The sequence below is a fragment of the Sphingomonas sp. DC5200-1 genome (assembly GCF_049897245.1).
GTDB classification, from domain to species: domain Bacteria; phylum Pseudomonadota; class Alphaproteobacteria; order Sphingomonadales; family Sphingomonadaceae; genus Sphingomonas; species Sphingomonas aquatilis.
On the sequence record NZ_JAFCVW010000002.1, the window covers coordinates 106,814 to 162,421 of the forward strand.

General features: G+C 68.8%; 54 protein-coding genes and 1 pseudogene (2 of these 55 only partly in view). 12 read left to right on the forward strand and 43 right to left on the reverse strand.

Features of this window, described 5'->3' with window-relative positions; all coding sequences use genetic code 11:
* The 23 genes from ACP7A3_RS03845 to ACP7A3_RS03955 all read right to left on the reverse strand — a co-directional run.
* A protein-coding gene (locus ACP7A3_RS03845) for a DUF1501 domain-containing protein (RefSeq protein ID WP_426255272.1) crosses the window boundary here: on the reverse strand, window positions 1–1,015 show its 5' portion. 134 nt of this gene lie to the left of the window's left edge; only the first 1,015 of its 1,149 coding nucleotides appear in the window; the start codon lies at window positions 1,013–1,015; its stop codon lies off the left edge, out of view.
* A gap of 4 nt (window positions 1,016–1,019) precedes the next feature.
* Window positions 1,020–2,534, reverse strand: a complete 1,515-nt coding sequence (locus ACP7A3_RS03850) for a DUF1800 domain-containing protein (protein ID WP_426255348.1) — start codon at window positions 2,532–2,534, stop codon at window positions 1,020–1,022.
* Between the two features lie 202 nt (window positions 2,535–2,736).
* Window positions 2,737–3,903, reverse strand: a complete 1,167-nt coding sequence (locus ACP7A3_RS03855; protein ID WP_426255271.1) for a deoxyguanosinetriphosphate triphosphohydrolase — start codon at window positions 3,901–3,903, stop codon at window positions 2,737–2,739.
* A gap of 10 nt (window positions 3,904–3,913) precedes the next feature.
* Window positions 3,914–5,962 (reverse strand): SPOR domain-containing protein, encoded by a 2,049-nt coding sequence (locus ACP7A3_RS03860; protein WP_426255270.1) that lies wholly within the window; start codon window positions 5,960–5,962, stop codon window positions 3,914–3,916.
* Window positions 5,963–6,511: 549 nt separating this feature from the next.
* Entirely contained in the window at window positions 6,512–8,038 is a 1,527-nt protein-coding gene (ftsZ, locus tag ACP7A3_RS03865; RefSeq protein ID WP_426255269.1) for a cell division protein FtsZ, read from the reverse strand.
* Between the two features lie 113 nt (window positions 8,039–8,151).
* On the reverse strand, window positions 8,152–9,414 hold the full coding sequence (gene ftsA / locus ACP7A3_RS03870) for a cell division protein FtsA (protein WP_426255268.1): 1,263 nt from the start codon (window positions 9,412–9,414) through the stop codon (window positions 8,152–8,154).
* Window positions 9,414–10,382, reverse strand: coding sequence for a cell division protein FtsQ/DivIB (locus ACP7A3_RS03875; RefSeq protein WP_017979578.1), 969 nt, complete (start codon window positions 10,380–10,382; stop codon window positions 9,414–9,416). Before ACP7A3_RS03875 ends, ftsA begins: the two co-directional genes overlap by 1 nt.
* The gene (locus tag ACP7A3_RS03880) at window positions 10,379–11,311 is read right to left on the reverse strand and encodes a D-alanine--D-alanine ligase (protein WP_426255267.1); all 933 of its coding nucleotides are present in this window, start codon (window positions 11,309–11,311) and stop codon (window positions 10,379–10,381) included. The genes ACP7A3_RS03875 and ACP7A3_RS03880 overlap by 4 nt, the downstream gene beginning before the upstream one ends.
* Window positions 11,312–11,468: 157 nt before the next feature.
* A complete protein-coding gene (gene murB, locus ACP7A3_RS03885) occupies window positions 11,469–12,359 on the reverse strand; it encodes a UDP-N-acetylmuramate dehydrogenase (RefSeq protein ID WP_426255266.1) in 891 nt (296 codons plus the stop codon).
* Window positions 12,356–12,556: a hypothetical protein gene (locus ACP7A3_RS03890; RefSeq protein ID WP_024310406.1), complete on the reverse strand. Its 201-nt coding sequence runs from the start codon at window positions 12,554–12,556 to the stop codon at window positions 12,356–12,358. Before ACP7A3_RS03890 ends, murB begins: the two co-directional genes overlap by 4 nt.
* A complete protein-coding gene (gene murC, locus ACP7A3_RS03895; RefSeq protein WP_426255347.1) occupies window positions 12,553–13,968 on the reverse strand; it encodes a UDP-N-acetylmuramate--L-alanine ligase in 1,416 nt (471 codons plus the stop codon). The genes ACP7A3_RS03890 and murC overlap by 4 nt, the downstream gene beginning before the upstream one ends.
* Window positions 13,968–15,125, reverse strand: coding sequence for an undecaprenyldiphospho-muramoylpentapeptide beta-N-acetylglucosaminyltransferase (murG, locus tag ACP7A3_RS03900; protein WP_295561590.1), 1,158 nt, complete (start codon window positions 15,123–15,125; stop codon window positions 13,968–13,970). The genes murC and murG overlap by 1 nt, the downstream gene beginning before the upstream one ends.
* Entirely contained in the window at window positions 15,110–16,327 is a 1,218-nt protein-coding gene (locus ACP7A3_RS03905) for an FtsW/RodA/SpoVE family cell cycle protein (protein WP_020486562.1), read from the reverse strand. The genes murG and ACP7A3_RS03905 overlap by 16 nt, the downstream gene beginning before the upstream one ends.
* An 11-nt stretch (window positions 16,328–16,338) precedes the next feature.
* Complete coding sequence (murD, locus tag ACP7A3_RS03910) at window positions 16,339–17,631, reverse strand: UDP-N-acetylmuramoyl-L-alanine--D-glutamate ligase (RefSeq protein ID WP_426255265.1); 1,293 nt, start codon at window positions 17,629–17,631, stop codon at window positions 16,339–16,341.
* A gap of 157 nt (window positions 17,632–17,788) precedes the next feature.
* A complete protein-coding gene (gene mraY, locus ACP7A3_RS03915; RefSeq protein WP_017979586.1) occupies window positions 17,789–18,859 on the reverse strand; it encodes a phospho-N-acetylmuramoyl-pentapeptide-transferase in 1,071 nt (356 codons plus the stop codon).
* The gene (locus ACP7A3_RS03920) at window positions 18,860–20,263 is read right to left on the reverse strand and encodes a UDP-N-acetylmuramoyl-tripeptide--D-alanyl-D-alanine ligase (RefSeq protein ID WP_426255264.1); all 1,404 of its coding nucleotides are present in this window, start codon (window positions 20,261–20,263) and stop codon (window positions 18,860–18,862) included.
* Window positions 20,264–20,399: 136 nt separating this feature from the next.
* On the reverse strand, window positions 20,400–21,815 hold the full coding sequence (locus ACP7A3_RS03925; RefSeq protein ID WP_426255263.1) for a UDP-N-acetylmuramoyl-L-alanyl-D-glutamate--2,6-diaminopimelate ligase: 1,416 nt from the start codon (window positions 21,813–21,815) through the stop codon (window positions 20,400–20,402).
* Between the two features lie 25 nt (window positions 21,816–21,840).
* Entirely contained in the window at window positions 21,841–23,556 is a 1,716-nt protein-coding gene (locus ACP7A3_RS03930) for a peptidoglycan D,D-transpeptidase FtsI family protein (RefSeq protein ID WP_017979589.1), read from the reverse strand.
* Window positions 23,553–24,188: a hypothetical protein gene (locus tag ACP7A3_RS03935; RefSeq protein WP_063685825.1), complete on the reverse strand. Its 636-nt coding sequence runs from the start codon at window positions 24,186–24,188 to the stop codon at window positions 23,553–23,555. Before ACP7A3_RS03935 ends, ACP7A3_RS03930 begins: the two co-directional genes overlap by 4 nt.
* Window positions 24,185–25,111: a 16S rRNA (cytosine(1402)-N(4))-methyltransferase RsmH gene (rsmH, locus tag ACP7A3_RS03940; protein WP_426255262.1), complete on the reverse strand. Its 927-nt coding sequence runs from the start codon at window positions 25,109–25,111 to the stop codon at window positions 24,185–24,187. The genes ACP7A3_RS03935 and rsmH overlap by 4 nt, the downstream gene beginning before the upstream one ends.
* Complete coding sequence (locus tag ACP7A3_RS03945) at window positions 25,104–25,607, reverse strand: division/cell wall cluster transcriptional repressor MraZ (protein ID WP_024310403.1); 504 nt, start codon at window positions 25,605–25,607, stop codon at window positions 25,104–25,106. The genes rsmH and ACP7A3_RS03945 overlap by 8 nt, the downstream gene beginning before the upstream one ends.
* A 301-nt stretch (window positions 25,608–25,908) precedes the next feature.
* On the reverse strand, window positions 25,909–26,178 hold the full coding sequence (locus tag ACP7A3_RS03950; protein WP_286165109.1) for a hypothetical protein: 270 nt from the start codon (window positions 26,176–26,178) through the stop codon (window positions 25,909–25,911).
* Window positions 26,179–26,384: 206 nt separating this feature from the next.
* Window positions 26,385–27,353 carry a cysteine synthase A gene (locus ACP7A3_RS03955; RefSeq protein ID WP_294283692.1) on the reverse strand — a complete coding sequence of 323 codons (969 nt, stop codon included), beginning with the start codon at window positions 27,351–27,353 and terminating at the stop codon, window positions 26,385–26,387.
* A gap of 141 nt (window positions 27,354–27,494) precedes the next feature.
* Here ACP7A3_RS03955 and ACP7A3_RS03960 point away from each other — a divergent pair, with 141 nt between their 5' ends.
* Both ACP7A3_RS03960 and ACP7A3_RS03965 read left to right on the forward strand, forming a co-directional pair.
* Window positions 27,495–27,881 (forward strand): hypothetical protein, encoded by a 387-nt coding sequence (locus ACP7A3_RS03960; RefSeq protein ID WP_017979595.1) that lies wholly within the window; start codon window positions 27,495–27,497, stop codon window positions 27,879–27,881.
* 167 nt (window positions 27,882–28,048) lie between these two features.
* Window positions 28,049–30,148, forward strand: coding sequence for a TonB-dependent siderophore receptor (locus ACP7A3_RS03965; protein ID WP_426255261.1), 2,100 nt, complete (start codon window positions 28,049–28,051; stop codon window positions 30,146–30,148).
* A gap of 22 nt (window positions 30,149–30,170) precedes the next feature.
* On the opposite strand, the gene ACP7A3_RS03970 is transcribed toward ACP7A3_RS03965, so the two are convergent.
* The gene (locus ACP7A3_RS03970; RefSeq protein ID WP_426255260.1) at window positions 30,171–31,169 is read right to left on the reverse strand and encodes an alpha/beta hydrolase; all 999 of its coding nucleotides are present in this window, start codon (window positions 31,167–31,169) and stop codon (window positions 30,171–30,173) included.
* Between the two features lie 186 nt (window positions 31,170–31,355).
* Between ACP7A3_RS03970 and ACP7A3_RS03975 the strand changes: the two genes are divergently transcribed.
* Window positions 31,356–32,066, forward strand: a complete 711-nt coding sequence (locus ACP7A3_RS03975; protein WP_426255259.1) for a ParA family protein — start codon at window positions 31,356–31,358, stop codon at window positions 32,064–32,066.
* Between the two features lie 111 nt (window positions 32,067–32,177).
* On the forward strand, window positions 32,178–32,921 hold the full coding sequence (gene aat / locus ACP7A3_RS03980; RefSeq protein ID WP_017979599.1) for a leucyl/phenylalanyl-tRNA--protein transferase: 744 nt from the start codon (window positions 32,178–32,180) through the stop codon (window positions 32,919–32,921).
* 35 nt (window positions 32,922–32,956) lie between these two features.
* Here aat and ACP7A3_RS03985 read toward each other — a convergent pair.
* From ACP7A3_RS03985 to ACP7A3_RS04005, 5 genes and pseudogenes are all read right to left on the reverse strand, one after another.
* Window positions 32,957–33,190, reverse strand: a pseudogene (locus ACP7A3_RS03985) (DUF2155 domain-containing protein); the annotation flags it as partial.
* Window positions 33,191–33,399: 209 nt separating this feature from the next.
* On the reverse strand, window positions 33,400–33,795 hold the full coding sequence (locus ACP7A3_RS03990; RefSeq protein ID WP_043060321.1) for an NADH:ubiquinone oxidoreductase subunit NDUFA12: 396 nt from the start codon (window positions 33,793–33,795) through the stop codon (window positions 33,400–33,402).
* Between the two features lie 112 nt (window positions 33,796–33,907).
* Entirely contained in the window at window positions 33,908–34,408 is a 501-nt protein-coding gene (locus tag ACP7A3_RS03995) for a DUF192 domain-containing protein (protein WP_426255258.1), read from the reverse strand.
* Window positions 34,409–34,411: 3 nt separating this feature from the next.
* The gene (locus tag ACP7A3_RS04000; protein ID WP_426255257.1) at window positions 34,412–35,071 is read right to left on the reverse strand and encodes a cold-shock protein; all 660 of its coding nucleotides are present in this window, start codon (window positions 35,069–35,071) and stop codon (window positions 34,412–34,414) included.
* An 85-nt stretch (window positions 35,072–35,156) separates the two neighbouring features.
* Window positions 35,157–35,720: a regulatory protein RecX gene (locus ACP7A3_RS04005; protein ID WP_426255256.1), complete on the reverse strand. Its 564-nt coding sequence runs from the start codon at window positions 35,718–35,720 to the stop codon at window positions 35,157–35,159.
* 98 nt (window positions 35,721–35,818) lie between these two features.
* Here ACP7A3_RS04005 and ACP7A3_RS04010 point away from each other — a divergent pair, with 98 nt between their 5' ends.
* Entirely contained in the window at window positions 35,819–37,588 is a 1,770-nt protein-coding gene (locus ACP7A3_RS04010) for a fatty acyl-AMP ligase (protein WP_426255255.1), read from the forward strand.
* A 72-nt stretch (window positions 37,589–37,660) separates the two neighbouring features.
* Window positions 37,661–39,364: a diguanylate cyclase domain-containing protein gene (locus tag ACP7A3_RS04015; RefSeq protein WP_426255254.1), complete on the forward strand. Its 1,704-nt coding sequence runs from the start codon at window positions 37,661–37,663 to the stop codon at window positions 39,362–39,364.
* Between the two features lie 2 nt (window positions 39,365–39,366).
* Here the strand turns inward: ACP7A3_RS04015 and ACP7A3_RS04020 are convergent, their stop codons facing one another.
* The 6 genes from ACP7A3_RS04020 to ACP7A3_RS04045 form a co-directional block, all read right to left on the reverse strand.
* Complete coding sequence (locus tag ACP7A3_RS04020; protein WP_426255253.1) at window positions 39,367–39,711, reverse strand: DUF3140 domain-containing protein; 345 nt, start codon at window positions 39,709–39,711, stop codon at window positions 39,367–39,369.
* A gap of 56 nt (window positions 39,712–39,767) precedes the next feature.
* Window positions 39,768–41,177, reverse strand: a complete 1,410-nt coding sequence (locus ACP7A3_RS04025; RefSeq protein WP_426255252.1) for a hypothetical protein — start codon at window positions 41,175–41,177, stop codon at window positions 39,768–39,770.
* Window positions 41,178–41,317: 140 nt separating this feature from the next.
* Window positions 41,318–42,712, reverse strand: coding sequence for a dihydrolipoyl dehydrogenase (gene lpdA / locus ACP7A3_RS04030; RefSeq protein WP_063685851.1), 1,395 nt, complete (start codon window positions 42,710–42,712; stop codon window positions 41,318–41,320).
* 47 nt (window positions 42,713–42,759) lie between these two features.
* A complete protein-coding gene (locus ACP7A3_RS04035; protein ID WP_063685853.1) occupies window positions 42,760–43,146 on the reverse strand; it encodes an acyl-CoA thioesterase in 387 nt (128 codons plus the stop codon).
* Window positions 43,143–43,376: a hypothetical protein gene (locus ACP7A3_RS04040; RefSeq protein ID WP_017979611.1), complete on the reverse strand. Its 234-nt coding sequence runs from the start codon at window positions 43,374–43,376 to the stop codon at window positions 43,143–43,145. Before ACP7A3_RS04040 ends, ACP7A3_RS04035 begins: the two co-directional genes overlap by 4 nt.
* 16 nt (window positions 43,377–43,392) lie before the next feature.
* Window positions 43,393–44,733, reverse strand: a complete 1,341-nt coding sequence (locus tag ACP7A3_RS04045) for a pyruvate dehydrogenase complex dihydrolipoamide acetyltransferase (RefSeq protein ID WP_426255251.1) — start codon at window positions 44,731–44,733, stop codon at window positions 43,393–43,395.
* 110 nt (window positions 44,734–44,843) lie between these two features.
* On the opposite strand from ACP7A3_RS04045, the gene ACP7A3_RS04050 reads away from it, so the two are divergent.
* The 3 genes from ACP7A3_RS04050 (at window position 44,844) to ACP7A3_RS04060 (ending at window position 46,925) form a co-directional block, all read left to right on the forward strand.
* The gene (locus ACP7A3_RS04050; RefSeq protein WP_426255250.1) at window positions 44,844–45,299 is read left to right on the forward strand and encodes a universal stress protein; all 456 of its coding nucleotides are present in this window, start codon (window positions 44,844–44,846) and stop codon (window positions 45,297–45,299) included.
* Between the two features lie 75 nt (window positions 45,300–45,374).
* Window positions 45,375–45,524: a hypothetical protein gene (locus ACP7A3_RS04055; RefSeq protein ID WP_244057454.1), complete on the forward strand. Its 150-nt coding sequence runs from the start codon at window positions 45,375–45,377 to the stop codon at window positions 45,522–45,524.
* Between the two features lie 96 nt (window positions 45,525–45,620).
* Window positions 45,621–46,925, forward strand: a complete 1,305-nt coding sequence (locus ACP7A3_RS04060; protein ID WP_426255249.1) for a M20/M25/M40 family metallo-hydrolase — start codon at window positions 45,621–45,623, stop codon at window positions 46,923–46,925.
* A gap of 15 nt (window positions 46,926–46,940) precedes the next feature.
* Here the strand turns inward: ACP7A3_RS04060 and ACP7A3_RS04065 are convergent, their stop codons facing one another.
* The 4 genes from ACP7A3_RS04065 to ACP7A3_RS04080 form a co-directional block, all read right to left on the reverse strand.
* A complete protein-coding gene (locus ACP7A3_RS04065; protein ID WP_244055987.1) occupies window positions 46,941–47,792 on the reverse strand; it encodes a D-alanyl-D-alanine carboxypeptidase family protein in 852 nt (283 codons plus the stop codon).
* A gap of 14 nt (window positions 47,793–47,806) precedes the next feature.
* On the reverse strand, window positions 47,807–48,139 hold the full coding sequence (locus ACP7A3_RS04070; RefSeq protein WP_231292041.1) for a hypothetical protein: 333 nt from the start codon (window positions 48,137–48,139) through the stop codon (window positions 47,807–47,809).
* Between the two features lie 15 nt (window positions 48,140–48,154).
* Entirely contained in the window at window positions 48,155–49,609 is a 1,455-nt protein-coding gene (locus ACP7A3_RS04075) for a L,D-transpeptidase family protein (protein WP_426255248.1), read from the reverse strand.
* A 256-nt stretch (window positions 49,610–49,865) separates the two neighbouring features.
* Window positions 49,866–51,359, reverse strand: coding sequence for a replicative DNA helicase (locus tag ACP7A3_RS04080; RefSeq protein WP_017979619.1), 1,494 nt, complete (start codon window positions 51,357–51,359; stop codon window positions 49,866–49,868).
* Between the two features lie 74 nt (window positions 51,360–51,433).
* Here ACP7A3_RS04080 and ACP7A3_RS04085 point away from each other — a divergent pair, with 74 nt between their 5' ends.
* From ACP7A3_RS04085 to ACP7A3_RS04095, 3 genes are read left to right on the forward strand one after another with little or no spacing between them, the layout of a single operon-like run.
* The gene (locus ACP7A3_RS04085; RefSeq protein WP_017979620.1) at window positions 51,434–51,916 is read left to right on the forward strand and encodes a UPF0262 family protein; all 483 of its coding nucleotides are present in this window, start codon (window positions 51,434–51,436) and stop codon (window positions 51,914–51,916) included.
* An 11-nt stretch (window positions 51,917–51,927) separates the two neighbouring features.
* Window positions 51,928–52,593, forward strand: a complete 666-nt coding sequence (locus ACP7A3_RS04090) for a GH25 family lysozyme (protein ID WP_294316286.1) — start codon at window positions 51,928–51,930, stop codon at window positions 52,591–52,593.
* Window positions 52,590–53,042, forward strand: coding sequence for a cytidine deaminase (locus ACP7A3_RS04095; protein ID WP_063685871.1), 453 nt, complete (start codon window positions 52,590–52,592; stop codon window positions 53,040–53,042). The genes ACP7A3_RS04090 and ACP7A3_RS04095 overlap by 4 nt, the downstream gene beginning before the upstream one ends.
* A 54-nt stretch (window positions 53,043–53,096) precedes the next feature.
* Here the strand turns inward: ACP7A3_RS04095 and ACP7A3_RS04100 are convergent, their stop codons facing one another.
* The 4 genes from ACP7A3_RS04100 to ACP7A3_RS04115 all read right to left on the reverse strand — a co-directional run.
* Complete coding sequence (locus ACP7A3_RS04100) at window positions 53,097–54,338, reverse strand: RcnB family protein (protein ID WP_426257134.1); 1,242 nt, start codon at window positions 54,336–54,338, stop codon at window positions 53,097–53,099.
* A gap of 111 nt (window positions 54,339–54,449) precedes the next feature.
* Window positions 54,450–54,932 (reverse strand): GAF domain-containing protein, encoded by a 483-nt coding sequence (locus tag ACP7A3_RS04105; protein WP_426255246.1) that lies wholly within the window; start codon window positions 54,930–54,932, stop codon window positions 54,450–54,452.
* 28 nt (window positions 54,933–54,960) lie between these two features.
* On the reverse strand, window positions 54,961–55,386 hold the full coding sequence (arfB, locus tag ACP7A3_RS04110) for an alternative ribosome rescue aminoacyl-tRNA hydrolase ArfB (protein ID WP_426255245.1): 426 nt from the start codon (window positions 55,384–55,386) through the stop codon (window positions 54,961–54,963).
* A gap of 10 nt (window positions 55,387–55,396) precedes the next feature.
* On the reverse strand, window positions 55,397–55,608 hold the end of the coding sequence (locus ACP7A3_RS04115) for an RluA family pseudouridine synthase (protein WP_426255244.1). 445 nt of this gene lie beyond the right edge of the window; only the last 212 of its 657 coding nucleotides appear in the window; the start codon falls outside the window, past its right edge; the stop codon is at window positions 55,397–55,399.

Genomic DNA, 55,608 nt, shown 5'->3' on the forward strand with positions numbered 1-55,608 from the left:
GTTTCAGGTCGCGCGCTTCGTACAGGTTGGCGGTGGCGAGGCCGGGCCAGTCAGCGAGCACGCGGCCGCCCTTTACCGCGCCGCCGAACAGCATCGTGGCGGTGCCCGTGCCGTGATCGGTGCCGCCGGTGCCGTTGACCGCGACGGTACGGCCGAATTCGGTCGCGACGAGGACCAACGTGTCATCCCACACCGGACCGAGCCCCGTCTGGAGTGCGGAGAGCATCGCATCGAGCCCCTTCAATTGCTGCGCCAGCCGACCGCGCTGGCCGGCGTGCGTGTCCCAGCCGCCGGTTTCGATCGTCGCGATCCGCGCACCATTCGCGGGGGCGAGCAGCCGCGCGGCGAGTGCGCCGGTGGCGGCGGCGTTGCGGCCATTGTCCTTGGCCAGATCGTCGGTCAGCGCGCGCGTCTGCATCGCCTCGCCCCACAGGCGGTGGAGCTGGTCGTCGCCGCGATAGAGCTGCGTCACCCGCGCCATCAGGTCACCGGACGCATCGGGCAGCGACGAGGGCGCGTAGCTGGCCACTTCGCGCGCGCCGCGCAGCGCCATCGGCACGGTGGCGGCGACGGCGATCGCCTTGGCATCGTCGGTCGGCACGATCCCGAGCAACCGGTTCATCCAGCCGTCCTTCAGCTGGTAGGCGCCGATGCCGCCCGTCTCCAACACGTTCTGCCCGTCGAAATGCGACCGATCGCGGTAGGGCGAGGCGACGGCGTGGGCGAACAGCGCCTGCCCCTTGCCGTACAGCGCCGCCGCGGTCGTCATCGCCGGGTGCAGCGCGAACATCGCGTCGAGCTTCGTACCGTTGGCGACATCGGCGGCGAGATCGCCACGCGCGCCGACGAAGGCCGGATCGCCGACCGCGCCGATCGTGCCCAGGCCATCAGCGGCGCCGCGCTGGATGATGAAGACGAAGCGCTTGGCCGTTGCCGCTTTTGCGAAGGCGATGCGGGGGGCGAAGGTGCCGAGCAGGCCGAGGCCGCTGCGGGCGAGGAAGGCACGACGGTCCATGGGATTACCTCCGCATCATTTCGGGCGAGACGAGCAGCAGCGCGAGAGCCTGAGTCGGGCTTTCGGCACGGGACAGCGCCTGGGCGGTCATCGGCGACAGCGCGGCGGGAAACAGCTGCGGCGCCAGCGCGCGGGCGTCGATCGAGGGCGGCGCCTTGGAGGCGAAACGCTGTGCCGCCTCCACCCGGCGCAGCACCGCGTCGGGGGCCGCCCAGCTGGCGGCGGTGTCGTCGTAACCGATCGGCTGACCCGGCTTCCACATGGGCTGGCCCAATTGGTCGAGCAGGCCCTGCATCGCCTTCGCCGGCACCTCCGTGACCCCGAGCGCGCGATAGCTGGAGACGCTCCATTCCCACGGTGTCTTGAACTTCGCGGGCGTCGCGGACCAGGCTTCTGGCGAAGCGATCAGTGCGCGATAAACCGTGGGCAGATCGCCGCGCGATGACAGGAACGCTTTTTCCAGCCGCGCGACCATCGCGGGGGGCGGATTATCACCGGCGAAATGGCGGGCGAGCTTGGTCGCGATATGGCGTGCGGTCGCGGGATGCACCGACAAATCGGTCAGGACCGCGGAGGCCTGCGCCTCGCCGTCCTGCCCGTACGCCTTGCCCATGATCGTCCGCGCGCCCGGTTGATGCACCTGGGGCACGAAGGCGAAGCTGCCCACCGGCCGATCGGCGACGAAGCGCGCCGCCGGGCCGCCGCCGATCCCGCCGACCGTCCAGCCGGTCATCGCGCGCGCGAATTCGGTCACGTCCGCCTGGGTATAGCCGGTGCGCACGCCGAGCGTGTGTAGCTCCATGATCTCGCGCGCGAGGTTTTCGTTGAGGCCGGAACGGCGGCGGCCCTTGGCGCGCAGCCCAAGCGGGCTGTCGGGACCGATCGATACCGCCTGATCGAGGTAGATCAGCATCGCCGGATGCCGCTCGACGGCGAACAGCATGTCGGCGAAGCGACCCATGACGTGCGGGCGGATCGCCTCATTCTCCAGCGTGCCGGCAAGGCCGATCAGTTCGAGCTTGTCGGCCGAAGTGGCGAAATGGTTCGACCAGAAATGCACCAGCCGTTCGGCGAAGGGCGTCGGCGTGGTGAGCGCAGAGGCGGTGCGCAGGCCGACGAGGTTGGTGTAATCGTCCTGCGCGAGTCGGCGGGCATCCTGTCGCGCGACCTGCTGCGCGCTGCGTTTTTCCTGCGCGGGCGATGGGGGTGCCATGATGGTGGCCGCCATGTTGGACGTCATCGGCATCATCGTCGACGCGGGTGACGGTGTCACGACCGCCGCCGGGGCGGGAGCGCCCTGCTTGGCCATCGCGGCCTGACGAATCGCCCGCTGTTCGGCTTGATAAGCGGCGATATCCTCCGCCACCGCGGCGCTGGTCGGGGCGGTGACCAGCACGGGCGTGGCGGGCTGATAGGCGTCGATCTGGTCAAGCAGCCAGCGTTTGGGATTGCCGGGCGGCTCCTGCCCCCGCGTGGCCCCCAGGCCGAACCGGTTCATCGCTACGGCAGCGTCCGACATCACGACTCACTCCACCTCGTAAGAATGGGCATAATCGAGGTTTGTCGCAGAAGTATGCCGATGGGATGGGCAATGGGACGTCACCCCAGCGCAGGCCCAGGCTGGGCTCCTTCGCGGCTCTTGCATCGTGCCGTCACCGGGAGATCCCAGCCAGCGCTGGGATGACGCGTCTAGATGACGGATGGGGTGTCCGACCTGCGCCTCAGAACCCTTCGGGCAGGTCGATGTCGCCGACCAGTTCGCGGTAGCGCGCGATGGCGTAGCGGTCGGTCATGCCGGCGATGAAGTCGGCGATGTGGCGGCTGCGGGCGGGCTCGTCCGCCGGCACGTCGGCGGCCCATTCGGGGCTCATCGTCGCCGGATCGTCGCGATAGGCAGCGAACAGGCCGCGGACGATGCCATGCGCGGCATCCGCCGTCGCGAGCTGGCGCGGGTGGTGATAGAGGTTGGCGTACATGAAGCGTTTGAGATCGCGCTCCTCCTCGCGCATCGCGGGCGAGAAGCCGCATAGCGCCTGCCCCGCTGCGCGCACATCGTCGACGGTGGCGACGCCCGACGCGGAGATGCGCCGGCGCGTTTCCTCGATCAGGTCGTTAACCATCGTGCCGATCTGGCTGCGCACCAGCTCATGCGCCAGCCGCCGCGGCGCGATGTCGGGGAAGCGGGCGCACGCCGCATCCCAGCCGCGCGCGACGATCGGCACCGCGAGCAGCTGGTCGAGCGTCAGCAGCCCGGCGCGCAGGCCGTCGTCGATGTCGTGGTTGTCGTAGGCGATATCGTCGGCGATCGCAGCGACCTGCGCCTCCAGGCTGGCGTGGCTCGTAAGGTCGAGCGGGAAGGCTGCGTCCGCCTCACGCAGCGCCCAGCCGGGATGGCGGACCGGGCCGTTGTGCTTGGCCAGCCCCTCCAGCATCTCCCACGTCAGGTTGAGGCCGTCGAAGCGCGGATAGGGCCGTTCGATATGCGTCAGCGTGCGCAGCGTGTGGCCGTTGTGATCGAAGCCGCCCGCGTCGGCAAGCGCCGCCTTCAGCGCATCCTCACCGGCATGGCCGAACGGCGGGTGGCCGATGTCATGTGCGAGGCATAGCGCCTCGGTCAGGTCCTCGTTGAGGCCGAGCACGCGCGCGATCGTGCGGCCGATCTGCGCGACCTCAAGGCTGTGCGTTAGGCGGACGCGGAAATGATCGCCATCGGGCGCCATGAACACCTGCGTCTTGTGGCGCAGGCGGCGGAAGCTGATCGAATGGATGATGCGGTCGCGGTCGCGCTGGAAATCGTCGCGGGGGCCGCGCGCCGTCCCCTCCCCTTCGGGATGGAGGCGGCCACGGCTGGCGGCGGGATGGGAAGCCCAGGGGGCGATGGCGGTCATGCCGCCGGCCTTACTTCGCCGACAGCCGCTCCACCACCTGTCCCGCGTCGCTGGTGAAGGTAAAGGCGCCGATCCCCTGCTTGGTCAGCTGGTTGACGAAGCTGCGCGCCTCCGCATCGGTCTTGAACGGGCCGGTCAGCACGCGGTTGGTGGCGCGCAGCGGCGTCTTCCAGCCGCTCTTGCCGACGAGCGCGGGTGCCTTGGCCTTGGCGGCGGCCCAGGCCTTGGGCAGATCGTCCTCGTTGGCGCCGCCCGCCACCTGTACCCAGATGCGCGACGGATTGGCGCGGGCGAGCTTCTTGGCCTCGGCGACTTCCTTGGCCTCGGCGAGTTTCTTCTCGGCCGCTTCCTTCTTGGCGGCGGCGGCTTTCTCGTCGGCGAGCTTCTTCGCGGCGAGCGCCTTCTTGTCGGCCAGCGCCTTGCGGTCAGCCGCGCGCTTGTCGGCGGCGGCCTTCAGGGCGAGCGCCTTTTCGGCGGCGGCGTCGCGTTCCTCCTTGGCCTTCGCCTCGGCGAGCACGCGCACGGCGGTGTCGTCGGCGGTGGCGGGGACGGGTGCGGCGCGGACCGGCTCGGTCACGCCCAATTCGGACGCCGGGATCGACAGGCTGGCGACGATGCGCGCGAGCACCGAGTCGCTATCGGGCTTGGCCGGGGGTACGGACACGATGGGCGTCGCGGTCGCGACTTCCGCCGGCCGGGTCGCGGGGAGCGGCTGCACGACCGCGGTCGCTGGCGTGGATGCCACCGTCGTGCTGGCGGCGGCCGGTCGGGCGGGCGTCGCCGTCGCGATCGCCGGATTGGCCGTCACCGGCGTCGGCGCGACCGCCGCCGTCGCCGTAACGACGGGCTGTTGCGGCGTGACGGTGGCGGCCGCCGGGTTCGCCGTAGCCGGTGCGGGCGTGACCACTGGGCGCGTGATCGCGCTGGCAATCGCGACATTCGCGGCGGACGCGGTGGTCGGGGTCGCCGACGGCACCGCGGGCGCGCGTGACGGCAAGGGCTGCACCATCGCCGTCGTGCTCGCCTGCGCAACGGGCGCGGGGTTTGCGGCGGCGGGCACCGGCTGGACGCGCGCGAGGGCCGCGGTCACCGCTTGATAGGACGGAGCGCTGGCGGGCGTGGCGACGGGCGGCGTGTTGGCCGCGAGCGCGACCGTCGGCTGCTTGGTCTCGCGTGTGGTCCGGCCGCGGCGCGTTTCGCGACCAGTGGGACGCGTCGGCGTCTGGACCGCGGCCAACGCCACCGGCGGCCGTTCGGGCGCGAGCTGCGGCAGGACGGGCGCGAGGCGGGCGTCGGCGATCCGTTCGGGCGAGGCGTGAACCTCACCGAAATGGACGGCAAAGGCGCGATCGGCAGGCGACAGCGCCGGCAGGCGCTGGAAGAAGGGCAGCAGCCCCTGCGCCATGCCCTGCGGCAGCATCGTCGTAACGATCTTTTCCGCGCCGGGCTGGTCGCCGGTCATCGCCAGCACGAAGGCGCGCGTCCGCCATGCGCTGCGATCCTGCTTGCGTACCAGGGGATCGAGCAGCTGCAAGGCCGCGTCACGCCGGCCGACGATGCCGAGCGACAAAGCGTAACGCTGGATGACCTCGTCATTCGCGCCGGCCTGCATGGCCAGCCGATAATCGCGCTGCGCCCGCTCCGGCTGGCCGATCAGATCGTAGGCGAGGCCGCGATCGCCGGCATAACGGCGCACGTCATATCCCGCCGCCTCGGCCTGCGCGAAATAGCGCAACGCCTCGCCTGGGCGTTCCGACCGGACCAGGATCGCGCCCTCGCCCGCCTTGATGCGGGGATCGTTCGGCGAGACCTTTTCGGCGCGCGCATAGAGCGACGCCGCGCCGCTGAGGTCGCCCAGCGACAGCGACAGGTCCGCCGCCGCGACCAGCGCGTTCAGATCGCGGGGATTGGCGGCGAGCGCCCGCATCTGCTCGGCGAGGCGATCCGCGTCGGTGGTGCCGGGCAGCGGCTGCACGACCTCCTGCGCCGGGGATGCGGCCGGGACGGATGCCAGCAGCAGGGCCGCGGACGCCAACAAAGCGGGGACGATGACACGCATGAGATACCATCACGCTAAAGCCGGAACCGGCTGAACCGGCAATGTCCGGCGCCCGGCGGCGCGGTGAAGCGAGACGCGCCGGCGACGAATGCGGGTTGGGTGGTTCGGAATGGGACGCGGTGGAGAGGTGCGGGAGGGGCGCTTGGTACTGGCATTGCCCGGGGCGCACGCATGACCGGTCGGGAGGCCGTGGCGTTTGCCTCAAGCACCACGTCACCCCGGACTCGGTCCGGGGTCCACTGTGCGGCGAGGGGATGGCTGGAGGCTCCAGCGTTGCCCTTGCGGCCCGGTGGACCCCGGAACAAGTCCGGGGTGACGGAGGAAACGGGGCGAGCGGCACCCGCCAATCGGTTACAGGGCTTTAGGACGTGAGCAGTCCGGACGATGCCCTTGCTTCACCTGCCGGTTGCGTGCGGCGTTGATGCAGCCGGTCGGAAGCCTTGCGAACCAACAGTTCGGGAACCCGCAGGGCTCGCCCCAAGTACCACGTCACCCCGGGACGAGTCCGGGGTGACGGGTTGGATGGGGCGAGCGGTCGCCCCGATGCAATTACTGGTTGTTCTGGCGGTGCAGGAAGCGCGGGAGGTCGAGCGGCTCCTTCGAATCGCCTTCGCTGTCGTCGCGCGCCGGGCCGCGGGCGGCGTTCGACATGCGTTCGAACAGCGTGCCGCCCAGCTTGACGCGCGGCTGCGGTGCGGCGTCGGCGGGGGCCGCGTCGCTGCCGGGCGCGATCCACGAGCGACGGCCGGCGGGGGCCTGAGCTGGCGCGGCAGGCTCTTCGCCATAGGTCTTGGGCGTCGGCGGGACCATCGTTTCGGCGCCCAGCACTAGTTCGTCGTCCGCGGCGGCAGGCGCGGAGGGCTGTACCGCTTGCGTCGGCTGGAGATCGAGCGGCGCAGGCTGCGGCGCGGGCTGGGCGGCCGGCGGCGCGGTGAACGACACCGACGGCGACGGCGCGGCCGCCGGAGCGGACGCGGGTTCCGGCGCGCTCACCGGAGCCGACGTAGTCGCGCTGGGCCGGAACGAGGTGCTGTCGTCGGTCTTGCGGCCCATGCCGAAGCTGAACGACTTGGTCGGTTCGGCCGCGGGGGCGGCGAGGCCGGACTTGGCGTCCGAATCGATGCCGGTCGCGACGACCGACACGCGGATGCGGCCTTCGAGCTCGGGGTTGAACGCCGAGCCCCAGATGATGTTCGCGTCGGGATCGACCAGATCGCGGATGTGGTTCGCCGCTTCGTCGACCTCGAGCAGACGCATGTCGTCGCCACCTGTAATCGAGATGATGACGCCTTTGGCTCCCTGCATGCTGACGCCGTCCAACAGCGGGTTTGCGATCGCCTTTTGCGCCGCCTCGAGCGCGCGGTTGTCGCCGGACGCTTCGCCGGTGCCCATCATCGCCTTGCCCATTTCCTGCATCACGCTGCGGACGTCGGCGAAGTCGAGGTTGATGAGGCCGGGCATGACCATGAGGTCGGTGATGCCGCGCACGCCCTGCTGCAGCACCTCGTCCGCCATCTCGAACGCTTCCTTGAAGGTCGTGTTCGCGTTGGCGATCAGGAAGAGGTTCTGGTTGGGGATGACGATCAGCGTGTCGACATACTTCTGCAGTTCCTCGATGCCGCCATCGGCGCTCTTGGCGCGACGGTTGCCTTCGAAGCTGAACGGCTTGGTGACGACGCCGACGGTCAGGATGCCCATGTCGCGCGCGGCCTTGGCGATGACGGGCGCGGCGCCGGTGCCGGTGCCGCCGCCCATGCCGGCCGCGATGAAGCACATGTGCGCGCCTTCCAGACGCTTGGCGAGATCGTCGATCGTCTCTTCCGCCGCAGCCCGGCCGATCTCCGGCCGCGAGCCGGCGCCCAACCCTTGCGTGATCTTCGCACCCAGCTGGATGCGCTGCGGCGCGATCGACGACTTCAGCGCCTGCGCGTCGGTGTTCGCGACCAGGAAGTCGACGCCCTGCACGTCGGCACGCATCATGTTGGCGATGGCGTTGCCACCCGCGCCGCCCACGCCGATCACGGCGATACGGGGGGTCAGTTCGTCGACCTCGGGAGTGATGAATTCGATGCTCATGGCCTAAACTTTCTCCGCCCCTGTCCGGAATTGCGCGCCGGGACCCTGATTAACCTTTTGCCTCAACGATTCACGCTCTTCCATAGGAAATCCGCGCGAAAGGTCATCGGCGCTTAATAATTTGCCCGCGCCGCCTGAATCAGCTTGCGGACCATGCCCATGCCACGCTGGCGATGAACGGTGGTTTGCTGGGGTGCCACCCCGCGCAGATCAATCGGATCCGACGCCGCATAGAAGGCAAGGCCCGCCAGCGTCGCGAACGCCGGCCCGCCATGCGCCTCCGGCAGCGCGGTCAGCCCGCGCGGCCGGCCGATACGCACCGAGCGGCCGAGCGCCTGCTGCGCATAATCGGCGATGCCCTTCAGCTCCGCACCGCCGCCGGTCAGCACGACCTGCCGCCCCACGGGCCCTTCAAATTTCAGCTGGGCGAGCGACTTGCGGATCTCGTCCATCTGATGCTCCAGCCGCTGGCGGACGACGCCGATCAGCTGCGCCTTGGTGATCTGCATGCCGCCGTGGACATCATCTTCGGCGGCGATCGGCATCACCGGGATCATCTCGTGATTGTCACGCGGGGAGGCATTGGCCGAACCGTGGAAGCACTTCATCCGCTCCGCCTGCGCGCGGCGAGTGCCGAAGGCGCTGGCGATATCGTCGGTGATGTCCTGCCCACCCATCGGGATCGAGCACAGGCCGACCAGCATGCCGCCGGCGAACAGCGACACGTTGGTGATCCCCGCCCCCATTTCGACCAGCGCAACGCCCAGCTCGCGCTCTTCGTCACTGAGGCAGGCAAGGCCTGTCGCGACCGGCGCGGCGATGATCGACTTCACTTCCAGATGCGCCGAGCGGACGCACAGATCGAGGTTGCGCACCGGCGACCCGTCCGCGGCGACGACGTGGATGTGGACGCCGAGGCGATCGGCGTGGAGCCCCAGCGGCTTCTTCACGCCGGTGAGGCCGTCGAGCGTGTACAGCGCGGGCTGCGCGTGCAGCACCATCCGCCCCTGCGGATCGATCGAATTGCGCCCCGCCGCGAGCAAGGCGTCGATATCCTGCTGTTCGACGCGATGGCCGCCCAGTTCGAACTCGACCTCAGCGACGTCGCTGACGAGGCCGCCGGCGGAGAAGCCGACCCAGACGTTCTCGATATTGATGCCGGCGATGCGTTCGGCCTGCTCCACCGCCTCGCGCACCGCGGCTTCGGTGGCGCCCATGTCGGCGATATAGCCGCGCTTGACGCCGCGGCTTTCGCGCTGGCCGGTGCCGAGCACGATCAATTCGCCGCCGTCGCCCTTTTGCGCGATCATCGCCGACACCTTGGACGAGCCGATGTCGAGCGCGGTGATGAGTCCTTCCGGTGCTGCTTTCGCCATTATCCCTCGGCCCCCGTGTGCGCGTCTGCCGCGTGTCGATCGCCGGTGTTTCCCGCACCGGTATCGGTCTGTGTACCCGCCGGCGCCGCGATCTCACTGGGATCGGGCACGTCATGCGCCATGCTGGCGCCGGGCTTGCGCGCGACGAGCTTGCTCGGATCGCGCATGTCGAACCGCATCCAGCCGCGCCCCAAAAGAGGCCGCGCGCCGTCGAGTTCGGCGAATTTGAGCAAAGCTGCGGGCGCGCCGTCTTCGGGCAGCGCCAGCGTCTCGCCGCTGTCGAAGGTCAGGTCCCAGCGGCGGTTGCCGATCCAGGTCGCCGCCTTGACGCGAGGCTTGAGCGCAGGGGCCGCGGCGAGCAGCGCCTGATAGCCTGCCTCCTGCCGGTCCGCGCCGGGGCCGATCACCAGCGGCAAATCAGGGATCGCATCCGGCTTCACCGGTTCCAGCAGCACGCCGTCCTTGTCGATTAACGTCAGCTGGCCGTTGTCCTGCCACACCGCCGCCGGGCTGCGCTCGACGATGTCGATCAGCAGCGTGTCGGGCAGCCGGCGCGAGACGTGTGCGTCGGCGATCCAGCCGTAGCGCAGCAGCTTCTGGCGCACCGCCTCCAGATCGACGAGCGGCATCGCGCGGCTCTGCTGGTCGAGCGCGACGGCATAGACGCTCATCCGGTCCATGCGCTTGAGGCCGGTTACCTCGATCTGCTCGACGCGGAAGCCCGCCTGCCCCGCGCCTTCGGCGATAGCGGTGCCGATCATGCCGGGGATGCCGATCCAGGTCAGCGCGGCGAGCGCCACGGCGATGCCGCCGCCGGTGATCGTCCACGTCGCCGCCTTGCGGATCGTCTCCTCGCTGACCGGCAGCGCGGCGATCGCACGCTCGAACAGCCCGACCTTACGGACGGGCTGTTTGCGCCGGGCAGCGGGGCGCTTGGGCGGCGGGCCGCGCTTGATCGTGCGGCTCATCCCACCGCAGCCTTCGCGTCGGCGAGCGCCTCGTCGACGATCGCCTGGACGAGCTGTTCGTAGCTCATGCCGATGTGGCGCGCCTGTTCGGGGACGAGGCTCAAGGGCGTCATGCCGGGCTGGGTGTTGACCTCAAGCAGGAACAGGCCGTCGACCCCGCGCTCGTCATCCCAGCGGAAGTCGGAGCGGCTGGCGCCCTTGCACCCCAGCAGGCGATGCGCCTCGAGCGCGAGCCGCTTGCAGGCGTCGGCGATCTCGTCGGGGATGTCGGCAGGGCAGACGTGTTCGGTCAGGCCATCAGTGTATTTGGCGTCGAAATCGTACCAGCCGGTCTTGGGCTTCAATTCGGTGACGCCCAGCGCGCGGTCGCCCAGCACGGCGGTCGTCAGCTCGCGGCCGCGGACATAGGGTTCGGCGAGCAGTTCGTCGAACTCGGCCCAAGGTCCCGCCACGTCGCGGCCGATCGGGTTGCCGTAATTGCCGTCATCGGTGACGATCGCGACGCCGACCGACGAACCTTCGTTGATCGGCTTGAGGACATAGGGGCGCTGCAACGGATCGCGCTCGTGGATGTCGGCGGACTTGACGATCCGGCCGCCCGGCATGGGGATGCCGGCGGGGACGAGCACCTGCTTGGTCATCACCTTGTCGATCGCGATGACCGAGGTGGCGAGGCCCGAATGGGTATAGGGGATGCCCATCAGGTCGAGCATGCCCTGCACGCTGCCGTCCTCGCCCGGCGAACCGTGCAGCGCGTTGAAGACGAGATCGGGCTGCGCCGCGGCAAGGCGCGCGGCGACGTCGCGGCCCATGTCGATCCGCGTGACGCGGTGGCCGTTCGCCTCGAGCGCATCGGCGCAACCGTTGCCCGACAGGAGCGATACGGGGCGTTCGGCGGACCAGCCGCCCATGAGAACCGCGATGTGCATCAATTCCTCCCCCGCAAGGGGGAGGTGGCATGCGCAGCATGACGGAGGGGGAGGACACGGAACAGCGGAGAGGACACTGCCGTCCTCCCCCTCCACCACTCGGCAGACGCCGAGCGGTCCCCCTCCCCCTGGCGGGGGAGGAACTGGATCGCACCGTTCACGCCGCCACTCCCACGCGCTGAATTTCCCATTCCAACGTCACGCCCGACTGCGCCTTCACCTTGTCCCGCACCTCTTCGCCCAAACCTTCGATATCGGCGCTGCTCGCCGAGCCGAGGTTGAGCAGGAAATTACAATGTTTCTCAGATACCTGAGCGTCACCACGCCGCAAGCCCCGGCAGCCGGCGGCGTCGACCAGCGCCCAGGCCTTGTGCCCGTCGGGGTTCTTGAACGTCGATCCCCCGGTCTTCGACCGCAGCGGCTGCGATGCCTCGCGCGCGGCGGCGATGCGGTCCATTTCCGCCTGGATCACTGAAGGCTCGGCGGGCGCGCCGCGGAAGGTCGCGGATACGACGACCGCGCCGTCGGGCAGCGCGCTGTGGCGATAGGTGTAGCCGAGGTCCGCGAGGCCAAGCGTCACGCGTTCGCCGGAGCGCAACACGACGTCGGCCTCGATCAGCACGTCCTTGACCTCACGGCCGTAGGCGCCGCCGTTCATCCGCACGAAGCCGCCGACCGTGCCGGGGATCGAGCGCAGGAATTCGACGCCGCCGATGCCCGCATCGCGTGCGGTCGAGGAGACGAGGATGCCGCTCGCTCCCCCGCCACAGCGGAGGAAGACGTCGTCGAGCCGCTCAACTTGCGCGAAGGCCTTGCCGAGCCGCACCACCACGCCCGGCACACCGCCGTCGCGGACGATCAAATTCGATCCCAGCCCCAGCGCCATCACCGGGACCGCCGGGTCGAGCGCGGAAAGGAACGCGGACAGATCGTCGGCGTCCTTCGGCTCGAACAGCCATTGGGCATTGCCCCCCGCCTTGAACCAGACGAGCGGCGCCAGCGCGGCGCCCTGCGTCAGGCGCCCGCGGACCGGGGGCAGTGCGGTCACCAAGGCCCGACGCCCCAGAGCCGCGTCCACGCCTGGAAGGCGGCGAGGTTCGCCTCGGCCGCCTTGCGCGTCGCCTCCTGCGCCTCGACCATCGCGGCGCCGGCATCGACCGCGTGGCCGCCGGCCTCCAGCGCCTGGCGCTGGGCGTCGAGCATCTGTTTCTGGAGCTTGAGGCCCGCATCGAACCAGTCGGTCATCGCCGTGCTCCGATCGCGGCGGCGAGGCCCGCCGCCCATTTGGTGATGTCGCCCGCGCCGAGGCAGACGACCATGTCGTTGGGCTGGATCGTTGCGGCGAGTTCGTCGGCGAGCGCATCGGCGTCGGCGACGGTCGCGGCGGAGCGGTGGCCGCGACGCTTCAATCCCTCGACCAACGCCTGCGCGTCGACGCCCTCGACCGGCGTCTCGCCCGCGGCATAGACCGGAGTCACGAGCACGCGATCGGCGTCGTTGAACGCGGTCTGGAACTCTTCCATCAGGCTGCCGAGGCGCGAATAGCGGTGCGGCTGGACGACGGCGATGACGCGACCCTCCGCGCCCTCGCGGGCGGCGGCGAGCACGGCGCGGATTTCGACCGGGTGGTGGCCGTAATCGTCGATGATCGTGACGTTGCCGTCCTCCATCGCCACTTCGCCGACATGGGTGAAGCGGCGCTTGACGCCGCCGAACGCCGAAAAGCCGCGCTGGATCGTCTCGTCGGGAATGCCGAGCTCCAGCGCCACGCCGATCGCGGCGAGCGCGTTCTGGACGTTGTGGCGGCCGGGCATCGGCAACTCGATATTCTCGATCGAGCGGCTGGTGCCGTCGCGCTCGCGCACGATGCATTCGAAGCGGTTGCCGCCCGGCACCGGGGTCACGTTGACGCCGCGGACGTCGGCCTGCGCCGAAAAGCCGTAGGTCACGACGCGGCGGTCGCGGACGCGCGGCAGGATGTTCTGCACCTCCGGGTGGTCAAGGCACAGAAGCGCCGCGCCGTAGAATGGGACGTTTTCGACGAATTCGACGAACGCGTCCTTCACGCCGTCGAAGCTGCCGTAATGGTCGAGGTGTTCGGGATCGATGTTGGTGACGACCGCGATCGTGCCGTCGAGGCGCAGGAAGCTGCCGTCGCTCTCGTCGGCCTCGACCACCATCCAGTCGCTGGCGCCGAGGCGCGCGTTGCTGCCGTAGCTGTTGATGATGCCGCCGTTGATGACGGTGGGGTCGACGCCGCCGGCATCGAGCAGCGCCGCGACCATGCTGGTCGTCGTCGTCTTGCCGTGCGTGCCGGCCACCGCGACGGTCGACTTGAGGCGCATCAGCTCGGCGAGCATTTCCGCGCGGCGGACGACGGGGATGCGCCGTTCCAGCGCCGCCTCGACCTCCGGATTGGTGCGGGTGATCGCCGTCGAGGTGACGACGACGGCGGCGTCCGCCACGTTCTCGGCGGCGTGGCCGATCGTGACGGCGATGCCCTTGTCGCGCAGGCCCTGGACGACATAGCCTTCGGCGACGTCCGAACCCTGCACGGTATAGCCGAGGTTCTTCATCACCTCGGCGATGCCGGACATGCCGATGCCGCCGATGCCGACGAAGTGGATCGGGCCGATGTCGGTCGCGACGCCCCTAATCATGCGGTCACCGCCTTGGGCTTGGTCGGCACGCCGACGGGGAGGCGCGACAGCGGGGCGTCGAGGCTTTCGACCAGATCGGCCAGGTCGCTGACCGCGGTCGGGCGGCCGACGCTCTTCGCGCGCGCGGCGGCATTTTCCAGTGCCGCGGGGTCGAGGCCCAGTTTCTGCATCTGCTTGGCAAGCTCCACGGCGGTGAATTCGGGCTGCGGGATGGTGCGCGCGCCGCCCGCCTTGGTGATCTCGCGCGCGTTCGCGGTCTGATGGTCGTCGGTCGCGCCGGGCAGCGGCACGAGGATCGCGGGCCGACCAGCCGCGGTCAGTTCCGCGATCGTCGAGGCACCGGCGCGGGCGATGACGAGGTGCGCCCAGGCGAGCTGTTCGGGCATGTCGGGCAGATAGGTGGCGAGTTCGGCCGGGATCTGATGCTCGGCATATTGCGCGCGCACCGCGTCGATATCCTCGATCCGCGCCTGATGCGTCACCTGCAGGCGGCGGCGGAAGGTGACGGGCAGCATGGCGAGCCCGTCGGGCACCACCTGGCTGAGGATGCTCGCCCCCTGGCTGCCGCCGGTGACGAGGACGCGGAAGATGCCGTCCTCTTCCAGCAGCGGATAGGGTTTCGCACGCAAGGCGAGCACCGCGTCGCGCACGGGATTGCCGACGAGGTGGACCTTGTGTTCGTGCTTCGCCGCCAGCCGTTCGGTCGTCTTGTACGAAGTCGCGATCGCATCCACCTTGCCCGCAACGACGCGGTTGACGCGGCCGAGGACGGCATTCTGTTCATGGACGGCGGTCGGGATCTTTTCCGCGAACGCCGCGAGCAGCGCGGGGAACGCGGGATAGCCGCCAAAGCCGATCACCGCGGCGGGCTTGAACGTGCGGTACAATTCACGCGCCATCGCCCTGCCGCGCAGCATCTCGCGCACCGCACTCGCCCAGCCCTGCGGCTTCTTCACCTGGAAGCGGCCCGCGGGCAGGACGTGCGTCTGGACGTTGTCGAACAGGCCGGGGAAGCGCACGCCGCGCGCATCGCTGACCAGCGCGACGCGATGGCCGCGCCGGGTCAGTTCCTCCGCCAGCGCCGCGGCGGGGACCATGTGACCGCCCGTGCCACCGGCTGCCAGGACGTAATGCTTGCTCAATTCGAACCCCATCTCACCACATACGGGCTGCGCGTCAGGAACGGATTGCGCCGGGTGAAGGCGAGCAGCAACCCCATGCCGATCGACAGCGCGATCATCGACGACCCGCCATAGCTGATGAACGGCAGCGTCATACCCTTGGACGGCGCAAGGCCGGTGTTGACCGCCATCGACACCAACGCCTGAGCCCCGAACTGCACGGCGAGGCCAGAAGCGGCGAGCAGCTTGAATTCGTCCTGTTCGTCCAGCAGCTTGACGAACACGCGCACGACGATCGCCAGGAACACCAATGCGATGATCGCGCAGGCGATCAGGCCGAATTCTTCGCCGATCACCGAATAGATGTAATCGGTATGCGCTTCGGGCAGGCCGAACTTCACCGTACCGCCGCCGGGGCCGGTGCCCGTCCAGCCGCCGCTGGTGATCGTCGCATGCGCGGCGTTGGTCTGGAAATGGTCGCTCGCGCCCTCGCCCTCGACACTCGGAAACAGGAAGGCGTCGATGCGGTTGCGGGCGGTGCTGTAGAACATGTAGGCGCAGACGAGGCCGACCGGCACCATCGCGATAATCCCGCCCAGCACGCGCATCGGCGTGCCCGCGATCATCAGCAGCGCCATCCATACGGTGCAGAAGATCACCGTCTGCCCGAAGTCGGGCTGCATCATCAGCAGCAGCGCGATCAGCCCGGTCATCGCACCGGTGATCAGCACGGTCGGCAGCGTCGGGTCCTTCGCCTTCAGCGACAGCAGCCAGGCGACCGTGACGATGAAGAGCGGTTTCAGAAACTCGGACGGCTGGAACGAGGCGAAGCCATAGCCGATCCAGCGCCGTGCGCCGTTGATGCTGTTGCCGACGAAGGGCGTGAGCGCGAGGCAGACGATCAGCACCGCAGCGCCGATCAGTGCGAGCCGGCGGGCGAGCGGCACCGGCAGCATCGACACGCCGAACAGCACGGGCAGCGAGATGCCGACCCAGATCAGCTGGCGCCAGAAGTAATAGAGCGCCGTGAACTTGTGATGCTCGCCCGAATAGCGGACCGCGGTCGCGGGGCTCGCCGCCGCCACCGCCACCAGCCCGATCGCGATCAGGAACAGGGTGAGCAGCAGGAGCATCCGGTCGATGTCCCAGAACCAGGTGCCGAGCGGCGATCGATCGCCGCGGCCACCCGAGCGCTTCACCTTGGCGATCAGGGTGTCGCGCTTGTCGTCGGTCATGCTGGCGCCCGTCATGCTAGAGCCTCGACAGCCGCGCGGAACGCAGCGCCCCGCGCCTCGTAATCGCGGAACTGGTCGAAACTAGCACAGGCCGGCGACAACAGCACGACCTCTCCCGGCTGCGCCGCAGCGGCGGCGGCGCGGACGGCGGTGGCGAGGTCGCCGCTGCGTTCGACGTGGGGGAGCTTGGGGGTCAAGATATCTGCGAACAGCTCGGCCGCCTCGCCGATCGTATAGGCCGCGACGACGTGACCGAGGAACGGCGCGCAGGCGTCGAGATCGTCGCCCTTGCGCTTGCCACCGACGATCCAGTGGATGCGTTCGAACGCGCCGAGCGCGGGCGCGGTGCTTTCGGGGTTGGTCGCCTTGCTGTCGTCAATGAAGGCGACGCCGTTGCGCTCGGCGATGCGCTCCATGCGGTGTGGCAGGCCGGTGAAGGTTTCAAGCGCTGCGGACAGTTCGCCGGCGGGCACGTCGAGCCTCGCCGCGACGATACGTGCGGCGGCGACGTTCTGCGCATTGTGTGGACCGCGCAATGCGGGTCCGAACACCGCGCCGTTATATTCGGCGGTCGACACTTCGATCAGATCGCCCCGATCGCGAAGCGCGCCGGCAATGTGCCGCGTGGCGTCATCGTCGATGCCAACAACCGCGAGATGACCCGCTGACTGCATCTCGAACAGCCGCGCCTTGGACGCCGCATAGCCCTCGAAGCCATCATACCGGTCGAGGTGATCCGGCGTGATGTTGAGCAGCACCGCGACGTCGCAATCGAGCGTCTGCGTGAGGTCGATCTGGTAGCTCGACAGTTCGAGCACATAGACGCCGCCTTCCGGCAGCGGCTCCTGTTCGAGGATCGGCAGGCCGATGTTGCCGCCCATCAGCGTCGGCACGCCCGCGGTCTTCAGGATATGGTGGACCAGCGCTGTCGTGGTCGACTTGCCGTTGGTGCCGGTGATGCCGACGACCTTGTGCGGCGGCAGTTCGGCGCGGGCCTGAGCGAACAATTCGATGTCGCCGATCACCGGCACGCCCGCGGCCAGCGCCTGCGCGACCAGCGGGTGGGTGTTGAGGGGGACGCCGGGCGACACGACCAGCCCGGCCGCGCCCGTGAGGTCGAGGCTTGCGGGATCGTGGACGATGACGCCGTCGATCGCTTGCGCCCGTTCGCGCGCGGCGGGATCGCTGTCCCAGGCGACGACGTACGCTCCGGCGGCGGCGAGCGCACGGACGGTCGCCATGCCGGAGCGGGCGAGGCCGAGGACGGCGTAGCGTTGGCCCTTCCAGGCGGTGGAGAGGATCATGCCGCGCTTGCCCAAATCGATCCGTCACCCCGGACTTGGTCCGGGGTCCGCTCTGCGGCGAGGGGGATGGCTAGAGGCGCACAGCGCCCCCGCGTGGCCCGGTGGACCCCGGACCAAGTCCGGGGTGACGGTGTGTTTGGGGCGACCGGCATCGTCCTCACCGCAACTTCAGCGTGGACAGGCCGGCGAGGGCCAGCACCAGGCTGATGATCCAGAAGCGGATGACGACGGTCGGCTCGCTCCAGCCCAATTGTTCGAAATGATGGTGGATCGGCGCCATGCGGAACACGCGCTTGCCGGTGCGCTTGTAGAAGAACACCTGGATGATGACCGACAGCGCCTCGACGACGAACAGGCCGCCGATGATGCCCAGCACGATCTCATGGTGCGCGACGACCGCGATCGTGCCGAGTGCGCCACCCAGCGCAAGGCTGCCGGTATCGCCCATGAACACCGCAGCGGGCGGTGCGTTGAACCACAGGAAGGCGAGCCCGGCGCCGACCACCGCGCCGCAGAAGATCGCGAGTTCGCCCGCGCCCGGCACGTGCGGGATGCCCAGATAGGTGGCGAACTTCACGTTGCCCGCCAGATACACGATCAGCATGAACGCCACGCTGGCGATGATGACCGGCATCGTCGCCAGGCCGTCGAGCCCGTCGGTCAGGTTCACCGCATTGCCGAAAGCGACGATCGTGAAGGCGGCGAACAGCGGGAAGGCATAGCCCAGGTCGAGGTACAGCCGGTCGGTGAACGGCAGGTACAGGTGCGGGCCGTTCTGCTGCATGATGATCCACGATGCGATGCCGGCGATGGCGAACTCCAGCAACAGGCGCGTCTTACCCGACACGCCGGCGGTGCTCGCTTTGCGCACCTTGTCGTAGTCGTCGAGGAAGCCGATCGCACCGAAGCCGAGCGTCACGAACAGGCACGCCCAGACATAGGGGTTGCTGAGGTCCATCCAGATCAGGATCGCCAGCGCCATGCTGGTCAGGATCATCAGTCCGCCCATCGTCGGCGTGCCGCGCTTGGCGAGGTGCGTCTGCGGGCCGTCGGCGCGGATCGGCTGCCCCTTGCCCTGGCGGACGCGCAGCCAGCCGATGAAGCGCGGCCCGATAATCAGGCCGATGAACAGCGCGGTCGCCACCGCCGCGCCCGTCCGGAAGGACTGGTAGCGGATAAGGTTCAGCAGCCCGGTGAAGCCCAGGTGCTCGGCGATCCAGTACAGCATTTACGTTCCGCCCCCCATGCGATCTGCGATCGCAACACCTGCCTCCAGCCCCGCGACCAGGCGCGACAGGCCGACACCATTAGACCCTTTGACGAGTACCGCGTCTCCTGCCCGGACCAGGTTCTTCAGCCGGTCCAGCGCCGTCGCAGCATCCGGCACATGCATGATGTCGACGCGTCCCTCAAGGGCCTGCGCCAGCGGCGCCATCGCTTCGCCGACGAGCAGCGCCGTTTCGACGCGCGCGGCCAGGATCGGTTCCGCGAGGGCGGCGTGATAGGCGGCGGAATCGTCGCCGAGCTCGCGCATCTCACCCAGCACCGCGACGTGACGGCCGGGCTCCTCGGCTAGCACCGCCAGCGTCGCACGCATCGAGGCGGGGTTGGCGTTGTAGCTTTCGTCGATGACGAGCATCTCGCCCCCACCGACGCGCGCCGTGACACGGAGGCCGCGCCCGGCGAGGCCGCCCATCTCGGCGAGCGCGAGACCCGCACGGGCGAGGTCGGCGCCGGTCGCATCGACTGCGGCGAGGACCGCGAGGGCGTTCGACACCCAGTGCATGCCCGGCTGCGACAGCGTGAACGACAGCTCGCGGGCGCCGACCTTCGCGGTGACGAACGACCCGCCCGAGGGCAGACGCATCGCCTCGACCGCATGGACGTCGGCGCCCTTGGTCAGACCGAAGGTGACGGTGCGTGCGGCATAGGGGGCGGCGGCCGCCATCAGCCGGTCGCGGTGCGGGCTGTCATAGGGGACGATGGCGACGCCGCCCGGCTCAAGACCCTGGAAAATCTCGCCCTTGGCGTCGGCGATGGCGCTTTCGTCGGCGAAGAATTCGGTGTGGGCAGGCGCGATGGCGGTGATGATCGCGATGTGTGGGCGCACCAGGCGCGTGAGCTGCGACAGCTCGCCGGCATGGTTCATGCCCATCTCGAACACGCCGACCGTCGTGTCGCGCGGCATGCGGGCGAGGCTGAGCGGAACGCCGGTGTGGTTATTGTAGCTCTTCACCGAGCGATGCACCGCGCCGGTCAGCGAGCGGTCGAGCGCGGCGAACAGCGCTTCCTTGGCGCTGGTCTTCCCCACCGAGCCGGTGACGCCGATCACCGTGCCGCTCATGCGGGCGCGGGCGGCACGGCCGAGGTCGTTCAGGGCCGCGAAGGTATCGGCGACGCGGACGTGCGGATGGGGCGTGTCGGCGGACACGATCGCGCCGGCGGCCCCTTGCGCGAAGGCCTGATCGAGGAAGCGATGGCCGTCGGTGCTGTCACCGGTGAGCGCGATGAACAGATCGCCGGGACCGACCTCACGGCTGTCGAACGCGACGCCGGTGACGGCGAAGTCGGTCGAGGCGGTGCCGGATGTGGCAGCGGCGATTTTGGCGGCGGTCCAGAGGGGACGCATCATCGCCCAACTCCTTCGTCACCCCGGACTTGTTCCGGGGTCCACCAGTCCGCGAGGGGCAGGCAAGAGCCTCCAGCCATCCCCCTCGCCGCTGAGTGGACCCCGGAACAAGTCCGGGGTGACGAAGAGTACACGCCCCTCACGCCGCATACTCCCGCGCCACGCTGACGTCGTCGAACGGCAGCACCAGATCGCCGACGATCTGGCCCTGTTCGTGGCCCTTGCCGGCAATCAGCACGATGTCCTGCGGGCCGGCTTCGCGGATCGCGGTGGCGATGGCTTCGCGGCGATCGCCGATCTCGCGGGCGTCGGGCGCGCCCTTCAGGATCGCGGCGCGGATCGCGGCGGCATCCTCGGTGCGGGGATTGTCGTCGGTGACGATGGCGAGGTCCGCCTGCATCTGCGCGACCTGCCCCATCGTCTCGCGCTTGCCCGCGTCGCGGTCACCGCCCGCACCGAAGACGACGATCAGCCGGCCGCCGGCATGCGGCTTCAACGCGGCGATCGCCGCCTCCAGCGCGTCGGGCGTGTGCGCGTAATCGACGTAGACGGGCGCGCCGCCGCGCGCGATCGCGGCGCGCTCCAGCCGGCCGCGGACGGGTTGCAGGCGGGCGAGATTGGCGATCGTCTGCGTCACGTCGCCGCCGGTCGCGATGACCAGTCCCGCCGCGACGAGCGCGTTCGCTGCCTGATAGCCGCCGATCAGCGGCAACGTAACGCGATGCGTCGCGCCATCCGCCTCGATCACCAGCCCCTGCCCCAGCAAGGTCGGATCGCGCTCGACCAAGCGTAGCGTTTGGCCGCGCTCGCCGACCGTCACCAGCCGATTGCCGCGCGCCTGCGCGAGGTCGATCACCCGCGCCGATTCGACGTCGTCCGCCCAGACGACCGCGGCGCCATCGGGGCTGAGCACCTCGGAAAACAGGCGCAGCTTGGCGGTGAGATAGGCGCCCATGTCGCCATGATAGTCGAGGTGGTCGCGGCTGAGGTTGGTGAAGGCCGCCGCGGCGACGCGTAGCCCCTCGGTGCGATATTGCGTCAGGCCGTGGCTCGACGCCTCGAAGGCGACATGCGTCACGCCCTCGCGCGCCAGCCCGGCGACGTTGGAGAGAAAGGTGACGACGTCCGGCGTCGTCAGCCCGGTCGTCACGCGCTCGTCGGCGGTGGTGACGCCCAGCGTCCCGATCGAGGCGGCATGCTCGCCCGCCATCCGCCACAATTGCCGCGTCATTTCGACGGTGGAGGTCTTGCCGTTGGTGCCGGTCACGGCGACCGCGACCTCGGGAAACGGCGCGAAAAATTGCGCGGCAAGCTGCGCGAAGCGTTCGCGCGGACTGTCGGACGGGATTGCCACAGCGCCCTCCACCGGCACGCCCGGCCGCGTCACGACGGCGATCGCACCCGACCGCACCGCGTCGGCGATATACTCCTCGCCATTCACCCGCGCGCCCTGAAACGCGCCGAAGACGGTGCCCGGCGCGACCTTGCGATGGTCGATCGCAAAGCCGGTGACCACCGCCTCTTCACTCCCGCCGGTGAGCGTCCCCAGCTTCATGTCGCGCTCCTCAATAGTCGGCTCGTCAATTGCCGTTCGCCTGCTTCGGCGGCGTCTCCTGCCAGATCAGCGGCATCATGTCAGCGACGTCGATGTCGCGCTGCGCATCGGGCACCACGCCGAGCATCGATCCGACGCGGGCGATCGTGCGGCCGACGACGGGCGCGGCGTTCCAGGCGGCGGTCTTCCAGCCGCCCGTTTCCTTCGTGCCCTGCGGCGAATCGAGCATCGCGAGCACGACGTATTTCGGCGCATCCATCGGGAAGGCCGCAGCGAAGGTCGCGACGTTGCGCGAATGGTCGTAGCCGCCCGCGACCGCCGCCTCGGCGGTGCCGGTCTTGCCGCCCACGCGATAGCCGGGCGCGTCGCCCTTGCGGCCCGTGCCGCGCATGACGATCAGCCGCAGCATCTGGCGCATCTTGTAGCTGGTCGCCTCGCTGATGACGCGACGGCCGGCGGGTGCCTGGCCGGGGGCGATCTTCATCAGCGTCGCCGGGCGCCAGATGCCGCCGTTGACCAGAGCCGCATAAGCGCTGGCGAGGTGCAGCGGCGTCACCGCGATGCCGTGGCCATAGGCCGTCGTCATCGTCGTCGTCCGCGCCCAGTACCGCGGCCACAGCGGCCGGCCCTTTTCGCGCAATTCGATGTCGGGCCGGGTGTCGAAACCCAGCTTGCGGAACATCGTCTGCATCTTCTGCGGACCCACCTCATCGGCGATCCGCGCGGTGGCGATGTTGGACGAATAGATCAGCGTTTCGGGCATCGACAGCCAGCGCTGCGGATCGCCGCGCTCGTCATGGATGGTGAAGCCGCCGACCTTCAGCGGATGCGTCGCGTCGAACTTGCGGTTCATCGTGATCGTGCCGGTGTCGATCGCGGTCGCGACGGTGATCGGCTTGAAGGTCGAGCCCAGCTCGAACACGCTCTGCGTGGTCAGATTGCGCAGTTCCTCGCTGCCCGCCATCCCGACGCGATTGGGATTGAACGTCGGCAGCGAGACCATTGCGAGCACTTCGCCGGTATGGACGTCCATCACGATGCCGCCCGCCCCGCGCGCGGAGAAGGTGCCCATCGCGCGGCCGAGTTCGCTTTCCATCGCCGCCTGCACGCGTGCGTCGATCGCCAGCGCGACCGGCTTGCCCGCCTGCGCCGGATCGAGCAGCCGCTCGTCGAGCACGCGCTCCATGCCGCTCATGCCGTGGCCGTCGGTCGACAGGAAGCCCAGCGCATGCGCCGCCATCGTCGACTGCGGGTACAGGCGCTGCGTTTCGCGAGCGAAGACCAAAGCCGGCTCGCCGATCGCATTCACCTGCTCGACCAGCGCGGGGCTGGCGCGCCGCTGGAGGTAGACGAAGCTGATGTTGCGGGTGAGCTGGTGGTAGAACCACGCCTGATCGCCACGATCGGGCATCAGCGCCGCGAGCCGGGCGGCGATCTCCATCTTGTCGCCGATGATCTTGTTCGGATGGACGGCAATCGTCCACGCATCGATCGTCCGGGCGAGCGGCGCGCCGTTGCGATCGACGATATCGCCGCGAGCCGCCAGCGCCGCCGTGCGCGCTGCGGCCTCGCCGCCCGACAGGATGCCGAGCATCGCCAGCCGGCCGATGATCAGGACCACCGCCGCCGCGAACAGCATCATCAGCATCATCAGCCGCATATGCGACGTCGCGACCAGCGCGTGACGCTGGCCGGCGCTGCGATGCTGGGCCTGGGCCGGACGGGCGACGATGACGGTCAACGTTTGCGGGCCTCGGCGCGCGCGCTGCTGAGGATATCGCCCAGCGTGCTGTCGGACAGCAGCTTCTTGTCGAGCATCGCGACCGCTTCGGGCCGAACCTTCGCCACCGCCGCCTTGGCGCGGGCCGCCTCGTTCAGCTTCGCCAGCATCGGCGCGCTCTTTTCGATCGCCGCGACCTTGATCACCGCGCGCTGCGCCTTGGGCATGGCGGCGGCGACCTGCACCACCGCCGGGGCCGGCGTGGCGGCGGGCGCGGCGGCGCTGACGCCCGGCTGCGACGGCACGACCAGCGACGCCATTTGCATCCCGGACTTGCCATCCGTGGGCACGCCCACCTGATTGACGTCGAGGCTGGCGAGCGCCGCCTCGTCGGTCACGAACTGGCCGGCGGTCGGCGCGGCGAGTGAAAGCGTTTCGCCGTTCCACTTTTCGAGCTGGGCGAGGTTGGCGCGCGTTTCGAACTCCGTCTCCAGCGCGCGGATATCGCGCTGCGCGGCGTCGATCTTGCGATCCATGCTCTCGAGCTTCTTGCGCTCGGTCGCGACCTGCAGCGAGACCAGGTAGAAACCGAGGACGATGGCGACGCAGCCACCGAACCATCCGATCCCCTTCAACCGATACGCCGCCGTCATGCCGTCACCTCTTCATTCCATGCAGGGGCGGCCGTCCGGATGGCGGTCCGCAATGTTGCCGATCGTGCGCGCGGGTTGCGCGCGAGTTCCGCCTCGCCGGCACGGATGCCACGACCGACGGTCGCGAAACTGGGTGCCCGCGTCGCCCCCGCCTGCGGCAGGTGCCGCGAGCCGCCAGGCGTGTTGCCCGAGCGTTCGCGTAGGAAGCGCTTGACCATGCGATCCTCCAGGCTGTGGAACGTCACCACCGCCAGCCGGCCGCCAGGCTTGAGCAGCCGCTCGGCGGCGGCGAGGCCGTCGGCCAGCTCGCCCAACTCCCGGTTCACATGGATACGGATCGCCTGGAAGGTCCGCGTCGCCGGATCCTTCTTGTCGTGCGGCCGGTGGCCCAGCGCCTTGCGCACGACGGCCGCCAGTTCGCCCGTACGGGTCAGCGGCCGCGCAGCGACGATCGCGCGCGCGACGCGGCGCGACTTGGGCTCGTCGCCATACTGGTACAGCACGTCGGCGATCGCGTCCTCGTCAGCGGTGTTCAGAAAGTCCGCCGCGCTGGGGCCGTCCTGCGCCATCCGCATGTCGAGCGGGCCGTCGGACTGAAACGAAAAGCCACGCTCCGCCTGATCGAGCTGCATCGACGACACGCCGATATCCATCGTCAGGCCATCGACGGGGGCGTCGATCGCCGCCTCCATCGCGGAGAAGTCGCTGTGGACCAGCGTCAGCCCCTCGATCCCAGCCGCCCGTCCTTCCCGAATCGCGTCGGGGTCGCGATCGAAGGCGATGACGGTGGCGCCGGTCTTCAGGATCGCGCGCGTGTAGCCGCCCGCGCCGAAAGTGGCATCGACCATCACCTCGCCCGGGGCGGGGGCGAGTGCGGCGACCACTTCGTCGAGCAGAACGGGGATGTGGGGGGCGTCAGTCAAGCGGCACCCCCTTGTCCTGGCAGTAATAGCGGCAGGCAGCGACCATCTGGGGGGCGATGCCCGGCGTCGACAGCAGCGTCTTGGGGTCCCAGATCTCGATATAGTCGAGCGTGCCCCAGAAGAAGGCGTGCGCGCCGATATTGGCGTAGAAGCGCGGGAAACCGGGCATGATGAAGCGGCCGGAGCCGTCGAAGGGCACGGCTTCGCCGTTCGCGCCGCCACGCTTGATATTGTGGTCGATCTTGCCGTCCGCACCGCGCGACAGGGCGACGCGCTCGTTCAATTCGCGCTTCAACTCGGCGATATAGGCGGGATCATAGGCGATCAGGCAGGGCTGATCTTCATGCGCGGCGATGATGACGGTGCCGCCGTCCTTGCCGTCGGCGCGGGGCGCATTGGCGGCCAGCGTGTGGCGGAGCGCATTGGGGATGGCGACGCGACCCTTGTCATCGACAAGAGCGAGTCCGCTTCCCTGATAGTCGCCCCTTTCCAACACGCCCGTCTCGCACCCTGACGCGCACGGCCCATCGTCTGGAAAGTCGGATTTTCACCGCCTCCCATACATCTGCGCCCAAACGCAAACGATGATGCCTGCCCCGTTGTTAACTGTCGCTACCAACAGCCAACCGGGGATGCAACGGGATTTTTGGGGATGAGCGGGGAAAAGCCCCCTGAAGGCGGCTAAATGGGCGGGAAACACCCCCATGGTGGCATGGATGCCACAGCCGCTAACCGCGGGTGCGGGCGTGCGATTCCGCCGGCGCGGGGCGCCGTCCCCGGTTTTCCCCGAAAATGGATCATCGTGCGGCTTGCGCGTTGCCCGTGGCCGGCGCGACGCCGAGTTCGGCCAATGGTTCGCCCGAGGCATCGGCCGCGGCTGCGGCGCCGGCATTGGTCATGGCGATATTCGCGACGACGTCGGCCTGGGCGGATCCGGCGGTGGCAATGGGCTTTTCGCGCGTTGCCGACCCCAGAATCGCGGTGGCGATCGCGATGAGCATGACGACAGCGACAAGGCCGATCACGCCGACCTTGATCCGTTGCATCGTCTGGTGAGTGTCTCGCACGGCTCTCATCTTGTCGTGCGGCTGTACCGCTTTGTCGGGCGCTTGTCGATTACCCGGCGAGTCGGGGGCGGTTTCCGCCCATTCTCCCGTCACCCCGGACTCGTTCCGGGGTCCACTCCGCGGCGAGGGGAGTGGCTCGAGGCGCAGGCCGCCCCCGTGCGGATGGGTGGACCCCGGAACATGTCCGGGGTGACGGGGGAGTAGTGTTACGCCAGCCCCTTCTCCGCCCGCCAAGCCGGATCGTGCAGCGTCGAGAGATAGCGGAAGCCCGTGTCGCACAGGATCGTCGCGATCCTTTTGCCCGGCCCCAATTGCTTCGCCAGCCGCACCGCGCCCGCAACGTTGATGCCGGACGACAGGCCCAGGCACAGCCCTTCCTCGTCGAGCAGGCGGCGAACCCAGTGATAGCCCTCCTGGTCGGAGATGCGGAACTGCGTGTCGATCGGCGCGCCCTCCAGATTGGCGGTGATCCGCCCCTGCCCGATCCCTTCGGCGACCGACGATCCCTCGCTGCGCAACTCGCCGTGCGCGTAATAGTCGTACAGCGCCGCGCCATGCGGATCGCTCAGCGCGATGCAGACGCGCTCGTCCTTCGCCTTCAGCCCCAGGCCGACGCCCGCGATCGTGCCGCCGGTGCCCGCCGCGCAGGTGAAGCCGTCGATCCGCCCGTCCATCTGCTGCCAGATCTCCTCCGCCGTCCCGACGATATGCGCGCGGCGGTTGGCGACATTGTCGAACTGGTTCGCCCAGATCGCATTGTCGCGTTCCTCCGCGATGCGGCGGCTGGTGTGGACGAAGTGGCAGGGACTGGAATAGGGCGCCGCCGGCACCAGCACCAGCTCGGCCCCCAGCGCGCGCAGCGTGTCCATCTTCTCGCGGCTTTGCGTTTCGGGCATCACGATGATCGTGCGATAGCCCTTGGCGTTGGCGACGAGCGCCAGACCGATGCCGGTATTGCCCGCCGTGCCTTCGACGATAGTCCCGCCGGGATGCAGCACGCCACGCGCCTCCGCATCCTCGACGATGCCCAGCGCCGCGCGATCTTTCACGCTCGCGCCGGGATTGGCGAATTCGCATTTGCCGAAGATGTCGCAGCCGCTCGCCTCGCTCGGCCCCTTCAGCCGGACGAGGGGCGTGTTGCCGATCAGGGCAAGCGTGTCTGGGGTCGTATGCATGCCCGCTAGATGGCGCGTGGCCGGGCCTGCGACAAGCAAAGCTGCACTTGGGAAGCGCAAAGCCGCACGATCAACCGAACGACCAAATCCGACGGATCGCCTTGACGCTCCCCCTTCGCATGCGCAAAGCGTGCCCTCGCTATGAAGAGCCTCCCCCTGTTCGCCGCCACCGCCGCGCTTCTCGCGCTGGCCGCCTGCAACTCCAAGCCCGCGCAGCCGGACGTGCTGGATTCGAATCCGGATCCGATGGCCAACCAGCTCGCCAACCGCGCGCCGGTGGAACTGCCGCCCGCGATCAAGGCGGAAAAGACCTTCCGCTGCAAGGACAACAGCCTGCTGTACGTGACGCTGTTCGACGGTGACAAGCTCGCCCTCGTCAAGACGTCGCAGACCGGCACGCCGACCCGCCTGACCGCCGAAAAGGCCGGCGAGCCGCTGACCGCCGAGGGCGGCTGGAAGCTGACCGGCAATGCGTCGAACATCACCGTGTCGCAGCCGGGCAAGGCCTCGCAGACCTGCAAGTCGTAAGCCACGACGGACCGACTTTTCACAAGGGCCGGCGGAGCGATCCGCCGGCCCTTTTCTTATGCGCGGCGCACGGCCACCCTTCCCACATTGCTATTGCGAACGATCCGCAAATTCAGTAGCTGGCCGTCGAGACCGGAACTGTCCGGCCGATTCCAGGAATTTGCTGCGTGATCCTTGCACACGACCGGCGCGTCGCCGTGTCCGTTCTTGCCATCGCCTTCGGGCTTGCGGCGCCGGCGATGGCGCAGACCACCGGCGGCGATACGCCCTCGCCCGAGACCCAGGCCGACATCATCGTCACCGCGCGCTCGGCCAGCGCCAGCATCACCGGCAGCCACACGCCGCTGCTCCGCTATCCGCAGTCGGTGCGCGTGCTGGACGAGGACGACCTGACGCCGCTCAATGCCACGCGGCTGCAGGATGCGCTGGATTATGCGGGGGGCGTCACCCGCCAGAACGATTTCGGCGGCCTGTGGGACAAATATGCGATCCGCGGCTTTGCGGGGGACGAGAACACCGGGCCCGACATCCTGATCAACCGCTTCGGCAGCAACCTGGGCTATAATCCCCCGGTCGACAGCGCGACGATCGAGCGCGTCGAGGTGATGAAGGGCGCGAGCGCCGCTTTGTCCGGCCGCGGCGAGCCGGGCGGATCGATCAACATCGTCACCAAGGCGCCGCTCGATCATGCGCATGCCGCGGCCAGCGCGATGGTCGGCAGCTGGGACCAGCGGCGCGTTACGGGCGACGTCGGCGGCCCGATCGCCGATGGCCTGTCCGTCCGCCTGATCGGGGTCGTGGAAGACCATGACAGCTTCCGCGACCATGTCGGCGGATCGCGCCGCCTGATCGCGCCCTCGATCGCCTGGACGCCCGCGCCGGGGCTGCGCCTGCTGTATCAGGCCGAATATATGCGCAACCGGTCGGTGCTCGATCGCGGCGTGGTCGGCATTGGCGGCAACGCCCGCGCGATGGATCGCGCCACCTTTCTCGGCGAGCCGGCGGACGGCCGCATCACGCAGCGTATCCTGTGGCAACAGGCCAGCCTGTTCGCCGATCTGGGATCGGGCATCGGCCTGGAGCTGGGCGGCAGCCAGCGCGACGGGTCGCTACACGGCTTCGGCACGATGGTCGATTTCGGCGCGCGCGGTCTGCAAAGCGACAGACGCACCGCCGGGCGCGACCGCCGCTATCACGACTTTGCGTGGAACGATCTGTCGTTGCGTGCCGAACTGACGGGGCGGCTTCGCCTGCTGGGGCTGGAGCACGACCTGCGCGTCGGCATCGACAGCGTACGGCACGCGCTCGACTTCCGGCTGGATCGCGCACGCGGCACGACGACGCGGCCGATCCTGCTCATCGATCTGTTCGCCCCCGTCTACGGTCAGCCGCTGCCGACCCCGCCCGCTTCGCTCAGCCGCACCGCATCGTTTCGCAGCGAAAGCCTCTATGCGCAGGACGTGATCCGGCGCGGTCCCGTCACCGTGCTGCTCGGCGCGCGATGGAACAGCTTTCGCGAGGACGTCTTCAACCGCCTGACCATCCGCGAACTCGACACGCGCGATGCCGGCGTCACGCCGCGCGCGGCCGTATCGTTGCAAGTCCGGGAGGGCGTATCGCTCTACGCCAGCCGGGGCGATTCGCTGCGGCTCAACCCGTCCGACGGCACGGCGACCTTCGATGCCGAACGCAGCCATTCGACAGAGGCGGGGGTCAAGGTCAGCCTGTTGCAGCGCCGCCTGACCGGCACCGCCGCCGTGTTCGACATGGAAAAGCGCAACGTCCTCAACCCCAATTTGGTCGATCCGTTCGTGAAGAGCCAAATCGGTCGCCAGCGGTCGCGCGGCGCGGAGGCGGAACTCACCTATTCCCGCCCCGACGATCTCTACGTCACCGCCGCCTATACCTATGTCGACGCGACGATCCGCAACGATCAGGACCGCACGCTGATCGGCAAGCCGCTGTCGAACGTGCCGCGCCATGCGGGCAGCCTGTTCGCGCTGAAGACGGTCGGCCGCCTGGGCGTGGGTGGTGGGATCACGTACGTGGGCACGCGCGCCGGCGATCCGTTCGGCACCAGCTATCGCCTGCCCGCCTATACGATCGCGCGGGCGACGCTGAGCTATGCCGTCACGCCGCGAGTCAGTGTGCGCGCGGACGTCGATAACCTGTTCGACACTTATTATATCGCCAGTTCGTATGCGAACGTGTGGACCGTTCCCGGTGCGCCGCGGAACGTGCGCGTGACGCTGGCAAGCCGGTTCTAGGACCGATCCGCGGCCGGACCGGTCACAGCATCCCGATATCGCGCAGCCACTGCTGGAGCGCCCCCGGCCATTCGCGCGTCACCGGGTCGCCGGTCGGACGCATCCCGAAGGCGTGGCCGCCTTTGGCGTACAGGCGCATGTCGACCGGCACGCCCGCGTCGGTCAGCGCCAGGGCATAGGCCATGGGCTGGCGGATCGGGTCGGTGGAATCGTTCATCGCGTGCAGGATGAAGGTCGGCGGCGCCTTGGGGCTGATCGTCACCCATGGCTGCAATTCCAGGCTGTTGCGGCCCTTGCTGTCGTCGAGCATGCGCGCGGTATAGGCGATCACCGCAAAGTCGGGGCGCGGCGATTGGCGATCGGCGGCATCGGCGATGGGATAGGTTCGCGCCTCGGTGTTGCTCATCGCCGCGGCCAGATAGGCGCCGGCCGAAAAGCCGATGACGCCAATGCGATGCGGATCGATGCCATAGCGCGCCGCCCGCACGCGCAGCAGCCCCATCGCGCGCTGCGCATCCTCCAGCCCCAGCAGCACCTTGGGCCGCTGCTGCCGCCCGTTCACCACGGGCCATGCTTGCGGCACCCGGTATTTCAGCACCGCGCAGGTGATCCCCTGCCGCACCGCCCAATCGCAGATTTCGGTCCCCTCCAGGTCCATCGCGACGACGGTAAAGCCGCCGCCCGGCAGCACCAGCATGGCCGTGCCCGTGTTGCGCCCCTGCGGCCGGAACACCGTCATCGTCGGCCGCGTGATCGATCCCGCCCAATGCCACATCCGCCCGCCGACGATCGCCGAACCGTTGCCGGTTTCCTCCGGCGCATTGCCGCTGTCCGGCTTGGCGAGCGGGACGGTGGCCGCCCATAGCAGCTCCTGCCGTCCACCCGCCGGCGCCTGCCAAACGCCGGGTCGGGAAACGATCGGCACGCTTTCACGCGCCGGCCCGGTTGCCCGCCCACCTGTCGACGATGCAAGCGACGCGGCAAGCAGGATCGCAGACCCAAGGACGGCACGGCGCAGCATATCGAACTCCCGATCCGGATGGTGGCGCAGCGCATCATCGCCCGATGCCGCCGCGCCTTACGTCCGGCCCGTATCGGGCGACATCGCGCCCGACAAAGCACCTTTGCTCGGGCCAGCCCCCCAGTTTCCCTCATGGCGCGGATCGCGCATTGCCCGATCGGGTCCAGAACGGTACGATCCCCGCCCATGGCAACGATCGCGATCTACAGTTCGAAGGGCGGCGTCGGCAAAACCACGCTGGCCGTCAATCTGGCCTATTGCGCCGCCACCCTGTCGAAGCGGCGCACCGCCTTGTGGGACCTCGATCCCCAGGCGGCGAGCAGCTGGGTGCTGGGTCGCGATCCCGCGGGCGATCAGGCGCGCGCGTTGTTCACCAAGGATACGAAGGTCGCGCGCCACGCCCGGCCGACCGAGATCGCGAAGCTCGACCTGATCCCGGCCGACGCATCATTGCGTGACCTCGACGTGCTCCTGCACGATCTCGGTAAGAAAAGGCGGCTCGACAAGCTGGTCGCCGACCTCGGCAGTTACGATCACGTGCTGCTCGATTGTCCGCCGGGGCTCACCGAAACCAGCGAACAGGTGATCCGCGCCGCCGACCTGATCGTCATGCCGATCATCCCCTCCGCCCTCGCGCAACGCGCCGCAGAGGAAGTGGTGCGCCATCTGGGCGGCAAGGTGCCGGTTCTGCCCGTCCACATGATGGTCGACCGCCGCCGCCGCCTGCACGCCGCCGCGCTCACCGCGCAGCCCGACTGGCCTGCGATCCCGATGGCGAGCGCGGTCGAGGCGATGGCGGATCATCGCGCGCCCGTCGCCACCTATGCGCCGCGCAGCGCCGCCGCGACCGCCTTCGCCGGCCTGTGGCGCGCGATCGAAAAGCGGGTGGCGCGCTGATCCGACGCGCGATGCGGGTTATCCGCATCTAAATCGTGCGAGCTTGCCCGTCGTCCCGGCCGGAGCGGGCCACCTTGCCATCGCCCCCGTGCACCGCCACCTTCATTGGCGATGGAGACGCTCGACCCGAAACTCGTGCTCGGCGCCTATGCCATGGGCGTCTTCCCGATGGCGGATCACCGCGACGCCGACAGCGTCTATTGGGTCGAACCGCGCACCCGTGCGATCCTGCCGATCGATGGCTTCCACCTCTCCGCGTCGCTGCGCAAAACGATCGCGCGTGACCGCTTTCGCGTCACCGCCGACACCGCCTTCGAGCGAATGATCCAGCTGTGCGCAGAAAGCGCCGACGATCGCCCGGAAACCTGGATCAACAGCGGCATCGAGCAGGTGTTCGTGACGCTGCACCGCATGGGCTATGCGCATTCGATCGAATGCTGGGACGGCGACGATCTGGTCGGCGGCCTGTATGGCCTGGCGCTGGGCCGGGCCTTTTTCGGCGAATCGATGGTCAGCCGCCGGACCGATGCGTCGAAGGTCGCGCTCGCCTGGCTCGTCGCGCGTCTGAAGGCCGGCGGGTTCACCTTGCTCGACTGCCAGTTCCAGACGCCCCACCTCGCCTCCTTGGGCGCGGTGGAGATCGACCGGAGCGATTATTGCGCGTTGCTGGCCGGCGCGCTCGACGGGGCGACCGGCTCGTCGGCGGGCGCCGCATCGTCGCCCTCGCTCGCATCGGCGTCCGCACCGCCCGATTTCTTCGCGCTGGAGCGCGCCGCGCCGCCACTCGCCGCCGATACCGTGTCGGGGCCGGTTTCCGGCCAGGACATCGTGCAGCTCTTGGTCCACACGTCATAGACGGGGTGCTGGACGACGTTCAGCGCCGGCCGTTCCTTGAACAACCAGCCGGAAAAGGCGCGGCGCCAGTGCCGGTCGGTGCCGCGCACGTCGAGCTGTACGAAGGCGCCGGTCAGCGGATCCTGCTCCCACGGCGCGGTCTTCTCGCAGGCACGCAGGCGCACGATCGCATCGCCGACGCGCACCGCCTGCCCCGGCTTCAGCGTCAGGTCGCGGCTGACGCCGTTGCGCTTGTTGAGCAGGCCGACGACGGCGACCCGTTCGGCCATCGGCGTACCGCCGGTGGGCAGCGTCGTATCGGAGGCGGCGATCGTCTCGATCCCATCGCCCTTGGCGGGATCGGCGGGCAGGTCCTGCGTCGCGACCGTCCGGTTCGCCGGCCCATTACTGCCATGCCAGGCGCGATAGCCGAAGACGCCGGCCACCGCGAGCGCGACCAGCAGGACGCCGGCGGCCAGCCAGCGGCCGATCCGTGGGCTCACCCTTCGGGCGTCCACGCCTCGTAATCGCCGGTCGCGGCGGCGCGCTTGCCGCCCTTCTCCAACGAGCCCGAGGGGCGATAGGCGAGCGGCGTGCCGGTCATGTTGGGGATCGGCGGCTTCTGCCACGCACGCACCGGCGGCAGCGCGCGATCGGGCACGTCGTCGATGTGATGGTGCAGCCAGCTGAACCATTCGGGCGGCACCCGGCTGGCATCGTTCGCACCCTCGTAGATCACCCAGCGCCGCTTGCGGCCACTGCCGTCCTTGCCGCCTTCGTAATAGACGTTGCCGAGCTGGTCGGTGCCCATCTGCGCCATGCCGCGCAGGCCATAGAGCATCGTGCCCCACGACGCGCCGGTCCACCAGGTGAAGGGATTGAGGTTGATGCCCATAGTGGCTCAGCGCTTACCCGTGTCCGCTGCGCCCTTCAACAGGGGATCGCGATCGGGGATGACGGCCGTGACGAGAATCCGCGCGAAGAGCGTCGGTGGTCGGGCCGCCCCCTCACTTGGCCCAGGTCACCTTGTCGCCTTCCGCGATGCCAAGGTCCGCCGAGCGGCCGCCGACCAGTTCCAGCACCGCCGCCACCGGCTCGCGCGACAGGACGGGTGTTTCGGAGAAGGGCACCGTATTTTCGGCGATCGTCGCGATCGTGCCGTCGGCGCGGATGAACAGGATGTCGAGCGGCGTCGGCGTGTTCTTCATCCAGAAGCTCGCCTGACGCGGACCACCGCCCTCGGGCGGATAGGGCCAGAACAGCATGCCGCCATCGGGCTTCAGGTCGGTGCGGTACATCAGCCCGCGTTCCTGCTCAGCGGGCGTCACCGCGCGTTCCACCGTAAAATTATGCGTGCCGTTGGCGCTGGTGATCGTGATCGGCAACAGCGTCTTGGCCGCATCCTTCGCCGCCGTATCGTGCGAGAAGACACCGGTCTGCACCGCGACCCCGGTCGCGCCCAGCCCCAGCGCCGCGACGATCGCCACCAGCGCCTTCGTTCCGATCATCGCTCAATCCTCTTCGACGCTGACCGCCAGAGGCCCCTTGTTGCCCGCGACGATCCGCGCGCGCAACCGCTGGCCGGGCTCAACCACCGCCAGCCCCGCACGACGCAGCGTTTCCATATGCACAAACACGTCCGCCCCATCCGCATCGCGGACCAGGAAACCATAGCCCTTCAGCCGGTTGAACCATTTCACCACCGCGCCTTCGAACGCGCCGGCCGCATCGATCAGGCTGAGCGGATCGACGCGATCGGGATTGCGCGGCGGACGGGGCGCATCCTCGATCGCGTTGGTCAGGTCGATGCCGATCACTTCGCGCGCCTGATAGCCGCGGCCGCGCTGCACCGACAGTGTCTCCACCCGCGCCCCTTCGGGCAGGCTGCGCCGGCCGTGCGGCTGCAACACCGAAAAATGGATCAGCACGTCGCCATAGGCCGGATCGTCCGCCACCGCGAAGCCGAAGCCGCGCGTCGCGTCGAACCATTTGACGACGCCGCCAATCGCGATGGGGCCGTCGTCTGCGACGGCCCCGCGGGTCGTCGCGTCCGGCGCGACGGCGTCGATCGTATCCCCGGATTCCACCGGTCGCCCGAACGCGCGTTCGCGGTCGCCGGGCATCTGCCCGTCGTCTCGCTCGTCGCACTCCCGTTGCGGCTCGCCACGCATTACTGCACCCCTGTCGCCGACACGCTAGCACGGTTCGTCGCAGCCGCAATTATGAAACGAAAGCCTTTGCGGGTTTTTAGGCCGCTCAGGGCAAGAAAAAGGCTTCAACCGCAGCCTCATCGTCCGATTCGAGCCCCAGATCGGACAGGTCGCGCGCCGCCAGTATGCGTCGGGACAGATCAAGCGGATGGCCGGCGCGCAGCATCGCGGCTAGTTGCCGGTCGCGGATCGCGCGGTCCGTGACGTCCGGCCCGAACGGTCCGACGCGCCGTCGCCGTGCGAAGGTGAGCGCCGCGGTCAGCGCCCGCGCGGCAATGTCGGGCGCCAGATCGTCCGCCACGTCCGCGACATGCGCCTGGCGCAGCGCCGCGCCGACCCGTCGCGCGCCCAGCCCGCGCCGCGCGAGCGCTGCCGCCTTGCTCTCGGCGTAGAGGCGGTCGTCGACATAGCCCAGCGCCGCCATGCGCTGGGCGATCGCTGCCGGATCGGCGGGCTCGCCCTCCCAGCCCCTTTCGCGCACCTTGCGCCGCAGATAATCTGCCAGTTTCCCCTGCGTCGTCGCAAACCGTTCGACGTAGCGCAGCGCCAGTCGGTCGAGCGCGGCGGCGTCCAGGGGACGCGGGGGGCGACGTTCGGCGGGCATGGCCATGTTGTTGCCACAGTGGCAACGGAATGAGAACGTTGATCGCGCGTTAAAGCGCCAGGATATGACAGCCGCATGATAGCGGCGCGTGAACAGGAATTTCGATGACCGATCAGTCTGCGGCTTCGCCGACTCCCCGACCGGCCCCTACCCCGACGCTCGACGCGCTGCCGCGCCGCTTCGCCGATTTCGCCACCTTGGGCGAGGCGCTGGACTATGCCGCCACCGGCGTGCGCGGGCTGAATTTCCACGACGCGCGCGGCACGCTGGCGCGCCCCTATCCCTTCGCCGAGCTGCGCAGCGACGCGATCGCCGCCGCCTATCGCCTGATCGCGGCGGGCGTGCAGCCCGAAGATCGCATCGCGCTGGTCGCCGAAACCGGGCCGGAATTCGCCGCTTTGTTCTTCGGCACCATCTATGCCGGCGCTTGGCCAGTGCCGCTGCCGCTGCCGACCAGCTTCGGCGGCCGCGATTCGTATATCGAGCAGTTGCGCGTCCAGCTGGCGAGCTGTGACCCCAAGATGCTGATCTTCCCGCCCGAACTCAGCGCGATGGCAGCAGAGGCCGCTAAGCTGGCGGGCACGGACGGCATCGACTGGTCCGAATTCGCGACCCGCGCGGCGCCGGAAGCCGCGCTGCCGCAGGCGAATGGCGAGCAGATCGCGTACCTGCAATATTCCAGCGGCTCGACGCGCTTCCCGCACGGCGTCGCGATCACGCACCATGCGCTGCTCAACAACCTCGCCGCGCATAGCCACGGCATGCAGATCGACGGCACCGACCGCTGCATCAGCTGGCTGCCCTGGTATCACGACATGGGCCTCGTCGGCTGCTTCCTCTCGCCGATCGCCAACCAGGTATCGACCGACTATCTGAAGACCGAGGATTTTGCGCGGCGCCCGCTCGCTTGGCTCGACATGATCTCGCGCCACGACGGCACCGCTTTGTCCTATTCGCCGACCTTCGGCTACGACATCTGCGCGCGCCGCATGTCGTCGCAGACGAAGGCCGCCGAGCGGTTCGACCTGTCGCGGTGGCGGGTTGCGGGCAATGGCGCCGACATGATCCGCCCCGACGTGATGCAGGCGTTCGTCGATGCCTTCGCCGATGCGGGCTTCAAGGCGAGCGCCTTCCTGCCCAGCTACGGCCTTGCCGAGGCGACGCTGGCCGTGTCGCTGATGCCGCCGGGCGAAGGCATCCGCGTCGAGCTGGTCGAGGAGACGCAGCTGTCGGGCGGGGGCGATTCGCTCGCCGCCAATGACGGCCCCCGCCCGCAGCGCTTCCGTGCCATCGTCAATTGCGGCAAGCCGGTGCGCGACATGACGGTCGAGATCCGGGAAGAGGACGGCACGCCCCTGCCCGACGGTGCGATCGGCAAATTGTGGTGCAAGGGCCCCAGCGTCATGGTCGGCTATTTCCGGGATCAGGAGGCGACCGACGCCTGCATGGTCGACGGTTGGCTCGATACCGGTGACATGGCCTATATGTCGGACGGCTACATCTATATCGTCGGCCGCGCCAAGGACATGATCATCGTCAACGGCAAGAACCACTGGCCGCAGGACATCGAGTGGGCGGTCGAGCAGCTCCCGGGCTTCAAGTCGGGCGACATCGCCGCCTTCGCGATCACGACGCCCGGCGGTGAGGAGACCCCCGCCGTCCTCGTCCAGTGCCGCAGCAGCGACGATGCCGAGCGGCTGCGCCTGCGCGATGAAATCCGCGAGCGCGTCCGGTCGGTCACCGGCATGAACTGCGTGATCGAACTGATCCCGCCACGCACGCTGCCGCGCACCAGCTCGGGCAAGCTCAGCCGGGCCAAGGCGCGCAACCTCTACCTCAGCGGCGACATCAAACCCTATCCGATGGCCGCATAATTCGGTGGTCAGGGCGGCGAACCGGCGCCGCCCTAACCATCCGTAAACGTTCAACACCTTACCGTCTCAGGCGTGACAGTCGCGCCGCTCCAAACCCTCGATTCCGAAACGATCGGATTCGCCCAATTGCTGGGCCTGACCGACGGCGCCGATGCCGCGCAATGGGCGCGGATCCGATCCAAACAGCTCGATGCGGGGCGCCATCTGGCGCTGTTCCTGCTCGCGGCGAATCTGATCGGCGCGGCCCTGGTCGTTCCCCTGTTCGCGGGTAACGAGCCCCTGACGTATCTGATCGGCTGGGCCGCGCTGGTCGGGATCGTGGCGGTCGCCGTGGCGATCCGCCGCCTGAGCACCCATCACCGCGACGGTGGCTATGCCAGCGCCCGCGACGTCCGCACCACGCTGTGGGAGGGGGTAGCGCTCGCCGTCGTCTGGGCGGTTCCCGTCTTCGCCTTCCGCGTCGATCCCGGCTCGCACGGCACCTACGCCCTCTGGATGATCCTCGCGCTGCTGATGACCGCGGGCGCGATGGCGATGGCACCGCTCGCGCTGGCGACGATCGCCTTTTTGGGCGGATTGGGCGCCGCCTTGTCGCTGAGCATCGCGTTGGACGGCAGCCCGACCGGCGCCGCGGCGACGGCGCTGTTCACCGTCATGCTGATCGTCATCTGCCTCCATCGCGCGCGCGCGCTGGTGGTGATCCGCGCGGTCCAGATCGCGCTCGCCGAACGGAACGACACCGTCAGCCTGCTGCTGCGCGAATTCGAAGAGACCGCCGCCGACTGGCTGTGGGAAACCGACGCGGGCAAGCAGATCGTCAAGGCCTCGCCGCGTTTCGCCTATGCCTGCGGCCTCGATCCGATCGCGATCAACGGCCAGTCCTTCCTGCGCGTCCTTGCCGGGCCGGCATGGGACACGGGCCACTTTTCCGACGCATTGCGCGAGCTCGCCGCCAAGATGAAGGCGCGCGAAAGCTTCCGCGACCTGCGCATCCCGGTGGAAGTGAATGGCGAGCAGCGCTGGTGGCAGGTCTCGGCCAGCCCGCGATTCGACGAAAAGGGCAGCTTCTGCGGTTTCCGCGGCGTCGGGTCCGACGTCACCGAACAATGTATGAGCGCCGATCGCATCGCCCGAATGGCGCGCTTCGACACGCTGACCGGCCTGCCCAACCGCCTGATGATCAACGAGACGCTGGCCCAGGCGATGGCGGAGGCGGAGCGCAACGGCCAACGCTGCAGCTTCATGATGATCGACCTCGACCGGTTCAAGGCGGTCAACGATACGCTCGGCCATCCGATCGGCGACCGGCTGCTGGCCCGCGTGTCGGCACGGCTCGCGCAATTGATGGACGCCTCTACCGTCTGCGGGCGGCTGGGGGGTGACGAATTCGCGGTCGTCGTGCGCGACGCGACGCGGATCGACGCGGTCGAGGCGCTCGCCCGCCGCATCATCGACACGCTGTCGCAGCCCTATGAGATCGACGCGCACACACTCTACATCGGCGCGTCGGTGGGCCTCGCGATCGGTCCGCGCGACGGGCGGACGGCGGAAATGTTGATCCGCTCCGCCGACCTTGCCCTCTATCGCGCCAAGGATGCGGGCCAGAGCCTGGGCATGGCGACGACAGCAGAGGGCGTCGAGACCGAGGAGGAGCACCGGCTGGTGCAGGAACTGGGCTGCACCAAGGTACAGGGCTTCTTCTTCAGCCGGCCGCTCAGCGTCGAGGACGCCCGTGCGCTCGTCGCGCGCAGCTGGAACGCCTCGGCGGCCGCCTGACCCTATTTCTCGGGGTCGTGCCCCCAGTTCATCAGCGAATAGCGCCAGTCGCTGTGCGCCTTGTCCTTGTCGGGTCCGCCCTGCGCCAGATGGCGGCGGACATAGCCGACCACCTTCTTCATATGCGCATAATCGTCATCGGTCAGGTCCGCCTTGGCCTTGCGCTTGATCGCAACGATCCGCTTGCCTGATTTGTGGCCGACGCTCTCGCCCGATCCCTCGCCGTCCTCGCCCTTCCAGCCGACGCGCTTGCTCTCGTCGGTGTCGAGGAATTTCTCGAGTTCGGCCGGCGCCATGTTCACCGCGTCCTTGAAATCCTTGTAGATCTGTTCGTGATCGTCGGCCATCGCATCGTTCTCCTTGCGCGCCGCCAACGATCGCCCGCTGCCGCAGTTGCACGCGATCAGCCGAGCATCCCGCTATAGGTCTGCGCCGCCTGCGGCAGCCAGAGGCGCGCCGCGATCCCGCCGACGAGCACGACGATCACCGCACCCCATGCCCAGCGGCCCCGCGGCATGCGGCCCAGCACCACCCAGCCTATCGCGGTCGCGGTCATCGCCCACAGATGATAGCGCAGGTCCGATGCGATGCTGATCGCGGCAAAGCTCGCCTCCTGCCCGACCGCCGAGGCGAACAGCGCCGCCGCGAGACCGCCCGCCGCATCCTCCGCCCGCCATGTCGCGGCCAGCCCGATGACGGCGAGCACCGCCCAGAGCACAGGCCAGCCGAATGGCGCTTCGACGAGCACGCCCGCCAGCTGCTGCCAGCGCCCCGCCGCCTTGCCCGGCGCGCGGAAATCATAGGGGTTGGGCTCGTTCGCCACGGGCGGTGCCGCGCCATACCAATGCAGCGGCACCAGCCAGCGATCGGTCGCATTCAGATGCGACAGCCGATGCGCGGCATAGGCGAGCGGGTGATGCAGCACGGCCCGCGCCAATGTGCCGTAGAGCGCCCCGACCGACGTTGCGCGCAGCTTGGCCGTCTCCGCCCCGCACCGCCCGCCGTCCCCAAGCGGGTCCCAGAAGAACGGGCGCACGCAGGCCCGGGCCCGCAGCGTCGCAATCTCGGGCCGCGTCAGGCCGGTGTCCGTGTCGTCGGTCGCGACCGCAATGCCCGACAGGTCGTACATCGCCTGCGTCCGCTCCACCCCGCTCGCGCCCGCGCCGAGCAGCCGATGGTTGATCGGTCCCGCCGCCGCCAGCACCAGCGGCACGGCCACAGCGATCGCCGCCAGCCGCCAGCCGGTCCGGCGCGGCGGGATCGTTGCCATCGCCGCCAGCGGCACGACGGCAAAGACCGCATTGGCGCGGACCAGCATCGCATAGCCCGCCAGGCACCCCGCCGCCGCCCATGCCGCCGCGGGCACGCGCACCCCGCGCAGCCGCCACGTCGCGACCAGCCCGGTCGCTGCCAGCAGCGCCGCGAGCATCTGCAGATCCTTCAGCACCACCGCCTGCCAGCCGAGCAGCGCCGGCCAGCACGCCAGCCCCAGGATCGCGAGCGCCGCCAGCCGCCGCCCTTGTGCGGTCAGCGTCACTGCCAGCGCGCCGAAGCCACCCCAATAGCAGAGCATCTGAAGCACCAGCATCGGTGCGGGGCCATGGGCGCCGAACAGTGCCCACAGATGCGCCATCGCCGGCGGGTGCCAGTCGTCATACCGGCCGCTGAGCGCCTGCCGATATTGGGCGAGGCTGTCGTACGAGACGTAGCCCGGCCAGAACAACGCGAGGCTGCCGCCGAACAGGATCGCGACCGCAAGCGCCACGCGCGCGGCGGTGACGCGGTCGGTATGTGGATCAGACGCTCGGTTCATCGCCTCGTGTCCATCAGCGCGCGATTAATCGACGGACGTCGTCATTGCGAGCGCAGCGAAGCAATCCAGGGCGTCCCGATCGGGCTATGGATTGCTTCGCATGCGCTCGCAATGACGGGAAATCTCGGCGTATTACCGCCCTAGAAGTGCAGCGCGCGGCCGTAGGCGCTGAGCGTGCTTTCGTGCATCATTTCGCTCAGCGTCGGGTGCGCGAACACCGTTTCCATCAGCTCGTGCTCGGTCGTTTCCAGCTGGCGCGCGATGACATAGCCCTGGATCAGCTCGGTCACTTCCGCGCCGACCATGTGCGCACCCAGCAGCTCGCCGGTCTTGGCGTCGAACACCGTCTTGATGAAGCCTTCCGCCTCGCCCAGCGCGATCGCCTTGCCGTTGCCGATGAAGGGGAATTTGCCGACCTTCACGTCATGGCCCGCATCCTTGGCCTTCGCCTCGGTCAGGCCGACGCTGGCGACCTGCGGGCGGCTGTAGGTGCAGCCGGGGATGTTCCACGTCTCGAACGGATGCGGGTTCTGGCCGGCGATCTTCTCGACGCAGACGATGCCTTCGTGGCTCGCCTTATGCGCCAGCCAGGGCGCGCCGGTGACGTCGCCGATCGCATAGATGCCCTCGACGTTCGTCCGGCCGTAGCCGTCGACCTTAATATGGCCACGCTCGGTTTCGACGCCCAGCGCCTCCAGCCCGATATTCTCGGTGTTCGGAACGATACCGATCGCGACGATCGCGTGGCTGAATTCGGTGCTGGTGACCTTGCCGTCCGCGCCCTTGATCGCGGCGGTGACGCCGTTCGCGCCCGGCTCCAGCTTTTCGAGGCCCGACTTGGTGAGGATCTTGATCCCCTGCTTGGTCAGCGCCTTGGTCATAAAGTCGCTGACTTCGGCATCCTCGACCGGCAGGATACGGTCGAGCATCTCGACGATCGTCACGTCGGCGCCCATGTCGTTGTAGAAGCTGGCGAACTCGACGCCGATCGCGCCCGATCCGATGACCAGCAGCTTGGTCGGCATCACTTCGGGCACCATCGCGTGACGGTACGTCCAGATGCGCTTGCCGTCGGCCTTGGCGAATGGCAGGTCGCGGGCGCGGGCGCCGGTGGCGACCATGATGTGCTTGGCGGCAAGCTCGACGGTCTTGTCGCCCTGCTTGACGCTGAGCTTGCCCTTGCCGGTCAGCGTGCCGAAGCCCTCGACCACCGTGACCTTGTTCTTCTTCATCAGGCCTTTGACGCCGGCATTGAGCTGCCCCGCCACCTTGCGACTGCGATCGACGATCTTGCCAAGGTCGAAGCCGACATTGTCCGCCTTCAGGCCATAGGCATCGGCGTGGGTCATATAATGATAGACCTCCGACGTGCGCAGCAGCGCCTTGGTCGGGATGCAGCCCCAGTTGAGGCAGATGCCGCCGAGGCGTTCACGCTCGACTATCGCGACCTTCATGCCCAGCTGGCTCGCGCGGATCGCCGAGACATAGCCGCCGGGGCCGGAGCCGAGGACGATGAGATCGTAGGTGTCAGCCATGGTCGTTCCCTGGGGAAAGGAGTTTGGAGAGAGAAGAGATCAGAATGTCAGGCCGGCAACGGCGCGACGCGCCGGGGCTGGCGGTTGGTGTCGGTGGCGACGAAGACGAAGCGGGCTTGCGTCACCTTGCACGCGTCGTTGGCGTGGCGGGCGCGGCGCCAGGCTTCGACCTCGATTGTCATCGACGTGTTGCCGACCGCGACGAGGCGGGCATAGACCGACACCTCGTCGCCGACGAGCACCGGTGCGTGGAACTTCATCGCGTCGCAGGCGATCGTCACCGCGCGGCCGCCGGCATGGCGCGAGGCGACCGAGCCTGCGGCCAAGTCCATCTGCCCCATCAGCCAGCCACCGAAGATGTCGCCATAGGGGTTGGCGTCGGCAGGCATGGCGGTGACGCGGATCGTCGGCGATCCGTCCGGCAGGCCGCTCATGCGCTCATCCGATCGGCAGCGCGGGCGCGGCGCAGCGGGCCGATGCCCATCAGCACCGTCGCCACCATCGCGGCGGCCCCGCACCACCAGATCACCTCACGGCCCAGCGGATAGGACCAGGCGGCAGCCCAGGTCATCGCCACCGCCGCAATCAGGCCCGCCGCGATGGAGATCACCTCCATCGCCGCGCGCGAGATCGGCAGGCGGGACAGGAAAGCCAAACGCGTCATCGCAGGCGTTTCCCGGTCAGGCGAGCATGCCGAGCGGACGCTCGACCAGTTCCTTGAACACCTTCATCAGCTCGGCGCCATCGGCCCCGTCGATCGCACGGTGATCGAAGCTGCCGGTCGCCGACATGACGGTCGCAACCGCCAGTTCGCCGTTGACGATATACGGACGCTTCTCGCCCGCGCCGATCGCCATGATCATGCCCTGCGGCGGGTTGATGACCGCTTCGAACTGCTTGATGCCGAACATGCCCATGTTGCTGATCGACGCGGTGCCGCCCTGGAATTCCTCCGGCTTCAGCTTGTTGTCCTTGGCACGCGCGGCGAGGTCCTTCACTTCCGTGGAGATCGCCGAAAGGCTCTTGGTGTCCGCGCCGACGACGATCGGCGTGATCAGGCCCGACGGCGTCGACACCGCGACCGAGATGTCGGCGCGCTTGAAGCTGATCAGCTGGTCGGGCGTGAACATGACGTTGCACTTGGGCACCGCGATCAGCGCCTGGGCCAGCGCCTTCACCAGCATGTCGTTGACCGACAGCTTGACGCCGCGGCTTTCCAGGCTGGCGTTCAGCTCGCCGCGCAGCTTCAGCAGCGCATCGAGCTGGATATCCACCGTCAGGTAGATGTGCGGCACCGTCTGCTTCGATTCGGTCAGGCGGCGCGCGATCGTCTTGCGCATGTTGCTGAGCTTGGTCGCCTCGTGCGGGATATCCGGCACGGTGGCGGGCTTGGGCGCAGCGACCGGCGCCGGAGCAGCGGCGGTGGGGGCGGCGTCGGCCTTTGCGGCGACAGGCGCAGCGCCGGGCTTGGCGCCCTCGACGTCCGCCTTGACGATGCGGCCGTTCGGCCCGGAACCGGTCAGGCCGGACAGATCGACGCCCTTGTCCGCAGCGATACGGCGCGCGAGCGGGCTCGCCTTGACGCGGCCGCCCTTGTCGAACGCGCCGGCATCGGCGGGACGGCCATGGTCCTCCGCCTGCGTGACGGTGCGCTCGACGGGCTTCGCCTCGCTGCCGGTCTTGTTGGGATCAGCGGGGTTGGGCTTGGCCTCCGATTCCTTGGCGGCGGGCTGCGGCGTCTCGCTCTTCGTCGGGGCGGATACGGAGGCGGCGTCCTCGCCGTCTTCGGCCAGGATCGCGATCACCGCGCCAACCTTAACGCCGTCGGTGCCTTCGGCGATCAGGATCTTGGCGATCGTGCCTTCGTCGACCGCCTCGAATTCCATCGTCGCCTTGTCGGTCTCGATCTCGGCCATGATGTCACCGCTCTTGACGGTGTCGCCTTCCTTGACGAGCCATTTGGCCAGCGTACCCTCCTCCATCGTCGGCGACAGCGCGGGCATCTTGATCTCGATCGACATGCAGGTCCTCTTGCCTGGGGAGCGGATTGCTCCTTCGCGCCGCAAAGCCGGGGGGTCAACCCTTGCACGCGCTTCATCCACGCGGCACGTAACGGAAAAGGGGAGCAGCCATGCGGATCTACCTGGTCGTGATCGACGATAGCCCGGAGGCGGAGATCGCGCTGCGCTTTGCCGCGCGCCGCGCCGTGAAGACCGGCGGCGGCGTCGAAATTCTGACACTGATCCCGCCACAGGAGTTCATCGCCTTCGGCGGCGTGCAGGCGACGATCGAGGAAGAGGCGCTGCAACACGCCGAAGGACTCGTCGCCGCCGCCGCTGGCACGCTCGTCGCCGAATCCGGCCTGAAACCGGCGATCACCGTCCGTCAGGGCGACGGCCCGCGGATCATCCGCGAAATCATCGCCGCCAATCCCGATATCGCCGCGCTGGTGCTGGGCGCGGCGGCCGGCGGTGCGCCGGGCAAGCTCGTCGCGCATTTCACCGGCACCGACGCGGGCGCCCTGCCCGTCCCGGTCATGATCATCCCCGGCTCGCTGACCCGTGAGGCCATCGATTGCCTCAGCTGAACCCAATGAAAAAACAATGGAAATTTGCTTTTGAATAGCATAAAATAGGACATCTTGGAGACCAGCATGATACCTGTGGCGCGATACATCGACACGCTGGCGCTCTTGATCCAGGCGCTGCAGACGCTCGACGAACTGGGCGAAGGCATCGCCGCCGCGCATCTCAGCGGCGTGATCGACATGATCAGCCAGCGCGGCGACGTCCCCTCGCACCTGCACCACTGACGACTCGGACGGCGCACCGGCCAAGCCGCTGGTGTGTCGGATAAATCCGCGCCTTCCCCCTTGAGCCGACCCGCGCGGCGGTCCACACCGTCGGCCATGATCCTCGCGCCGCTTCTCGCCGCCGCCGCTGCGGCCGCCACGCCCCCCGCACCGCCCCCCGCACCGCCGATGCCCAGCGCCGCCCGCCTGCGCGGCGACGTGACCGCGCTGGTCGGCTTCGGCACGCGCCACACGCTGTCATCCACCACAGACCCCAAGCGCGGCATCGGCGCCGCACGCAACTGGATGGCGGCGCAGCTGACCGCGATCGGCAAGAATTGCGGCGGCTGCATCCGGGTCGAGCGGATCAGCCGCCGCTTTACCGGTCCGCGCGCGCCCAATGGCGTCGTGGTCGAGGATGTGCTGGGCATTCAGCCCGGCCGCGATCCCAATCGCGTCATCATCGTCGGCGGCCATATCGACAGCCGCGTCACCGACGTGATGGACGCGACGCACGACGCCCCCGGCGCCAACGACGATGCCTCGGGCGTGGCGCTGGTGCTGGAAACCGCGCGCCTGCTGTCGAAGCGGCAATTCGACGCGACGATCTTCTACGTCGCCTTCTCGGCCGAGGAACAGGGGCTGTGGGGCGCCGAACTGCTCGCCGACACCGCGCAGCAGCGCGGGTGGCAGGTCAGCGCGATGCTCAACAACGATATCGTCGGCAATTCGATCGGCCAGGGCGGCATGAAGGATGCGGGCCGCGTCCGCGTCTTTTCCGAAGGCATCCGCGCCGCCGAGGATCTGCCCGGCCAGATGCGCCGCCGCGGCGACGGCGGCGAGGACGACGGTCCCAGCCGCGCGCTCGCCAAGGTGATCGACGGCATCGCCCGCCGCATCCCCGGCGGCCTCGACGTGGTGATCGACCGCCGTCCCGATCGCTTCGGCCGCGGTGGCGACCACGAACCGTTCCTGAAGCGCGGCTATCCCGCGGTCCGATTCTCGGTCGGTGCGGAGAATTGGGACGCGCAGCACCAGGACCTGCGCACCGAAGCCGGCGTGACCTATGGCGATACGATCGACCGTATGGACTTCGCCTATCTGGCCAAGGTGACCGCGATCAACGCTGCGACGATCGCCCGCCTCGCCGCCGCCCCCGCCGCGCCGGCAACCGTGACGCTGTCGGGCGACCTGTCGCGCGACACGAAGGTCAGCTGGACGCCGGTGCCGGGCGCCGCTGGCTATCGCGTTCGCTGGCGCGCGAACGACACGCAGGATTGGAGCACCGCGCGCGACGTACAGGGGGATCAGACGACGATCGCTCAGGTGCCGGTCGACGACACCTTCTTCGCCGTATCCGCGCTGGCGGCGGATGGCAGCGAGAGCGTGCCGACCTTCGGGGGGCGTGCCGTCCGGCGCTGACCGGACGGCCGGCGATCAGCCCTTCGCGCCGCCCTTGCGCGCGTCGGCGATCTCCGCAAAGCCCTGATCGAGCAGCCTTTCGACCCGCCGGTCGCGCGCCTGGATCGATCGTTCGCCGATCACCACTGCGATCAGTCGACGGCCGGCGCGCTTCGCCGATGCGGCCAGCGCGAATCCGGCCTCGGCGGTATAGCCCGTCTTGATTCCGTCCGCGCCCTCGAATGCGCCGAGCAGATGATTGTGGTTCTGCACGCGCCGCCCGGCCCAGCTGAACGAGCGCGTCGAAAACACCGCATAGCGTTTGGGATGTTCGCGCAGCAGCGCCAGCGACAGCTTCGCCATATCCTCGGCGGTACTGAGGTTCGCGCCGGGCAGGCCGGTCGCGTTGGTGAAGGATGTGTCCGTCATGCCCAGCGCCCGGGCGCGTTCAGTCATCATCCGCGCGAACCGATCCTCAGTGCCGCCCACCGCCTCGGCCAGCGCCACCGCGACATCGTTGGCAGAGAGCACCGCGACCGCGCGAATCGCGTCCTCCACCCCCATGCGCGCGCCGGGCTTGAACCCGACGCGCGAGGGTCGCTGGCTGGCGGCATAGCGCGAGATGCGGATCGAACCGCTGGGATCGAGCTTGCCGTCGTCGATCGCATCGAACGTCAGCAACAGCGTCATCATCTTGGTCAGCGATGCCGGCCGCCGGACGATCCCGGCATTTTCCGCATACAGGATGCTACCGTCGCGCGCGTCCATCACGATCTCGGACACCGGACGCGGCGCCGCCAGCGCCGGCACGCTGCCGCCGACGAGTCCCGTAAGGGCCAGCGCCACGCCCCAGCGATGAAGCGCGCGCCGGTTCGGCATCCGCGTCATGGCGCGACCGTCGCTTATTGCGGCGCCGCGTCGTTGCCCGCGGCGGTCGGCGCATCGTCGCGCGAGACGCGCGCGGTCATGCCCGTCGCGTCGGCATCCTCGATCATCTGCGCATCGGGAGCGACCGGCTTTTCGGGCGGCACGTCCGCGACATTGGCGATCGGCGTCGGCGTCGCCACCGGCTCGGCGGAGGGCAGCGCCTCGGGCGTCGCATCCGCGGTCGGCATGGTCTCGACCACATTGTCTTCCCCAGCCGGCTGTTCCGGCTCGGGGCGCGAGCAGGCGGCCAGCGCCAGCAGCCCCGCCGCCGCCAGCAGCGTCGTCATCCGAATCGTGCGTCGTGTCATCTGCGTCGTTCCTCGTCAGCGGCTGGCCAGAACGGCGCGCGCCGAGCGCGCCTCGATCTTCGCGGCGAGTGCCGCATCCCAGCCATAGGGATCGTCCCGGAAGTTCATCTGCCCGTTACCGCTGGCAAAGGCAGTCCAATAGAGCAGGTACACGGCCACCGGCTTGGGCAGCCGCGCGCGGACCGTCTCGCCCTTCTGCACCTGCGCGGCGATCGCCTCGGGCGTCCAGGTCGGATCGCCCTTCAGCAACAGGTCGGCCAGCTGCTCCGGCTTTTCCAGCCGCACGCAGCCATGGCTCGCGAGCCGGCTGAAGCTCGCGAACTTCGCCCGCGATGGCGTGTCGTGCAGATAGACCGAGAAATTGTTGTCGAAGTCGAACTTGAACCGGCCCAGCGCGCTCTGGTCGCCCGCCTGCTGCTGCAGCCGGGTGCCGTCGATCACCTTGAAGCCGTTGCGCTTCAGATAACCGGGGCTCTTCTTTTCCTTCGGCCACAGCTCCTTGGTCGCGATCGACGTCGGCACATTCCACGGCGGATTGATGACCACGCTGTGGATCATCGACGACAGCATCGGCGTCTCGTCGCCCGGCCGCCCCGTCACCGCGCGCATCGACAGCACGGGTGCATCGCCGTCGAACACGGTCATCACCGCGGCGGCGATATTCACCTGCACGCGATCCTTGGGCAACTCCTGCGGCAACCAGCGCCAGCGTTCCATATTCGCCATGATCTGACGCACGCGCGCGATCGCCGGCACGTTGAGCGCCGCCAGCGTCTGCCCGGCGACGGTGCCCGTGGGATTGAGGCCATAGCGGCGCTGCGCCCGGCGCACCGCCTCCAGCAACGCAGCGTCGAAGGTGTTGCCGCTGGTCGCGACGTCCTTGTCCTCGATCGCCAGGCGCTGGCGCAGCGCAATCACGCGCGCACCGCTCGCCCCCAGCGTCAGGTCGGGGCCCGCCGCCAGCGCGGGCCAGCCGCCCGCCGCGGCAATGGCGCGATAGCGGACCAGGCCCGCCTTCAGCCCGTCGTAGCCGGCATACGGTGGTGGCAGCGATGCGATCCATGCCGCGATCCGGTCGGTGCGCACGGCTTCGGCGAATCCCGGCAGCGGGTCATAGGCCGGCGGCCGCAGGCCCCAGTCGCGCTGGAAATCCTCTTCGGCGAGCCTACCCGAATGCACCGCGCGCGCATGGTCCAGCGCGTCGCGTACCAGCTGCTCGCGCGCCGCCGGGTCCTCGGGACGCGGGTTCAGGCTCAGCCCCTGGGCGATCGTGTCGGCGGGCAGCAACGCCGCCAGCTGCGTCGCCTGCGCTTCGCTGATCTGCGGCAGCACCACCGGCGCAGCCGCACTGGCGGGCACCGGCACCTGCTGGATCGTGGGCTGTACGGTCGGGGGCGCCACCTGCGCCGCCGCGGGCAGTGCAGACAGGATGGTGGCCGCCATGGCAGCCGCCGCGATCGTTCGTCTCATGTCGTGTCCCTACGGGGTATGCGTCACCGGCGCTGTCGCACCGGCTACCTCGCTCTAGGCTGAACGCGATGCGCGTGGCCATGGCTTGGGCATGGTTTATTTTGCCGGCGGGGGGGGCGATCCTTCCTTCGTCACCCCGGACTTGGTCCGGGGTCCACCGGGCCGCGGGGGAATGGCAGGAGGCGCGGGCCGCCCCCCTCGCCGCAGAGTGGACCCCGGACCAAGTCCGGGGTGACGGAGGAATGGGGAGCTTGCCTCAATACCCCGCGTAATCGCTGAACTTCGTGATCGTCGGATCGAACTTCAGCACCACCTTGCCGGTCGCACCGTGACGCTGCTTGGCGACGATCATCTCGGCCAAGCCATAGACGCGCTCCATGTCGCTCGCCCATTTTGCGTGATCTTCGAACACCTTGGCCTCGTCGCCTTCCATCGGGCGCTTGGGTTCGCGCTGCGCGGTGTAATAATCCTCGCGGAACACGAACCACACCATGTCTGCGTCCTGCTCGATCGATCCCGATTCGCGAAGGTCGGACAGCATCGGGCGCTTGTCCTCGCGGCTTTCGACCGCGCGGCTCAGCTGCGACAGTGCCAGCACCGGCACGTTCATGTCCTTGGCTAGCGTCTTAAGCCCACGCGAAATCTCGGAAATTTCCTGCACGCGGTTTTCCTTGCCGCCCTTGCCGCCGCTGGTCAGCAGCTGGAGGTAGTCGACCACGACCAGGCCGATCTGGTTGTTGTGGCGGCGTTGCAGGCGCCGCACGCGCGTGTGCAGCGCGCTGATCGACAGGCCGCCGGTATCGTCGATGAACAAGGGCAGTTTCTCGAGCTCTGCGGCGGCGGCGGCGAGCTGGCCGAACTCGGCCTTGCTGATCTTGCCCATGCGGAGCGATTCGGAACTGATCTGCGACTGTTCGGCCAGGATACGCGTCGCCAGCTGGTCGGCGCTCATTTCCAGGCTGAAGAACACGACCTTCGCGCCGACCGATTCGCTCGGCGGGATGCCATCCTCCATGTCGCGCATCCAGCGCCGCGCCGCGTTGAACGCGATGTTGGTGGCGAGCGAGGTCTTGCCCATGCCGGGGCGGCCGGCGAGGATCATAAGGTCGGAATGGTGCATGCCGCCGATCTTGGCGTTGACCGAATCGAGGCCCGTGGTGACGCCCGACAGGTTGCCGCCGCTGTTCAGCGCCCGCTCGGCCATCTTGACCGCCATCGTCGTCGCCTGTGCGAAGGTCTTGGTGGCATTCTCCGCGCCACCGTCGCCCGCGACCTTGTACAATTCCTCCTCGGCCAGCTCGATCTGCGCGCGCGGATTGACCTCCTCGGACGTATCCATCGCGCGTTCCACCAGCGTCCGGCCAACCTGCACCAGCGCGCGCAGCATCGCGAGGTCGTAGATCTGCGTCGCGAACTGGCGCGCGCCGATCAGGCCGGCGCCGGATCCGGTCAGGCTGGCGAGATAGGACGGGCCGCCCAGCTCCTTCATCCCCTCGTCCGCTTCGAACATGGGCCTGAGCGTGACGGGGGTCGCCAGCATGTCGTTGACGCGCAAGGTCTTGATCGCGGCGAAGATGCGGCCGTGGACGGGTTCGTAGAAATGCGCGGGTTCCAGCCGGTCGATCAGGTCGTCGGCCAGCCGGTTGTCGATCATCATCGCGCCCAGCATCGCGGCTTCGGCTTCGACGTTGCGGGGCAGCTGCAGGGGTTCGGCGGGGGCCGCCGGGGTCGGAAATGCTAGAGTCGCCATGGGAGACGCTCTTACCCGAATTTTCGCGCGACGACACGATTTGTCGGATCGCCTCAACCCGACTATCGGACCGTATGGCCGACCCGCGGATCATCGACATCACCCTGGACGAGCACAGCATCGGCTGGCGCTCGGCCGATGTCGAGCAGGAGCGGCGGATCGCGATCTTCGACCTGTTGGAGGGCAATCACTTCGCCCCCCAGCGCCAGCACGCGGACGGCTATGCCGGCCCCTACAAGATCAAAATCGAATCGGCGGAGGGTCGCCTCGGCATCCACATCCATCGCGCCGACGATACGCATCTGGAGACGCTGGTGCTGGCGCTCGGCCGCTTCCGGCGCGCGATCAAGGACTATTTCGCGATCTGCGACAGCTATTACCAGGCGATCCGGGCATCGACGCCGCAGCAGATCGAGACGGTCGACATGGCCCGCCGGGCCATCCACAATGATGCCGCCACGTTGCTGCGCGAACGGCTGGAGGGAAAGATCGACGTCGACTTCGATACCGCACGCCGCCTGTTCACATTGATCTCCGTCCTGCACCTGCGCGGCTGATGGCGTACGGCATGCTGAAAGCGGTGGGCGCGATGGTCGTTGCCGGTGCGATCGGTATCGGTGGGTGGAGCTATGCGACGGCCTGGCATCCCAAGACCAGCCAATATCCGTTGCAGGGCATCGATCTGGACGAGCGCCCCGGACCGATCGAATGGGGCACGGTGCGTGCGCGCGGCGCCGACTTCGCCTATCTCGTCGCCACCTCCGGCGCCGATCGCCGCGATCCGGGGTTCGAGGCGAATTGGGCGGCGCTGCCCGATGCCGGCCTGCGCCGCGGCGCGATCCATCTGTATTCTCTCTGCCAGCCGGCGAAGGATCAGGCGAACGCGGTCAACGCCTTCGTGCCCCGCACCGCCGACGCATTGCCAATGGCCGTCGATGTCAGCTTCCGCGGCGATTGCACCGCGCGGCCGGATCGCGACGCGCTGATCGCCGACCTGAAGACGTTCATCCATATGGTCGAGACGCACACCGCCAAGCCGGTGATGCTGCGGGTCAGCAAGCCCGTCGAATCGACCTATCAACTCACCGCCGCGATCGAGCGCCCGATCTGGGCGATGCGCACCTTCTTCGCCCCCACCTATCCGGCCCGCCCGTGGCAGATGTGGCGGGCGAGCGATGTGCGCCGCATCGACGGCATCGAAGGCCCCGTGAATTGGGACGTAGTCGCGCCATGACCGAAACCACCCCCGCCGATCTGATCGCCGCTGCACGCGAAGCGGCGACCCGCGCCCATGCGCCGTATTCGCGCTTTGCGGTCGGCGCGGCGTTGCTGATGACCGACGGCAGCCTCGTCACCGGCGCGAATGTCGAAAATGCGAGCTACGGCCTGTCGCTCTGCGCGGAGACGGTGGCGATCGCCACGGCCAGCGCGGCCGGACGGCTGCGCGAAGTCGTCGCGGTGGGCGTGATCGGCGGCGCGATGGATGCGGACGGGCGTGCGACGGGCACCGCCCCCGTCAGCCCGTGCGGCCGCTGCCGCCAGGTCCTCAACGAAGCCGCACAACTGGGCGGCCGCGACCTGCTGGTTCACTGCGGCGCTGCCGAGGGTGACGCGATCGCGACCTACCGTTTGTCGGAACTGCTGCCCGCCGCGTTCGGACCGGCGGATTTGGGGATCGGGTAACCCCTCAGGAGAAAGCCGGCGCGACGCGGATCGCCGCTTCGCGCCGTGCTTCGCTTATTGGCAGGCGCAGGTCGGCGCCGGGCGCCAGACGCGCTTGGTTTTCGTATGTGCCGCGATCGGACGCCGCACGGCATTGGCGCGGCGGGTATAGGTCACCGCGTCTTCATAGGTTTCCGTCGTCGTGGTCGTCGTGACCACGGGTGCGGTCTGCACCACGACCGTCGTGGTCGTCGCGCCGGGGTAATAATAGCCGCCCTGATAATAACCCGAGCCACCCGCGCTGGTCGTCACCGTGGTGACCCCGTCTGCCGAGCGCCATGCGCGACCATTGTCGACATAACCGACCGGCGGGGGCGGGGGCGGGGCATAAGCGGGCGGCGGCGGGGGTGGCGGCGGCGCATAGGCCTGCGGCGGCGGGGGCGGCGGATAATCCGGCGCGACCGGGATCGCATAACCACGATCGTTGCGGCGATGGCGGCGGCCACGGTCCTCCGCCTTGTCGATCGCATAGCCCGCTGCGGCCCCGACGCCCGCGCCGATCAGCGTGCCCCCCAGGCGATTGCCGCGCCCGGCGATCAGATTGCCTGCGACACCACCGACGACGGCGCCCGCCACGGCACCACCGACCCCATTGTCGCGGTGCTCATAGCCACGGGGATCGTAGCCGCTATCCGCATAGACGCGGTCGTCGCTGGCATAATAGTCGCTGTCATAGGCATCCCAATTGATGCCGGGCCGCGTGTCGTAGACTGCGCCGCGCCCATCGACGAGCACTGCATCGTCATAATAGCGGACCCAATTATAGCCCGCCGTCGGCTGCGTCAGGCCATAGGTCTGCCAGTCGGTGATGTAGAAGCGGGGCGACACCCAATAGCTAGGCAGCGCATAGCCCCGATAGGGCCGGCGATAGGCCCGCCAGCCGCCGGGTGCGTTCGCACCGCCCCACCAGCGACCATCCACCTTGCTGCCCCAGCGCGAACGGCCGAGTTGCACCCGCGGCGGTTGACCCGCCGGGCCGTTCCACTGCGGCTGTGGCTGCGGGGGGACGGGGCGCACGACGGGCGCCGGTCCGGGCTGCCCCGGATAGCCGCCGCGCTGCCACGGTGCCGGCTGCCACGCACCACGCCCCTGGATCGCCGGAGCCGGTGCCATGCCGGCGCGAGGTGCCGGGAAGTTCGCCCCCGGCCCCTGCATCACCACGCGCTCCTGCGCGCTCGCACCGGTAGCGGTCAGCGCCAGAGTTGCGGTCGCGATCAGCACGCTGCGCATCGTCGTCTCCCTGTTGCCGAGGCGCATGCCTTCGCCCCGGATATTAACACGTTATTCACCTTGCGGCGTATCACGCGCCAAACGGAGTCGCCAGAGCGCGGGTTCCCTGCCCTGTGGGGTGGCCTGTCCCGATTCGGTTCAGGCGATCCGCGCGGCCAGCCGCGCGCACAGCGCCTCGCACCCTGCCGCGTCCTCCGCATCGAAGCGGGCGGGCTCGGGGCTGTCGAGGTCGAGTACGCCGATCAGCCGCCCATCGTGGACGATCGGCACGACCAGTTCGGACCGGCTTGCCGCGTCGCAGGTGATATGGCCGGGAAAGGCATGGACGTCCTCGACCAGCTGCGTCTCGCGCGTCGCCGCAGCGGTGCCGCACACGCCCTTGCCCAACGGGATCCGAATGCACGCCGCCTTGCCCTGGAACGGCCCCAGCACCAGTTCGCCCCCGACCATGCGATAGAAGCCCGCCCAGTTGAGGTCCGGCAGATACTGCCACACCAGCGCGGCGGCATTGGCCATGTTGGCGATGGCGTCGGGTTCGTCGACGGTCAGCGCGTCGAGCGCCCCCAACAGGTCGCGGTACAGATCGGCCTTGGAGCCGGCGGTGATATCGAACTGGTACATGGCCCGCGATGTAGGCAAGCGCCGCGCATCAATCCAGCCGCACGCGACCGCGGTTCGCCTTCACCGTGCTGCGGCCCTTTTTCTCGTCGACGCGCTTCGCCTTGGCCGATCGGCTCGGCTTGGTCGGACGGCGCTTCTTGGGGACGATCGTCGCCTCCTGGATCAGCGCAACGAGCCGTTCGCGCACCTCGCGCCGGTTCAGTTCCTGTGACCGCGATCCGTCGCCGCGCAGCGTCAGCACGCCATCCTTGCTGAGCCGCGACCCGGCGAGCACGGTCAGCCGCTGCTTCACCAGATCGGGCAGGTTGGGCGATCCCCACACGTCGAAGCGCAGCATCACCGCGCTGTCGGTGGTGTTGACGTGCTGGCCGCCGGGACCGGACGCGCGAGTGAAGCTCTCCTCCACCTCGCGCTCGTCGATCGCGATGGCGCGCGTGACGTGGATCAGCGGCACCGGGGCACCGTCAGGCCTCGGCGAGATCCGGCCAGACGCCGAACCGCTCGGGCAGCGGCGCCTCGGCGCGCACCGGCTCTTTATTGGCGCGCGGCACGGTCAGGGCGGCGGCGTGCAACATCATGCCGCCCGTCTCGCCCCCGCCGTAGACCGGATCGCCGACCACCGGCAGACCCAGACCGCTTGCCGCATGGACGCGGATCTGGTGCGTGCGCCCCGTCG

Excerpts from the sequence above, each read along its gene's own strand:
- ACP7A3_RS03850 (WP_426255348.1), bottom strand. The coding sequence starts at position 2,534 with ATGTCGGACGCTGCCGTAGCGATGAACCGGTTCGGCCTGGGGGCCACG.
- ACP7A3_RS03855 (WP_426255271.1), bottom strand. The coding sequence starts at position 3,903 with ATGACCGCCATCGCCCCCTGGGCTTCCCATCCCGCCGCCAGCCGTGGC.
- ACP7A3_RS03860 (WP_426255270.1), bottom strand. The coding sequence starts at position 5,962 with ATGCGTGTCATCGTCCCCGCTTTGTTGGCGTCCGCGGCCCTGCTGCTG.
- ftsZ (WP_426255269.1), bottom strand. The coding sequence starts at position 8,038 with ATGAGCATCGAATTCATCACTCCCGAGGTCGACGAACTGACCCCCCGT.
- ftsA (WP_426255268.1), bottom strand. The coding sequence starts at position 9,414 with ATGGCGAAAGCAGCACCGGAAGGACTCATCACCGCGCTCGACATCGGC.
- ACP7A3_RS03875 (WP_017979578.1), bottom strand. The coding sequence starts at position 10,382 with ATGAGCCGCACGATCAAGCGCGGCCCGCCGCCCAAGCGCCCCGCTGCC.
- ACP7A3_RS03880 (WP_426255267.1), bottom strand. The coding sequence starts at position 11,311 with ATGCACATCGCGGTTCTCATGGGCGGCTGGTCCGCCGAACGCCCCGTA.
- ACP7A3_RS03890 (WP_024310406.1), bottom strand. The coding sequence starts at position 12,556 with ATGACCGACTGGTTCGATGCGGGCCTCAAGCTCCAGAAACAGATGCTC.
- murG (WP_295561590.1), bottom strand. The coding sequence starts at position 15,125 with ATGGGGTTCGAATTGAGCAAGCATTACGTCCTGGCAGCCGGTGGCACG.
- ACP7A3_RS03905 (WP_020486562.1), bottom strand. The coding sequence starts at position 16,327 with ATGACCGACGACAAGCGCGACACCCTGATCGCCAAGGTGAAGCGCTCG.
- murD (WP_426255265.1), bottom strand. The coding sequence starts at position 17,631 with ATGATCCTCTCCACCGCCTGGAAGGGCCAACGCTACGCCGTCCTCGGC.
- mraY (WP_017979586.1), bottom strand. The coding sequence starts at position 18,859 with ATGCTGTACTGGATCGCCGAGCACCTGGGCTTCACCGGGCTGCTGAAC.
- ACP7A3_RS03920 (WP_426255264.1), bottom strand. The coding sequence starts at position 20,263 with ATGATGCGTCCCCTCTGGACCGCCGCCAAAATCGCCGCTGCCACATCC.
- ACP7A3_RS03925 (WP_426255263.1), bottom strand. The coding sequence starts at position 21,815 with ATGAAGCTGGGGACGCTCACCGGCGGGAGTGAAGAGGCGGTGGTCACC.
- ACP7A3_RS03935 (WP_063685825.1), bottom strand. The coding sequence starts at position 24,188 with ATGACGGCGGCGTATCGGTTGAAGGGGATCGGATGGTTCGGTGGCTGC.
- ACP7A3_RS03955 (WP_294283692.1), bottom strand. The coding sequence starts at position 27,353 with ATGCATACGACCCCAGACACGCTTGCCCTGATCGGCAACACGCCCCTC.
- ACP7A3_RS03960 (WP_017979595.1), top strand. The coding sequence starts at position 27,495 with ATGAAGAGCCTCCCCCTGTTCGCCGCCACCGCCGCGCTTCTCGCGCTG.
- ACP7A3_RS03970 (WP_426255260.1), bottom strand. The coding sequence starts at position 31,169 with ATGCTGCGCCGTGCCGTCCTTGGGTCTGCGATCCTGCTTGCCGCGTCG.
- ACP7A3_RS03975 (WP_426255259.1), top strand. The coding sequence starts at position 31,356 with ATGGCAACGATCGCGATCTACAGTTCGAAGGGCGGCGTCGGCAAAACC.
- aat (WP_017979599.1), top strand. The coding sequence starts at position 32,178 with ATGGAGACGCTCGACCCGAAACTCGTGCTCGGCGCCTATGCCATGGGC.
- ACP7A3_RS03990 (WP_043060321.1), bottom strand. The coding sequence starts at position 33,795 with ATGGGCATCAACCTCAATCCCTTCACCTGGTGGACCGGCGCGTCGTGG.
- ACP7A3_RS03995 (WP_426255258.1), bottom strand. The coding sequence starts at position 34,408 with ATGATCGGAACGAAGGCGCTGGTGGCGATCGTCGCGGCGCTGGGGCTG.
- ACP7A3_RS04000 (WP_426255257.1), bottom strand. The coding sequence starts at position 35,071 with ATGCGTGGCGAGCCGCAACGGGAGTGCGACGAGCGAGACGACGGGCAG.
- ACP7A3_RS04005 (WP_426255256.1), bottom strand. The coding sequence starts at position 35,720 with ATGGCCATGCCCGCCGAACGTCGCCCCCCGCGTCCCCTGGACGCCGCC.
- ACP7A3_RS04010 (WP_426255255.1), top strand. The coding sequence starts at position 35,819 with ATGACCGATCAGTCTGCGGCTTCGCCGACTCCCCGACCGGCCCCTACC.
- ACP7A3_RS04020 (WP_426255253.1), bottom strand. The coding sequence starts at position 39,711 with ATGGCCGACGATCACGAACAGATCTACAAGGATTTCAAGGACGCGGTG.
- ACP7A3_RS04025 (WP_426255252.1), bottom strand. The coding sequence starts at position 41,177 with ATGAACCGAGCGTCTGATCCACATACCGACCGCGTCACCGCCGCGCGC.
- lpdA (WP_063685851.1), bottom strand. The coding sequence starts at position 42,712 with ATGGCTGACACCTACGATCTCATCGTCCTCGGCTCCGGCCCCGGCGGC.
- ACP7A3_RS04035 (WP_063685853.1), bottom strand. The coding sequence starts at position 43,146 with ATGAGCGGCCTGCCGGACGGATCGCCGACGATCCGCGTCACCGCCATG.
- ACP7A3_RS04040 (WP_017979611.1), bottom strand. The coding sequence starts at position 43,376 with ATGACGCGTTTGGCTTTCCTGTCCCGCCTGCCGATCTCGCGCGCGGCG.
- ACP7A3_RS04045 (WP_426255251.1), bottom strand. The coding sequence starts at position 44,733 with ATGTCGATCGAGATCAAGATGCCCGCGCTGTCGCCGACGATGGAGGAG.
- ACP7A3_RS04050 (WP_426255250.1), top strand. The coding sequence starts at position 44,844 with ATGCGGATCTACCTGGTCGTGATCGACGATAGCCCGGAGGCGGAGATC.
- ACP7A3_RS04060 (WP_426255249.1), top strand. The coding sequence starts at position 45,621 with ATGATCCTCGCGCCGCTTCTCGCCGCCGCCGCTGCGGCCGCCACGCCC.
- ACP7A3_RS04065 (WP_244055987.1), bottom strand. The coding sequence starts at position 47,792 with ATGACGCGGATGCCGAACCGGCGCGCGCTTCATCGCTGGGGCGTGGCG.
- ACP7A3_RS04070 (WP_231292041.1), bottom strand. The coding sequence starts at position 48,139 with ATGACACGACGCACGATTCGGATGACGACGCTGCTGGCGGCGGCGGGG.
- ACP7A3_RS04075 (WP_426255248.1), bottom strand. The coding sequence starts at position 49,609 with ATGAGACGAACGATCGCGGCGGCTGCCATGGCGGCCACCATCCTGTCT.
- ACP7A3_RS04080 (WP_017979619.1), bottom strand. The coding sequence starts at position 51,359 with ATGGCGACTCTAGCATTTCCGACCCCGGCGGCCCCCGCCGAACCCCTG.
- ACP7A3_RS04085 (WP_017979620.1), top strand. The coding sequence starts at position 51,434 with ATGGCCGACCCGCGGATCATCGACATCACCCTGGACGAGCACAGCATC.
- ACP7A3_RS04090 (WP_294316286.1), top strand. The coding sequence starts at position 51,928 with ATGCTGAAAGCGGTGGGCGCGATGGTCGTTGCCGGTGCGATCGGTATC.
- ACP7A3_RS04095 (WP_063685871.1), top strand. The coding sequence starts at position 52,590 with ATGACCGAAACCACCCCCGCCGATCTGATCGCCGCTGCACGCGAAGCG.
- ACP7A3_RS04100 (WP_426257134.1), bottom strand. The coding sequence starts at position 54,338 with ATGCGCCTCGGCAACAGGGAGACGACGATGCGCAGCGTGCTGATCGCG.
- ACP7A3_RS04105 (WP_426255246.1), bottom strand. The coding sequence starts at position 54,932 with ATGTACCAGTTCGATATCACCGCCGGCTCCAAGGCCGATCTGTACCGC.